At 73.2% G+C, this 55,985-nt stretch carries 50 protein-coding genes and 2 riboswitches (1 of these 52 running past the window's edge); of the genes, 17 read left to right on the top strand and 33 right to left on the bottom strand.

Going from position 1 to position 55,985, the window contains the following annotated elements; translation table 11 throughout:
* The 3 genes in view from menD to IEZ06_RS16720 are tightly spaced (each overlapping or abutting the next) and all read right to left on the bottom strand, a layout consistent with a single transcriptional unit that may run on beyond the window.
* A protein-coding gene (menD, locus tag IEZ06_RS16730) for a 2-succinyl-5-enolpyruvyl-6-hydroxy-3-cyclohexene-1-carboxylic-acid synthase (protein ID WP_189237628.1) crosses the window boundary here: on the bottom strand, positions 1–1,398 show its 5' portion. The gene continues 264 nt to the left of window position 1, outside the view; 1,398 of the gene's 1,662 nt are visible here — the first part of the coding sequence; the start codon lies at positions 1,396–1,398; its stop codon lies beyond the left edge, outside the window.
* Positions 1,395–2,348 carry an o-succinylbenzoate synthase gene (locus IEZ06_RS16725; RefSeq protein WP_189237627.1) on the bottom strand — a complete coding sequence of 318 codons (954 nt, stop codon included), beginning with the start codon at positions 2,346–2,348 and terminating at the stop codon, positions 1,395–1,397. Before IEZ06_RS16725 ends, menD begins: the two co-directional genes overlap by 4 nt.
* Positions 2,348–2,581 carry a hypothetical protein gene (locus IEZ06_RS16720; RefSeq protein ID WP_189237626.1) on the bottom strand — a complete coding sequence of 78 codons (234 nt, stop codon included), beginning with the start codon at positions 2,579–2,581 and terminating at the stop codon, positions 2,348–2,350. The genes IEZ06_RS16725 and IEZ06_RS16720 overlap by 1 nt, the downstream gene beginning before the upstream one ends.
* A 215-nt stretch (positions 2,582–2,796) precedes the next feature.
* Between IEZ06_RS16720 and IEZ06_RS16715 the strand changes: the two genes are divergently transcribed.
* From IEZ06_RS16715 to IEZ06_RS36350, 3 genes are all read left to right on the top strand, one after another.
* Positions 2,797–3,987, top strand: a complete 1,191-nt coding sequence (locus IEZ06_RS16715) for an AMP-binding protein (protein WP_189237625.1) — start codon at positions 2,797–2,799, stop codon at positions 3,985–3,987.
* Between the two features lie 49 nt (positions 3,988–4,036).
* Positions 4,037–4,384: a hypothetical protein gene (locus tag IEZ06_RS16710; RefSeq protein WP_189237624.1), complete on the top strand. Its 348-nt coding sequence runs from the start codon at positions 4,037–4,039 to the stop codon at positions 4,382–4,384.
* 213 nt (positions 4,385–4,597) lie between these two features.
* Positions 4,598–5,998, top strand: coding sequence for an RNA polymerase sigma factor (locus IEZ06_RS36350; protein WP_229798262.1), 1,401 nt, complete (start codon positions 4,598–4,600; stop codon positions 5,996–5,998).
* A gap of 70 nt (positions 5,999–6,068) precedes the next feature.
* Here the strand turns inward: IEZ06_RS36350 and IEZ06_RS16700 are convergent, their stop codons facing one another.
* Positions 6,069–6,485, bottom strand: a complete 417-nt coding sequence (locus tag IEZ06_RS16700; RefSeq protein WP_189237623.1) for a hypothetical protein — start codon at positions 6,483–6,485, stop codon at positions 6,069–6,071.
* 183 nt (positions 6,486–6,668) lie between these two features.
* Between IEZ06_RS16700 and IEZ06_RS16695 the strand changes: the two genes are divergently transcribed.
* Both IEZ06_RS16695 and IEZ06_RS16690 read left to right on the top strand, forming a co-directional pair.
* Entirely contained in the window at positions 6,669–7,262 is a 594-nt protein-coding gene (locus tag IEZ06_RS16695) for a TetR/AcrR family transcriptional regulator C-terminal domain-containing protein (protein ID WP_189237622.1), read from the top strand.
* A gap of 423 nt (positions 7,263–7,685) precedes the next feature.
* Complete coding sequence (locus IEZ06_RS16690) at positions 7,686–7,877, top strand: DUF5999 family protein (RefSeq protein WP_068900681.1); 192 nt, start codon at positions 7,686–7,688, stop codon at positions 7,875–7,877.
* Between the two features lie 65 nt (positions 7,878–7,942).
* Here IEZ06_RS16690 and IEZ06_RS16685 read toward each other — a convergent pair whose 3' ends face one another.
* Positions 7,943–8,545 carry an alpha/beta hydrolase family protein gene (locus IEZ06_RS16685; RefSeq protein ID WP_189237621.1) on the bottom strand — a complete coding sequence of 201 codons (603 nt, stop codon included), beginning with the start codon at positions 8,543–8,545 and terminating at the stop codon, positions 7,943–7,945.
* 81 nt (positions 8,546–8,626) lie between these two features.
* Here IEZ06_RS16685 and IEZ06_RS16680 point away from each other — a divergent pair, with 81 nt between their 5' ends.
* Positions 8,627–9,004: a hypothetical protein gene (locus IEZ06_RS16680; protein WP_203872083.1), complete on the top strand. Its 378-nt coding sequence runs from the start codon at positions 8,627–8,629 to the stop codon at positions 9,002–9,004.
* A 107-nt stretch (positions 9,005–9,111) separates the two neighbouring features.
* Here the strand turns inward: IEZ06_RS16680 and IEZ06_RS16675 are convergent, their stop codons facing one another.
* From IEZ06_RS16675 to clsA, 8 genes are all read right to left on the bottom strand, one after another.
* Positions 9,112–9,894 carry a hypothetical protein gene (locus IEZ06_RS16675; RefSeq protein WP_189237620.1) on the bottom strand — a complete coding sequence of 261 codons (783 nt, stop codon included), beginning with the start codon at positions 9,892–9,894 and terminating at the stop codon, positions 9,112–9,114.
* Between the two features lie 115 nt (positions 9,895–10,009).
* On the bottom strand, positions 10,010–12,865 hold the full coding sequence (gene gcvP / locus IEZ06_RS16670; protein ID WP_189237619.1) for an aminomethyl-transferring glycine dehydrogenase: 2,856 nt from the start codon (positions 12,863–12,865) through the stop codon (positions 10,010–10,012).
* Between the two features lie 161 nt (positions 12,866–13,026).
* A riboswitch (glycine riboswitch) is annotated at positions 13,027–13,119 on the bottom strand.
* A gap of 15 nt (positions 13,120–13,134) precedes the next feature.
* Positions 13,135–13,755 (bottom strand): MerR family transcriptional regulator, encoded by a 621-nt coding sequence (locus IEZ06_RS16665; RefSeq protein WP_068900674.1) that lies wholly within the window; start codon positions 13,753–13,755, stop codon positions 13,135–13,137.
* A 144-nt stretch (positions 13,756–13,899) separates the two neighbouring features.
* Entirely contained in the window at positions 13,900–14,379 is a 480-nt protein-coding gene (locus tag IEZ06_RS16660; protein ID WP_153054485.1) for a bifunctional nuclease family protein, read from the bottom strand.
* Between the two features lie 78 nt (positions 14,380–14,457).
* Complete coding sequence (gene ftsR / locus IEZ06_RS16655; protein ID WP_229798260.1) at positions 14,458–15,108, bottom strand: transcriptional regulator FtsR; 651 nt, start codon at positions 15,106–15,108, stop codon at positions 14,458–14,460.
* 26 nt (positions 15,109–15,134) lie between these two features.
* A complete protein-coding gene (locus tag IEZ06_RS16650) occupies positions 15,135–15,647 on the bottom strand; it encodes a double zinc ribbon and FHA domain-containing protein (RefSeq protein ID WP_068900670.1) in 513 nt (170 codons plus the stop codon).
* A 413-nt stretch (positions 15,648–16,060) separates the two neighbouring features.
* Complete coding sequence (locus IEZ06_RS16645) at positions 16,061–18,562, bottom strand: mannose-1-phosphate guanyltransferase (protein ID WP_189237618.1); 2,502 nt, start codon at positions 18,560–18,562, stop codon at positions 16,061–16,063.
* A gap of 11 nt (positions 18,563–18,573) precedes the next feature.
* Positions 18,574–19,164, bottom strand: coding sequence for a cardiolipin synthase ClsA (gene clsA / locus IEZ06_RS16640; protein ID WP_189237617.1), 591 nt, complete (start codon positions 19,162–19,164; stop codon positions 18,574–18,576).
* Between the two features lie 344 nt (positions 19,165–19,508).
* Positions 19,509–19,621: riboswitch (TPP riboswitch) on the top strand.
* On the opposite strand from clsA, the gene thiC reads away from it, so the two are divergent.
* Positions 19,614–21,344, top strand: a complete 1,731-nt coding sequence (thiC, locus tag IEZ06_RS16635; RefSeq protein WP_229798258.1) for a phosphomethylpyrimidine synthase ThiC — start codon at positions 19,614–19,616, stop codon at positions 21,342–21,344. Its footprint overlaps the riboswitch before it by 8 nt.
* A gap of 208 nt (positions 21,345–21,552) precedes the next feature.
* On the top strand, positions 21,553–23,202 hold the full coding sequence (locus IEZ06_RS16630; protein WP_229798256.1) for a methyl-accepting chemotaxis protein: 1,650 nt from the start codon (positions 21,553–21,555) through the stop codon (positions 23,200–23,202).
* A gap of 78 nt (positions 23,203–23,280) precedes the next feature.
* On the opposite strand, the gene IEZ06_RS16625 is transcribed toward IEZ06_RS16630, so the two are convergent.
* The 3 genes from IEZ06_RS16625 to IEZ06_RS16615 form a co-directional block, all read right to left on the bottom strand.
* Positions 23,281–23,700 carry a hypothetical protein gene (locus tag IEZ06_RS16625; RefSeq protein ID WP_189237615.1) on the bottom strand — a complete coding sequence of 140 codons (420 nt, stop codon included), beginning with the start codon at positions 23,698–23,700 and terminating at the stop codon, positions 23,281–23,283.
* 67 nt (positions 23,701–23,767) lie between these two features.
* Positions 23,768–24,469 carry a response regulator gene (locus IEZ06_RS16620; RefSeq protein WP_189237614.1) on the bottom strand — a complete coding sequence of 234 codons (702 nt, stop codon included), beginning with the start codon at positions 24,467–24,469 and terminating at the stop codon, positions 23,768–23,770.
* A gap of 46 nt (positions 24,470–24,515) precedes the next feature.
* A complete protein-coding gene (locus tag IEZ06_RS16615; RefSeq protein WP_189237613.1) occupies positions 24,516–26,186 on the bottom strand; it encodes a sensor histidine kinase in 1,671 nt (556 codons plus the stop codon).
* A gap of 128 nt (positions 26,187–26,314) precedes the next feature.
* On the opposite strand from IEZ06_RS16615, the gene IEZ06_RS16610 reads away from it, so the two are divergent.
* Together IEZ06_RS16610 and IEZ06_RS16605 are read left to right on the top strand one after the other, a co-directional pair.
* Positions 26,315–26,905, top strand: a complete 591-nt coding sequence (locus IEZ06_RS16610) for a class I SAM-dependent methyltransferase (protein ID WP_189237612.1) — start codon at positions 26,315–26,317, stop codon at positions 26,903–26,905.
* A gap of 84 nt (positions 26,906–26,989) precedes the next feature.
* Entirely contained in the window at positions 26,990–28,171 is a 1,182-nt protein-coding gene (locus IEZ06_RS16605) for an acyl-CoA dehydrogenase family protein (protein WP_189237611.1), read from the top strand.
* Here the strand turns inward: IEZ06_RS16605 and IEZ06_RS37190 are convergent.
* Entirely contained in the window at positions 28,125–29,606 is a 1,482-nt protein-coding gene (locus IEZ06_RS37190; RefSeq protein ID WP_268245606.1) for an APC family permease, read from the bottom strand. The two genes, IEZ06_RS16605 and IEZ06_RS37190, sit on opposite strands and share 47 nt — an antisense overlap.
* A gap of 167 nt (positions 29,607–29,773) precedes the next feature.
* On the opposite strand from IEZ06_RS37190, the gene IEZ06_RS16595 reads away from it, so the two are divergent.
* Positions 29,774–30,238 (top strand): Lrp/AsnC family transcriptional regulator, encoded by a 465-nt coding sequence (locus IEZ06_RS16595; protein WP_189237610.1) that lies wholly within the window; start codon positions 29,774–29,776, stop codon positions 30,236–30,238.
* 188 nt (positions 30,239–30,426) lie between these two features.
* On the opposite strand, the gene IEZ06_RS16590 is transcribed toward IEZ06_RS16595, so the two are convergent.
* Both IEZ06_RS16590 and IEZ06_RS16585 read right to left on the bottom strand, forming a co-directional pair.
* Entirely contained in the window at positions 30,427–31,341 is a 915-nt protein-coding gene (locus IEZ06_RS16590; RefSeq protein WP_189237609.1) for an alpha/beta hydrolase, read from the bottom strand.
* Positions 31,342–31,455: 114 nt separating this feature from the next.
* Entirely contained in the window at positions 31,456–32,145 is a 690-nt protein-coding gene (locus tag IEZ06_RS16585; RefSeq protein WP_189237608.1) for a gamma-glutamyl-gamma-aminobutyrate hydrolase family protein, read from the bottom strand.
* 490 nt (positions 32,146–32,635) lie between these two features.
* Between IEZ06_RS16585 and IEZ06_RS16580 the strand changes: the two genes are divergently transcribed.
* From IEZ06_RS16580 to IEZ06_RS16570, 3 genes are all read left to right on the top strand, one after another.
* A complete protein-coding gene (locus IEZ06_RS16580) occupies positions 32,636–33,751 on the top strand; it encodes a globin domain-containing protein (protein ID WP_189237607.1) in 1,116 nt (371 codons plus the stop codon).
* Between the two features lie 127 nt (positions 33,752–33,878).
* On the top strand, positions 33,879–34,958 hold the full coding sequence (locus IEZ06_RS16575) for a WD40/YVTN/BNR-like repeat-containing protein (protein WP_189237606.1): 1,080 nt from the start codon (positions 33,879–33,881) through the stop codon (positions 34,956–34,958).
* A 250-nt stretch (positions 34,959–35,208) separates the two neighbouring features.
* Complete coding sequence (locus IEZ06_RS16570) at positions 35,209–36,384, top strand: protein kinase family protein (protein ID WP_203872312.1); 1,176 nt, start codon at positions 35,209–35,211, stop codon at positions 36,382–36,384.
* On the opposite strand, the gene thyX is transcribed toward IEZ06_RS16570, so the two are convergent.
* From thyX to IEZ06_RS16545, 5 genes are all read right to left on the bottom strand, one after another.
* Positions 36,381–37,106: an FAD-dependent thymidylate synthase gene (gene thyX / locus IEZ06_RS16565; protein ID WP_189237605.1), complete on the bottom strand. Its 726-nt coding sequence runs from the start codon at positions 37,104–37,106 to the stop codon at positions 36,381–36,383. The two genes, IEZ06_RS16570 and thyX, sit on opposite strands and share 4 nt — an antisense overlap.
* A 110-nt stretch (positions 37,107–37,216) precedes the next feature.
* Positions 37,217–38,383, bottom strand: coding sequence for an amidohydrolase family protein (locus tag IEZ06_RS16560; protein ID WP_189237604.1), 1,167 nt, complete (start codon positions 38,381–38,383; stop codon positions 37,217–37,219).
* Positions 38,384–38,489: 106 nt separating this feature from the next.
* On the bottom strand, positions 38,490–40,649 hold the full coding sequence (locus IEZ06_RS16555; RefSeq protein ID WP_189237603.1) for an anthranilate synthase component I: 2,160 nt from the start codon (positions 40,647–40,649) through the stop codon (positions 38,490–38,492).
* Positions 40,650–40,820: 171 nt separating this feature from the next.
* Entirely contained in the window at positions 40,821–41,603 is a 783-nt protein-coding gene (locus tag IEZ06_RS16550) for an SGNH/GDSL hydrolase family protein (RefSeq protein ID WP_189237602.1), read from the bottom strand.
* Between the two features lie 147 nt (positions 41,604–41,750).
* Positions 41,751–43,358 carry an FAD-dependent monooxygenase gene (locus IEZ06_RS16545; protein ID WP_189237601.1) on the bottom strand — a complete coding sequence of 536 codons (1,608 nt, stop codon included), beginning with the start codon at positions 43,356–43,358 and terminating at the stop codon, positions 41,751–41,753.
* 181 nt (positions 43,359–43,539) lie between these two features.
* On the opposite strand from IEZ06_RS16545, the gene IEZ06_RS16540 reads away from it, so the two are divergent.
* Together IEZ06_RS16540 and IEZ06_RS16535 are read left to right on the top strand one after the other, a co-directional pair.
* Entirely contained in the window at positions 43,540–45,102 is a 1,563-nt protein-coding gene (locus tag IEZ06_RS16540) for a CocE/NonD family hydrolase (RefSeq protein WP_229798254.1), read from the top strand.
* A gap of 107 nt (positions 45,103–45,209) precedes the next feature.
* Positions 45,210–46,205: a helix-turn-helix transcriptional regulator gene (locus IEZ06_RS16535; protein ID WP_189237599.1), complete on the top strand. Its 996-nt coding sequence runs from the start codon at positions 45,210–45,212 to the stop codon at positions 46,203–46,205.
* Positions 46,206–46,305: 100 nt separating this feature from the next.
* On the opposite strand, the gene IEZ06_RS16530 is transcribed toward IEZ06_RS16535, so the two are convergent.
* From IEZ06_RS16530 to IEZ06_RS16490, 9 genes are all read right to left on the bottom strand, one after another.
* Entirely contained in the window at positions 46,306–47,220 is a 915-nt protein-coding gene (locus IEZ06_RS16530) for an SDR family oxidoreductase (protein WP_189237598.1), read from the bottom strand.
* Between the two features lie 119 nt (positions 47,221–47,339).
* Positions 47,340–48,488: a tetratricopeptide repeat protein gene (locus IEZ06_RS16525; protein ID WP_189237597.1), complete on the bottom strand. Its 1,149-nt coding sequence runs from the start codon at positions 48,486–48,488 to the stop codon at positions 47,340–47,342.
* Positions 48,489–48,539: 51 nt separating this feature from the next.
* The gene (locus IEZ06_RS16520; RefSeq protein ID WP_229798276.1) at positions 48,540–49,862 is read right to left on the bottom strand and encodes an MFS transporter; all 1,323 of its coding nucleotides are present in this window, start codon (positions 49,860–49,862) and stop codon (positions 48,540–48,542) included.
* Between the two features lie 115 nt (positions 49,863–49,977).
* Positions 49,978–50,151 (bottom strand): hypothetical protein, encoded by a 174-nt coding sequence (locus IEZ06_RS16515; protein WP_189237595.1) that lies wholly within the window; start codon positions 50,149–50,151, stop codon positions 49,978–49,980.
* A gap of 115 nt (positions 50,152–50,266) precedes the next feature.
* A complete protein-coding gene (locus IEZ06_RS16510) occupies positions 50,267–51,421 on the bottom strand; it encodes a TIGR04500 family putative peptide maturation system protein (RefSeq protein WP_189237594.1) in 1,155 nt (384 codons plus the stop codon).
* A gap of 2 nt (positions 51,422–51,423) precedes the next feature.
* Positions 51,424–52,410 (bottom strand): MvdC/MvdD family ATP grasp protein, encoded by a 987-nt coding sequence (locus IEZ06_RS16505; RefSeq protein ID WP_189237593.1) that lies wholly within the window; start codon positions 52,408–52,410, stop codon positions 51,424–51,426.
* A 63-nt stretch (positions 52,411–52,473) separates the two neighbouring features.
* Entirely contained in the window at positions 52,474–52,632 is a 159-nt protein-coding gene (locus IEZ06_RS16500) for a hypothetical protein (protein ID WP_189237592.1), read from the bottom strand.
* A 39-nt stretch (positions 52,633–52,671) separates the two neighbouring features.
* Positions 52,672–52,827: a hypothetical protein gene (locus IEZ06_RS16495; protein ID WP_189237591.1), complete on the bottom strand. Its 156-nt coding sequence runs from the start codon at positions 52,825–52,827 to the stop codon at positions 52,672–52,674.
* 144 nt (positions 52,828–52,971) lie between these two features.
* The gene (locus tag IEZ06_RS16490; RefSeq protein WP_229798252.1) at positions 52,972–55,173 is read right to left on the bottom strand and encodes a peptidase domain-containing ABC transporter; all 2,202 of its coding nucleotides are present in this window, start codon (positions 55,171–55,173) and stop codon (positions 52,972–52,974) included.
* Positions 55,174–55,521: 348 nt separating this feature from the next.
* Between IEZ06_RS16490 and IEZ06_RS16485 the strand changes: the two genes are divergently transcribed.
* Positions 55,522–55,985, top strand: a 464-nt coding sequence (locus IEZ06_RS16485) for a beta-ketoacyl synthase N-terminal-like domain-containing protein (protein WP_229798250.1), incomplete at its 3' end; no start/stop codon positions are given.

Below are 55,985 nucleotides of genomic sequence, written 5' to 3'. Positions count from 1 at the left end.
GATCCCGCCCCCGTCGTTGTTCACCACGACCAGGCACAGGTCCGGACGGGGCTCCAGCGGGCCGAGGATCAGCCCGTTCTGGTCGTGCAGGAACGTCAGGTCGCCCATCAGCGCGAACGCCGGGCCGTTGTGGGCCAGTGCCGCGCCCATCGCGGTCGACACCACCCCGTCGATCCCGGCGACGCCCCGGTTGGCCAGGATCCGCAGCCCCCGCCTGGGCCGCATCGCCTGGTCCAGATCGCGGATCGGCATGGAGGAGCCGACCGTCAGCAGCGACCCGTTGGGCAGCAGGTCCGCCAGGTCCCGCGCCAGGCGCGGCTCGCTGAGGCCCGAGTCGTCCAGCACCTCGTCGATCGCCGCCCGGGCCGCCGCGTCGGCGCGGCGCCAGGAGTGCAGCCAGGCGTCGTCACCGGCCGCGATCGGGATCTCCACGGCCTGCGCCACCTGGGTGGCCGAGCGGGTCGGGTCGGGCCAGCGGGTCAGGTCGGGGGCGACCACGACGTGTTCGTCGGCCTGTCCCAACCACCTGAGCAGCGACTTCGACAGACTGGGGCGGCCGAGGGTGACCACCACCTCAGGGCGGTGCGCCTCGGCGAACTCCGGGGTGCTCAGCAGGTGGTGGTAGGCCGACATCGTGTGGTCGCCGTAGCGGGCGCCGCCGTTGGGCTCCGACAGCACCGGCCAGCCCGCCATGCCGGCCGCCGCGACGTACCGGCGCGTGCCGACGGCGCCGTCGCCGACCACCAGCACGCCCCTGCGGGTCTGCGGCAGGTGCAGCGCGACGCCCGGGGGCGCCACCCGCGCGCGGACCCAGGGCCCGTCCGCGCCGCCGTCCAGGGGCTCGCACCAGGAGGCGTCGCCATCGGGGACCAGAGGCTCCCGGAAGGCCAGGTTGAGGTGGACCGGGCCGGGATCGGCGGGACCGAGCGAACGCTGGTAGGCGCGGCACACCAGGGAACGCCAGTAGGCGACCTGGCCGGGCCGCTCCTCGGGGACGCCGACCTCGGCGAACCAGCGGACCGCCGTGCCGTACAGCTTGAGCTGGTCCGCCGTCTGGCTGGCGCCCGTGTCGCGCAGTTCGGGCGGGCGGTCGGCGGTGAGCACCAGCAGCGGCACCCCCGACTCGTGCGCCTCCATGACCGCCGGGTGGAAGTTGGCCGCCGCCGTGCCCGAGGTGCAGACCAGGGCCACCGGGCGCTCGCCGCGCCGGGCCAGGCCCAGGGCCAGGAAGGAGGCCGACCGCTCGTCGATGCGCACGTGCAGCCGGACCCGGCTGTCGGCGTGCACGGCCAGGGCGAGCGGGGCGGAGCGCGAACCGGGCGCGATCACCACGTCCGTGAGGCCGCAGCGCACCAGCTCGTCGACCAGGACGGTCGCGAGCGCGGTCGCGGGGTTCACCGTGCCTCCTTCAGGCGTCGCACCCAGGCGGGTGACTCGATCTCGTAGCGGGACAGGGCCCCCGGGTCCGCCTCGGGGCGCCGCACCGGGAGCGTCCCGTCGACCGGGACGAGCGGCTCGGCCACCACGTCCCCCTCCAGCAGGGACAGCGTGCCCAGACCGCAGGCGTAGGGCAGGTCGGGCAGGGCCGCGGCGAGCGCCACCCCGGCGGCCAGGCCGACGGAGGTCTCCACCGCGCTGGAGACCACGGCGGGCAGCCCGCACGCCTCCACCACCCGCAGCGCGGCCGCCACACCGCCGAGCGGCTGCACCTTCACCACCGCGATGTCGGCCGCCTCCGCCGCCCGCACCTTCAGCGGGTCCTCCGCGCGCCGGATCGACTCGTCGGCCGCGACCGGCACCTCGACCCGTCTGCGGACCCGGGCCAGTTCGTCCAGGGTCGCGCAGGGCTGCTCGGCGTACTCCAGGCCGAAGCGGCGGTCGAGCTCGGTGATCCGGGCCACCGCCTCATCGACGTCCCAGGCTCCGTTGGCGTCCACCCGGATCCGGCCCGCCGCGCCGAGCGCGTCGCGTACGGCCTCGACCCTGGCCAGGTCGTCGGCGAAGGCCTGGCCCCGCTCGGCGACCTTCACCTTGACCGTGCCGCAGCGGGCCCGCCGTACCATCGCGCGGGCCTGCTCTGGGCCGACGGCGGGCACGATGGCGTTGACCGGGATCCGGTCGCGCAGCGGCGCGGGCCAGCCGGTGAAGGCCGCCTCCTCGGCGCAGGCGCGCCAGCGGGCGCACTCGGCCGGGCCGTACTCGGGGAAGGGCGAGAACTCACCCCACCCGGCGGGGCCCCTCAGCAGCACCCCCTCGCGAGCGGTCTGCCCGCGGAAGCGGGTCCGCATCGGGATCCGGAACACCCGGAGCTCCGCCGTCTCCGGTGCCCCGGATCCTCTGGCGCCCATTACGGCCGACGCGGAGACGCGCCGAAGCCGGGCGCCCGCTCCTCCTCGGACACGTCGCGACCCCGGCGGACCCGCCCGCCCGTGCCGGCCGGGCCCCGCCGCAGGGCGGTCCGCGCACCGCACCGGGAGACGCCACGGCGTTCCGGCCGGTCGACCGCGATCTTCGCGGTCTCCTCAGCGGCCTCGCGGACGACGTCCTCGTAGTCATCCGACCGCTTCCAGCCGACCGTCACGATCGTCTCGCCCCTTCCCCCGCGCCGACCCCTCGGTCGTCGTCCGGCTCATCGGCACTAACCTTACCGAAGGTCCGCACAGGGCCTCTGCCTGCGGGTCGAGGATGAATGCGGGCCCGTCAGGGGATGACCCGCCGCCAGGCGGAACATCCCGAGCATGGTGACGGTCGATGGAATTCCGCCGTTCACCCTTCTGGATCATGGATCTCCAGCCAATGCGTTCGATTCCGAAGCGGGCAGGCGGCCGGGAGCTGCACGCCGTGACCCTGCCGCCGGGGCCCGCGCTGTTCCACGCGGTCGCCGCGGCGCTCGACGACAGCGGTCCCGCGGGCCCCGCGATCCTGCCCCTGCCTCCGAACCTGCCCGGCCCCGCGCTGCGGGCGACGCTGGAGGCCCTGCGCCCGGCCCTGCTGGACGGCGTACGGCAGGCCGGGGGCGAGCCCGTCCCCCCGGAGGTGGCCGTGGTGATCGCCACCAGCGGCACCACCGGCGTCCCCAAGGGCGTGCAGCTGTCCGCCGCCGCGCTGCGCGCCTCAGCCTCGGCCTCCCTGGAGCGGCTGGGCGCCCGGCCCGGTGAGCGGTGGCTCTGCTGCCTGCCGCCCTCGCACGTCTCCGGCCTGCAGGTGCTGGTCAGGTCCCTGCTGGGGGGGACCGAGCCGGTCGTCCACGACGGCTTCTCCGCCGAGGCCGTGCTCGCCTCGGGGGCCGCCCACGTCTCGCTGGTCCCGACCCAGTTGCGCCGCCTCCTCACCGTCTCGGCGGACCTGTCGGCGTTCCGGACGATCCTGCTCGGCGGGGCGGCCGCTCCCCCGGGACTGCTGGACGAGGCCCGGGCGGCCGGCGCCCGGATCGTCACCACCTACGGCATGAGCGAGACCTGCGGCGGCTGCGTCTACGACGGCCGCCCCCTCGGCGGTGTGGACCTGCGGATCGGCGGCGGCTCCCAGGACGGCCGGATCCGCATCGCCGGGCCCGTCCTCTTCTCCGGCTACCGGCTCCGGCCCGACCTGACCGCTGCGGCCCGCGACGGCGACTGGTTCGTCACCTCCGACCTCGGCACGCTGGAGGACGGCCGGCTGCGGGTGCTGGGCCGGGCCGACGACGTGATCAACACCGGCGGGGAGAAGGTCGTCGCGGCGGCCGTGGCGGCCGTCGTGGCCGAGCACCCGGCGGTCGCCGACGCCGCGGTGGTCGGCCGCCCGGACCCCGAGTGGGGCGAACGGGTGGTCGCCGTCGTGGTCTCCTCCGCTCCCCCGTCGCTGGCCGGGCTGCGCGCCTTCGTCAAGGAGCGGCTGCCCGCCCACGCGGCCCCGGCCGAGCTGGTCGTCATGCCCGAGATACCGCTTCTGCCCAACGGCAAGCCGGACCTGGCCGCGCTCCGTCGTGCTCTGCGGGGGGAACCGTGAGGGGCTCCCGGACGTCGAAGAGATGACGCGAGCAGGAAGGACGAGCCCGATGAAGCCAACCCGCAAGACGTGGGTCTCCGCCGGAGTCGTCGCCGTGGTCCTCACCGGCGGCGTGTCCGTCGCGGCGGCCGCCTCCGCGGGCGGGGCCGGACGGGCGGGTGGACCCGTGCCCGCGATCGAGCCGAACGAGCCGGTCCCCGCAGGATCGGCTCCGCCGTCCGCCCCGGTCCCGCCCGCCTCGCCGGAGCGGACCGCCCCCGCGGAGGACTTCGTGGTCTCCAAGGAGGTCAATCCCGAACCCGAGAAGGTCGCGCGCTACTGGACCGAGCACCGGATGGAGGAGGCCCGGCCGATGCCGATGCCGGTGGTCGAGGGCCCGGCCGGCCCGACCGGGTAGGCGGCTGGGGGCGGCCGTGACGGGACTTCGATGGGATGGGCCGGTTGAAACCGGCCCATCCCATCATATTTTCCCCGTCAAGTCGGGAACAGAAAGGTCGTCGGCGGGGTTATTGGTACTGGTGCGCTGAGCGGTCCCCCGGCCGCCCCACCCGCAACGTGTCAACGCCCACAACCTGCAAACAGACGACTCCGTAACGGAGGAGGTGTCCTCATGCCCCAAACCGCCGCCGCGACCTCGACCGAGGCCCCGACGACCCTCGAGCAGCTCCTTGACCGAGGGCGAGTTCAGGGTCACCTTTCTCTCGCGGAGCTGCGTCACGCCTTCGCCGACGCGGGCATCAGCCCGGCCGAGGGCCGCACGATCCTGCGCGAGCTCACCGAGGCGGGCGTGAGCCTGGCCGCCGAGGACGAGCCCACGCTCGCCGCGGCCACCAAGAAGGCCGCGGCCAAGACCGCCGCCCGCAAGACGGCGGCCCGCAAGGTCTCTCCGCGCACGGCCAGGGCCGCCGGCGGGAGGACCGCCGAGAAGAAGACCGCGGCCGCCCCGCAGGACGCCCCTTCGGACAAGGCCGCGCCGGGACCGGACGACGAGCCGGAGAACCTCGAGGCGAAGCTGGCGGAGGAGGGCTGGACCGCCCCCGACGAGGCGGAGCTCGAGGCCGAGGTGGAGCAGGCGGCGGCGGACCTGGACGACCAGTCGTCGGTCATGGGCGACTCGGTGCACACCTACCTCAAGTCGATCGGCCGCCGCACGCTGCTCACCGCCGCCCAGGAGGTCGAGCTCGCCAAGCGGATCGAGGCCGGCCTGTACGCCGAGGCCAAGCTGGAGTCCGAGCCCGGCCTGCCCGCCGACGTCCGCGACGACCTGGAGTGGGTCGCCGAGGACGGCCGCCGTGCCAAGGACCACATGCTGGAGGCCAACCTCCGGCTCGTCGTCTCCGTCGCCAAGAAGTACACCGACCGCGGCATGGCCCTGCTCGACGTGGTCCAGGAGGGCAATCTCGGCCTGATCCGCGCGGTGGAGAAGTTCGACTACACCAAGGGCTACAAGTTCTCCACCTACGCCATGTGGTGGATCAGGCAGGCCATCCAGCGCGGTTTCGCCGACTCGGCCCGCACCATCCGCCTGCCCGTGCACGTGCTGGAGATGCTGTCCAAGCTCTCCCGCGTCGAGCGCGACATGCACCAGCGGCTGGGCCGCGAGCCCACGCCCGAGGAGCTGGCGGTCGAGCTGGACAGGACCCCCGACCAGATCGAGGAGCTGCTGCGCACCAGCCGCCAGCCGCTCAGCCTCAACGCCACCATCGGCGAGGACGGCGAGACCACCATCGGCGACCTCATCGAGGACGTCGACTCCCCGGAGGCCTCCGAGGTGGTGGACCGCCAGCTGCTGGGCGAGCAGCTGCGCGGCGTGCTCGGCAACCTCTCTCCCCGGGAGGCCCGCATCATGGCCCTGCGCTTCGGCCTCGTCGACGGCAAGCCCCACACCCTCGACGAGATCGGCAAGCACCTCGGCCTGACCCGGGAGCGCATCCGCCAGCTGGAGAAGGAGTCCCTGTCCAAGCTGCGCCACCCGAGCAACACCCGGCCGCTGCTCGACTGGGCCAGCTGAGCCCCTCGAGACGCGCGAGCCCCGGTACGGTCCGGCCGTACCGGGGCTCGGCGCGTCCGGCGCCCGGACCTCAGGGCGTGGTGCCCGCGCGGTTGGCGGTGCCGACGGGGAGCACGTCACGCGGCATGTCGACGAGGCGGTTGCGCTCACGCAGCGTGCGCAGGCGCTCGACCTCGGTGGTCCACTCGGCTCCCCTGGGGGTCGCCCTGCCCTTGCGGCGGCGGAGCCGGTCGTCGTAGGACCTGACGCCGAAGGCCACCCGCTGGTTGGCCTCGGCGGCGCGCAGCGCCTCGGTCAGGGCCTTGTCCAGGACCAGGGCGGCGGCCCGCCGCTCGGTGGAGGAGGTCGTGGCGGCCTGCACCTCGCGCAGCGCGGCCTCGGCCAGGCGGGCCTTCCGCAGAAGCTCGGGGAAGCTCTTCCCGACCTCCTGGTCAGCGTGGTAGCGAACCTCCGCCTCCCGGCTCACTCGCGGTCGGAAAAACGCCATCTTCTACCCTCTCTCGCCTGACTGCCCGGCTGGTGACAGCGGTTAGCCTACGCCGTCCGGCGCGGGCCCTCGTACTCAGGGGAGGGCGGCGCACCGCGCGGGCGGCACCGGCGCGGCGGACGCGCCACGCCGGAACCGGCGACTTCCTTTACACAGTAAGGCAGCTGGTGGCAGGATGGCTCCATGCCAGCCAAGCGACCACCGATCCCCCTGTCCAGGGAGCGCATCATCGAGGCGGCCCTGCACATCGCCGACAGCCAGGGGCTGCGGCGGCTGACCATGCGGCGTCTGGGCGACGCGCTCCAGGTGGAGGCGATGGCCATCTACCACCACCTGCCCCGCGGCAAGGACGCGCTGATGGACGCCCTGGCCGAGCACGTCACCACCGTCCACGTGGAGCCGGGCGGCGACTGGCGGGAGACCGCGCGCGAATGGTGCCGGGCGAGCCGTGCCGCGCTGCGGGAGCACCCCGGGGTGCTCGCCCTCGCGCTGACCAAGCCGCCCAAGGGGCAGGCCGCGATGGCCGTGCGGGAGCAGATCGAGCAGCTGGCCGAGGCGGGGCTGCCGGACGCGTCCCAGGCCGTGCGGGCGCTGCGCGCCTACGTCTTCGGCGCGGTGGCGGTGGAGGTCCAGCAGTCGAGCTGGGCCGAGCCCGCCGGCCCGGACGACGACGCCGAGCCGTGGCTGCCGCCCTCCAGGGGCGGCGGCAGCGCGGCGGCCGACGCGGATTTCGAGCGGGGACTCGACGCCCTGCTGGCCGGCCTGACCCGCGGCTGACCGTCCCGGGCCGGCGCGGAAGGCCCGGGACGCGGAAGGCGGCTCCGGCCGGGTCTCCGGTTCGCAACCGATCGTTTACACAATCTCCGGCGTGTCGCACTTGGCCGGTTATCGGGTGATGCGGCACGCTGTGTCATAGGTCACACAGCGGTGTCATAGGTCACGTCCCCGGCTGGGACCGAAGGGCCACTTCCAATGGCCCTCAAACGGTCCTAACTGACTATGTCGCACGGGTGTGACCCGTCGCACACTTGAGTTGTCCAGTGTGCGCGCCTCACCCCGTTCGAGGCGCGCACCGTCATATGCCAACCGCAAACGCTCGTCCCCCGTCATACGTGGGAACGGGGTCCCGTCGGTGACGGTGTCCGCCGATCGCCGACGTCGACCCCGGCGAGCCGACACGAGAGATCTGGAGGCACGCCGATGTGCCCGCACGAGCCGTCCTGCCCTTCCGCCGATGGGCCGGGCCGCGAGGCCGCCCGCACCGTGGTCGCCCACCCCGAGCAGGGGTGGAGCCTTCTCTGCAACGGCGTGGTGCTGTTCGAGGACACCGGTGAGCTGCTGCCCGACGGTGCCGTCATCGAGCCGCACCGCCCCTTGGCCGGCGTCTCCTGAGCATCCGCGTCGCCCGGGGCGGGCCGCGCTCCACCTGATCGGCGCCGGGTCCGCGCTCTGCCCGATCAGCGCCGGGTCCGCGCTCCGGCGTCGAGCCACCCGGCCACGGCCTCGCCCACCCGGGCGGGGTCCTTCTTCAGGTCGTGTCCCTCCCCCGGCAGCACGACCAGGCGTGCGACGTCCTCCGCCTCCGGCATGCCGAAGGGGTCCCGGTCCCCGCTGACCGCCAGCACGTCCACGCCCGCAGCGCGCAGTTCCTGCGCGCGGGAGCGCTCCGGCCTGCCCGGAGGGTGCAGCGGGAAGGCCAGTGCGACGACCGCCTCGGCCCCCACCGCGCCCGCCGTACGGCAGGCCACCCTGGCCCCGTTGCTCCGCCCGCCCTGCACCATCGGCAGGCCGGGGTGACTCCGGCGGAGCTCCGCCACCGCGGCCGCCCACGCCTCGTCCTGCTTGACCGCCGAGCCCGGCGCCCGCGCACCGCGCAACCGGAACGGCTGCGTCACCCTGGCGACCAGGCCGCCGATCCCCAGCACGGCGTCCCGTACGGCCAGCAGGTCCGGCGCGTCCACTCCCCCGGCCGAGCCGTGCGTGAGGACCAGTAGGAACCGGGGGTCCGGAACCGGGTCGATCTCGGCCCGCGCAGGGCCGTGCGGCGTCACGATCTCCATGGGGGAACGCTACCGGTGCCGTCCGCGGATCTCGTCCTCATGACCGATGCCATGCCCCCGCGCAGGGTGCAGACTGGGAACGTGCAGGAAAACCACGACATCCGCCAGGACATGCGCGCCACCCTCGACGCCCGGCGCGAACTGGGCCCCGAGTACGAAACGGCGCTCGTCGAGTCGTTCGTCGAGCGGCTCGACGCGACCATCGCCGCCCGCGTGCGGGCCGAGGTCCATGCCACCGGCTCCTCGCCGTACGGACCGCCCCCCAAGAAGCAGCGCAGGAGCGGTGATTCGTCGGCCACGATCGCGCTGGGCTCGCTGGGCATCGGCATCCCGCTGACCGGCATCGCCGCGGGCGAGGCCGGGGTCGCCGGACTGCTGCTCGCCTGGGGCGGCATCATCGCGGTCAACCTCGCCCACGCGCTGGGCAACTGGCGCCGCCGCGACTACCGCGACTACTGATCCGGTCGCCCCCTCCGGGGCCGTGCCGTCCGCGGAGGGGTGGTCCCGCGGGAGGATCGGCCACCGGGCCGGCGGCCCGGCCCCGAGCGGTCACGGTCCGCCCGCGCTCACAGGTCGCGGTCGCGGCGCAGCCGGACCTGGGCGGCCAGCCGCTCGTCGGCGTGGCCGAGGCCGTAGCCCCACACCCGCTCGGCGTCCTCGTCGCGCCCGCGCAGCGGGAGGGTCCGGGCCAGGAGCTCGATGGCCAGCGCGCTCGTCTCGACGTCGCCGCCCTCCTCCACCGCCCCCTCGAACTCCGCGCACGCCAGTTCCAGGTGCGCCACACCGAGCAGCACCCGCAGCCGCGGCGGATCGGCCACGTCCGGCACCGCCAGCGCCTCCAGGAGCACGTCGGCCGCCTCGCCGGGCTCCCCCTCCTCCAGGAGGAACTCCGCCAGCCGCTGGGCCGCCCGGGAGGCGATCTCGGGGTCCCCGGTGGCCAGGGCGGCCCGCAGCGCCTCCTCCGCCTCCCTCTCGTCCGCGGCCAGCCGGGCCAGGGCCATGTGCGCCAGCGGCGCGTAGCCGGGGTTCCCGAGCCCCAGGGCGGCCTGCCAGGCCGCCCTGGCCTGATCGGTCAGGTCCTCGCTCTCGAAGCTCTCGGCGAGCAGGCAGGCCGCCTGTGCGGCGAACTCCGGATGACCGGTCGCCAGCGCGGTGCGCGCGGCGGCGCGGGCCCCCGGCACGTCCCCCCGCTCCTGGAGCACCACGGCCAGCCCCACCGCCGCCTGGGCCCGGTCGGGCCCGTCGGCTTCGGCCGCCAGCTCGGCGAGGATCGCGGCGGCGCCGTCCAGGTCGCCGTCCTCGGCCAGCCTGCGCGCGACCTCCAGGGGGTGTGTGTCGACGTCCGGCATTCAAGATCCTCCCCGGGTAAGGAACGGCCCCGAGCCTAACGACTCGGGGCCGTCCGCGTCTTCGCATACGCGGTGATCCGTGCGGCTTGCGCGGGCGGGCCGTACGGCGGGCGGGTCAGTCCTCGTACGCCTCCAGCGGCGGGCAGGAGCAGACGAGGTTGCGGTCGCCGTAGGCCTGGTCGATGCGGCGCACCGGCGACCAGTACTTGCCCTCGCGCAGCGACGGCACCGGGTAGGCGGCCTCGGTGCGGGTGTAGGCGTGGGGCCACTCGTCGGCGGCGACGCAGTCGGCGGTGTGCGGCGCGTTGCGCAGCGGGTTGTCGGTCCGGTCGTAGGCCCCCGAGGCGACCTTCCCGATCTCCTCCCGGATCGCGATCATCGCGTCGCAGAACCGGTCGAGCTCGGCCAGGTCCTCGCTCTCGGTCGGCTCGATCATCAGCGTCCCGGCCACCGGGAAGGACATGGTCGGCGCGTGGAAGCCGTAGTCGACCAGGCGCTTGGCCACGTCGTCGACGGTGACGCCGGTCTCCTTGGTGATCTGGCGCAGGTCGACGATGCACTCGTGGGCGACCAGCCCGCCCCGGCCGGTGTACAGGACCGGGTAGTGCGGGGCCAGCCGGCGGGCCAGGTAGTTGGCCGACAGGATGGCCTGCTCGGTCGCGGCCTTGAGGCCCTCGCCGCCCATCATCCGGATGTAGGCCCAGGAGATCGGCAGGATGCCGGCCGAGCCGTACGGCGCGGCGGAGACCGGGCCGACCGCCGAACCCTCGCGCAGCGGGTGGCCGGGCAGGTAGTCGGCGAGGTGGGCGCGGACCGCGACCGGGCCGACGCCGGGACCGCCGCCGCCGTGCGGGATGCAGAAGGTCTTGTGCAGGTTCAGGTGGGAGACGTCGGCCCCGAACTCGCCGGGCTTGGCCAGGCCGACCAGGGCGTTGAGGTTGGCGCCGTCGACGTAGACCTGGCCGCCGGCCTCGTGGACCAGCTCGCAGACCCGGGTGATGCCCTCCTCGTACACGCCGTGCGTGGACGGGTAGGTGACCATGATCGCGGCGAGCCGATCGCGGTGCGCCTCGATCTTGGCGGTCAGGTCGTCGAGGTCGACGTTGCCGTCGTCGTCGCAGGCGACCACGACCACCTTCATGCCCGCCATGACGGCGCTGGCGGCGTTGGTGCCGTGCGCCGAGGACGGGATGAGGCAGACCTCGCGCCCGGCCTCGCCCCGGGCCCGGTGGTAGGCGCGGATGGCCAGCAGGCCGGCGAACTCGCCCTGGGAGCCGGCGTTGGGCTGGATCGACACGGCGTCGTAGCCGGTGACCTCGGCCAGCCAGCGCTCCAGCTCCCTGATCAGCTCCAGGTAGCCCTCGGCCTGGTCTGAGGGGGCGTACGGGTGCAGGCCGGCGAACTCCGGCCAGGTGATCGGCTCCATCTCGGTGGTCGCGTTGAGCTTCATGGTGCAGGAGCCCAGCGGGATCATCGACCGGTCGAGCGCGACGTCCTTGTCCTGGAGCCGGCGCAGGTAGCGCAGGAGCGCGGTCTCGGAGCGGTGGGCGTGGAAGACCGGGTGGGTGAGGTAGTCGCTCGTGCGGAGCAGCTCGGCGGGGAGCGCGTCGTGCGCGGCGGCGTCCAGGTCGGCCAGGACCGCGCCGCTGACCTCGAAGGCGGCCAGGACCTGCTCCAGGTGGAGCAGCTCGGTCCTCTCGTCGCAGCTGACGCCCACGTGGTCGGCGTCGACCAGGCGGAGGTTGACCCCGTTGTCGCGGGCGGTCGCGACGATCCGCTCCGCGCGGCCGGGCACCCGGGCGAGCACGGTGTCGAAGAAGACGTCGTGCACGACCTCCACGCCGCCCTGGCGCAGGCCCTCGGCGAGCACCACGGCGAGCCGGTGCACGCGCCGGGCGATCCGGCGCAGGCCGTCGGGACCGTGGTGGACGGCGTACATGCCGGCGATCACGGCGAGCAGCACCTGCGCGGTGCAGATGTTGCTGGTGGCCTTCTCCCGGCGGATGTGCTGCTCGCGGGTCTGCAGCGCGAGCCGGTAGGCGGGGCGCCCGTCGGCGTCCTGGGAGACGCCGACCAGCCGGCCGGGCATCTGCCGCTGGAGGCCCTCGCGGACCGCCATGTAGGCCGCGTGCGGGCCGCCGAAGCCGAGCGGGACGCCGAACCGCTGGGAGGAGCCGATCGCGATGTCCGCACCGAGCTCGCCGGGCGGGGTGAGCACCGTCAGGGCCAGCAGGTCGGCGGCGGCCACGACCTGGGCGCCGCGGGCGCGGGCGGCCTCGGCGACCGCGCGGAAGTCGCGGACCCGGCCGCTCGCGCCGGGGTACTGCACCAGGACGCCGAAGCACTCGGGGAGCTGTCCGGACAGGTCGCTCTCGACCAGCTCGATGCCGAGCGGCTCGGCGCGGGTGCGCAGCACGGCCTTGGTCTGCGGCAGCGCGTCGGCGTCGACCACGAACACGTCCGACTTCGCCCGGCCGGCGCGGCGGGCCAGGGTCATCGCCTCGGCCGCGGCGGTGGCCTCGTCCAGCAGGGAGGCGCCGGCGATGTCGAGCCCGGTGAGGTCGGAGACGACGGTCTGGAAGTTGAGCAGGGCCTCCAGCCGGCCCTGGGAGATCTCCGGCTGGTAGGGCGTGTACGCGGTGTACCAGCCGGGGTTCTCCAGCAGGTTTCGGCGGATGACCGCGGGGGTGACCGTGTCGTGGTAGCCGAGGCCGATCATCGAGGTGAGCACGGTGTTGCGGGCGGCCAGCGCGCGCAGCTCCCCGATCGCCTCGGTCTCGCTCGCCGCCGAGGGCAGCTCCAGCCGGTCCGCGGAGCGGATCACTTCGGGCACGGCCACCGCGGTCAGGTCGGCGACGGAGGCGAATCCGACCGCCTCCAGCATGCGGGTCTGGTCGGCGTCGTCGGGCCCGATGTGGCGGGTGGCGAACGGCGGGGGAGCGAGCTCGCTGAGGGGTGACAGGTCGGTCATGGGAAGCCTCCCGAGGCGGTGGAGACCGGCGCTGGGCGCGGGCGTACGGGCCGGATCTCCCCCTCTGTCATCTCGACCTGAGAGCTTCACCTGCCCCTGGCGGGGAGGCTTTCACCGTCGGTGAGACGCGCCTGGCGGACGCACCTGCTTTCCAGAGTTGCCTCGTCCGTGCGGTACAGGGTGCCTGAGAGATTCCGGGGAGGTTGCTCCTTCGGCGCCCCGATCATGGTCGGGGTCTCTCCCGCACAGGGTCGTCAGCGAGACCAACTTTACCCCGTGCGCCGAGCCTGCCGACGGCGGGCCAGCTCATCGCCGGGGTGATCGCCTAAAGGGCCTTCGTCGCTCTCCGCACGCTCGCCGGGGAGCTCCGCCAGGGAGCCCTCCACCTCCTGCCAGACCCGGCCCAGGGCGATGCCGAACACGCCCTGGCCGCCCTGGAGCAGGTCGATGACCTCGTCGGGCGAGGTGCACTCGTAGACGCTGGCCCCGTCGCTCATCAGGGTGATCTGGGCCAGGTCGCCGGCCCCGCGGGAGCGCAGGTGGTGCACGGCGATCCGGATCTGCTGCAGGGAGACGCCCGTGTCGAGCAGGCGTTTGACGACCTTGAGCACCAGGATGTCGCGGAAGCCGTACAGCCGCTGGGTGCCGGAGCCGTGCGCGGCCCTGACCGTGGGCTCGACCAGCCCGGTACGCGCCCAGTAGTCCAGCTGCCGGTAGGTGATCCCGGCAGCGGTGCAGGCCGTGGGGCCTCGATAGCCGACGTCGGCGGGCGGGCTCACCGGTCGCCCGTCGAACAGCAGGCCTTCTTCTCCGGCGCGCTGGCGCGCCGACCGGCGCCGCCCCGGATCATCCTGGCCGGCCGCCTTTCCTTCGCCGCTGCTGACCGCCACTGCGGACCTCCGGCTTTCTCTCATCCCATGGCCTGATCTGGGGGTTTGTACACGGCCACAGGTTCACTCGCACCGTAAGACTGGGATCTGCCTCAGTCAACGACCCCACTCGGCGCGTCGTGAAGCGTAAATGCACCGAAATTCCTACCCCGCACGGCCGAAGTCCTCCGGCGAGATCTGGTCAAGGAACTCCCTGAACTTCTCCACCTCGTCCTCCTGCCCCTCCTGGTCCTCGGGGATGATCACTCCGGCCTCCCTGACCACGTCCTCGCTGGCGAAGATGCGGGCGCCGGTGCGCAGGGCCAGGGCGATGGAGTCCGACGGCCGGGCGCTCACCTCGGCGCCGTTGGAGAACACCAGGTCCGCGAAGAAGATCCCCTCCCGGAGCGCGACGATGTTCACCGTGGTCAGCCGGACACCGAGCGCGTCGATGACGTCACGGAACAGGTCGTGCGTGAGCGGCCGGGGCGGCGGCTCCTCGGCCTGCGCCATGGCGATCGCGGTCGCCTCGGTCATCCCGATCCAGATCGGCAGGTAGCGCTCCCCGTGTGCCTCCTTCAGCAGGACGATCGGCTGGTTGGAGGGCATCTCGACCCGGACGCCCACGACCTCCATCTGCAACACGGGCTGCTCCGTTTTCGCTGGGTTCAACCGTTTCATTCAACGTAACACCCGCGGGGGCGCGGGCGCCCGGTCAGGCCCTCACCGGCCCAGGACCCCACGAACACCGGAACGCAGCAGGGAGGCGTGCAATTCCAGCAGCAGGCCGGAGATCTCCCTGGCGGTCTCGTCCGCCCGGTCGATCGCACCGGGCGCGCGACGGCGCAGCAGCGGCGCGACGGCCTGCTCCACGAGCCCGGCCTCCCGCTCGGCGGCGGCCCTGACCGCCCTCAGGTGGCGGGCCCGGAGGCCGAAGGCGGACAGCGCGCCGACGCTGCGGGCCACGGCCAGCGCCTCGGCGTCGTAGTGCCGGGCCACGGCCGCCAGCAGTCCGTAGTCCTCGAGCTCGGCCAGGGTCTCCTCGTCGATCTCGGCGGCGGCCAGGAGCTCCTCGCGGCTGAGCCGGACCTCCGGCTGCGCCTCCGAGGGCACGGCGCGCGGCCGGGCGACGGGCCGCTCCTCGCGGTCGGCCTCCTCCAGCCGATCCTTGATCACCCGCAGCGGCAGGTAGCGGTCGCGCTGCTCGCTGAGGATGTAGCGGAGCCGCTCGACGTCGGCGTAGGTGAACTTGCGGTAGCCGGAGGGACTGCGCTCCGGCTCGATCAACCCCTCGCCCTCCAAGAAACGGATCTTGGAGATGCTGACGTCGGGGAACTCGCCCTGCAGCAGGGCGAGCACCTCCCCGATGCTCATGTGCGCACGAGCGGCCTGCGGGCTCATCATCCTCCAGCGGCGCCGCGGGTGAGGAACACCAGGCGGAACTTGCCGATCTGCACCTCGTCACCGCCGTAGAGCGGGACCTCCTCGATCCGCTCGCGGTTGACGTAGGTGCCGTTGAGGCTGCCCACGTCACGGACGGTGAACACGCCTCCGCCGCGCCGGTAGAACTCCACGTGGCGCCGCGAGACGGTGATGTCGTCCAGGAAGATGTCGCTCTCCGGGTGGCGGCCCACGGTGGTGAGGTCACTGTCCAGCAGGAAGCGACTGCCGGCGTTGGGTCCGCGCTGGACGACGAGCAGGGCCGTGCCCGGGGGCAGCTGCTCGACGGCCTGCCGCTCGGCGAGGAGCGCCTCCCCTGTCTCCGCCTCGTAGGCCTCGATCCCGGAGAGGGAGATCGTCGACGTGCTGTCTCCGGGTGTCTCGGCTCTGGTCAGCGGCGACCCGCAGCGAGAACAGAAACGCGCGTCCTCGGGGTTGGCATGACCGCACTGCGTGCAGTAGACGCTCGGCATCGATCGGCTCGGCCTCCTACCGCGAAGGCGCGGCAACGGTGCTCGGGGATGCGCGCCTCGCTTCTTCGCTTCTCAAGTGTTTGCTCAAACTGCGAATGCCGCAACTTACGCCGCTGAGGCGCAAAGGTCAAGGCGAGCACTGGACCGGGGGTTCGGTCGGGGACAAAGTTACAGGCGGGGAAGGCCCAAGGTCCATATCTTCGCCAAGTCGGGCGCGTCGTGCCGCCTGCCGGGTCCTCCCAGGTCCCTCAGGCCTCTCCCGGCCCGGGGCCCCGCCCCGCAGGCCTCTCCCGTACCCGGTTCTCCCTCGTCCCGCGGAGCCTCTCCCGTACCTGGTTCTCCTGCGTCCCGCGGAGCCTCTCCCGCCTCGGATCCCCTGCGCCCCGCAGGCCCTCGATCCCCGCCCGTCCGGCTCACGGGCCGGCCGCCCGTTCCACGATCCGGGCCCAGTGCTCCAGCAGGACCTGCGCCGAGTCGGCGTCGGAGCCTTCGGCCCACAGGTGGGTGACCGCCTCGGAGGGGTCGGGCAGGATGAGCGTCCAGCTCCCGTCCTCGCCGACGACCCGCACGCCGTCGGTGGTGTCGATGCGCTGGCGCTCGGCCGCCTCGATGACCGAGCGCATCACCGCCCCCTTGGCCGCCCAGGGGGTCGGCACCGTACGGCGCAGCAGCCTGGCGACGGGGATCCTGGCGTCGATCTGGCTGAGCGAGAGCCGGGTTCTGGCGACCAGGCCGAGCAGGCGCAGGAAGACCGCCAGCCCGTCCACCGCCGGGCCGAACTCCGGCACGATGAACCCGCCGCGCCCGTCCCCGGCGAACACCATGTCCGGCGCGCGGGAGGCCGCGGTGAGCGCGTCGAGCGCGGTGGAGGTCCACTCGACCTGCACGCCGTGGAAGCGGCAGACCTGCTCGGCCACCCGCGTGGTGGTCACCGGCAGCGCCACCCTGCCGCCGCGCCGCTCGGCCGCGACCAGGTCCAGCACGACCAGCAGGGCGCGCTCCTCGCTGATCAGCTGGCCCGTCTCGTTGACCAGCGAGACCCGCTCGCCCACCGGATCGAACCGCACCCCGAACGCCGCCCGGGAGGAGCCGACCAGCTCCGCCAGGCGCTGCAGGTCGCGGCGGCGCTCGGCGAAGGTCTCGGTGGGCGAGGCCTCGTCCAGCCGGTTGTTGACGGTCAGCACGTCGACCCCGACCCGGCCCAGCAGGCTCGGCAGCACCAGGGAGGAGGTGCCCCCGGCGCAGTCGACCACGACCTTCATGTCGGCGTCGCGCACCCCGGTCATGTCCACCCGGCGCAGCAGTTCGTGGGTGTAGTCCTCGACCACCCGCGGGGGGAAGCCGAGCTCGGCGATCTCGCCGGGGAAGGCCCGGCGGAACTCCTGGCGGGAGAAGACCCGTTCCAGCTTCCGCTGCGCGGACCGGGACAGGTCGGCGCCGCTGTCGTCCATGAAGACGATGTCCACGCTCTGCGGGTCGCCCGCGGTGGTGCGCAGCGCGATCCCGCCGACGGCGTTCTCCTTGGCCGTGTGGAAGCGGGAGACGGGCAGCGGGGTGGCCTCCAGGTCCAGCACGTTGATGGCACTGGCGTTCAGGGCGCTGATCACCGCCCGCTTCAGGGCCCGCGCCGCGCGCGAGGAGTCGCGGGAGGTGACGACCGAGGCGCCCTTGCGCAGCGTCGTGGCGTAGGCGCTGGCCAGCCGTACGCACAGCTCGGGGGTGATCTCGACGTTGACCAGCCCGGAGACCCCGCGGGGACCGAACAGGCTGCGCTGGCCGCGGGACTCCCAGATCACGCTGGTGTTGACCACCGCCCCGGCCTCGACGGTCTTGAACGGGTAGACCTTGACGCCGGAGGAGACGTAGGCCTCGGCCTCGATGACGCACTCGTCCCCGATGACGGCGCCCTCCTCGATCCGGGCCCCCGTCATCAGGTCGCTGTTCTTGCCGATGACGCAGCCGCGCAGGTGGACCCCCGGGCCGACGTAGACGTTGTCGTGGACCACGGCCCGGTGCAGGAAGGCGCCCTCGCGGACCACCGCGTTGCTCCCCAGCACGGTGTACTCGCGCAGCTCGGCGCCGGCCTCGACCTTGGCGTAGTCGCCGATGTACAGCGGGCCCTTGAGCACGGCGTCCGGGTCCACCACGGCGCCCTCGGCCACCCAGACGCCGGGCGAGAGCTCGAAGGCGTCGAGGTCCACCGCCACCCGGCCGGAGAGCACGTCGGCCTGGACCGCCAGGTAGCTCTGGTGGGTGCCGACGTCCTCCCAGTAGCCGCCCGCCACGTAGCCGAAGAGCGGGGCCCCGCGCGCCAGCAGGCGGGGGAAGACGTCCGCCGACCAGTCGACCGGCTCCCCCGCCGCGACCTCGTCGAGGACCTCGGGCTCCATCACGTAGATGCCGGTGTTGACCGTGTCGGAGAAGACCTGGCCCCAAGTGGGCTTCTCCAGGAAGCGCTCGACCCGGCCCCGCTCGTCGGCGATGACGATGCCGAACTCCAGCGGATTGGGCACGCGCTTGAGCCCGATGGTGACCAGCGCGCCCTGCTCCCGGTGGAACCGGACCATGTCGGTCAGGTCGATGTCGGTGAGCGCGTCACCGGAGATGACCAGGAACCGGTCGTCACGGAGCTTGTCCGCGGCGTTCTTGACGCTGCCGGCCGTGCCGAGCGGCGTCTCCTCCGTGGCGTAGTACAGGTCCATGCCGAGCTCGTCGCCGTCGCCGAAGTAGGTGCGGACGAGGGCGGCCAGGAACTGCACGGTCACCACGGTCTCGGTGAACCCGTGCCTCTTCAGCAGCCGCAGCACGTGTTCCATGATCGGCCGGTTGACCACGGGCAGCAGCGGTTTGGGCTGGTTGGCGGTCATCGGCCGGAGCCGTGTCCCCTCCCCGCCCGCCATCACGACGGCCTTCACGAATCACCTCATTAAGGCGTTCCAGCTCCTTTGAGAAGTTGCCGCACCTGTACCCAATACAGCACCCCGGACCACCAGTACAGCCCCACGCCCCAGATGGCCAGCGCCCAGCCGACGATCCGGGCGGGGTCGGCGTACCACGCGTCGTGGTGGGCGAGGAAGAGCAGGGGGAAGGAGTAGAGCAGGTTGGCGGTGGCGGCCTTGCCCAGGAAGTGCACGGGGAGCGCCGGGCCGTACCCCAGGCGGCGCAGGATCGGCGGGATGCCCAGCAGCATGACGTCCCGCAGCGGGATGACGAGCGCCAGCCACCACGGGATGATGCCGCGCAGCGCCAGGCCGAGCAGGGTCGCCAGGATGTAGAGCCGGTCGGCCAGCGGGTCCAGCAGCCTGCCGAGCCTGCTGGTCTGGTTCCACGCTCGGGCGATCTTGCCGTCGAGCCAGTCGGAGAACCCCGCGAGCATCAGCAGCGCGACGGCCCAGCCGTCGGCCTCGGGACCGAGCACGAGCCAGAGGAAGACGGGCACGCCCAGCAGCCTGGCCAGGCTCAGCGCGTTGGGGACCGTCCAGATCCGGTCCTCGGCCCCCGAAACTTCCGCATTCACCCGTTCGTCCCCCTCCCCGTACCTGAGGGTGACACTACTGTGCCCATGGCGGCGCTGCGCGCCGCGGCTCGGGGGCCGGTAACCGACGTCTTCCCTCGTCGCTCATCCGCTGCGCTCCTTCGCTCCTCAGTCCAGACGCCGGAGCCCCCTCGCGGGCTCCTTCGCTCCTCGGTCCAGACGCCGGAGCCCCCTCGCGGGCTCCTTCGCTCCTCGGTCCAGACGCCGGAGCCCCCTCGCGGGCCGATTCCCGGGAAGAGCAGGGCCGGTCCCCTCCGGCGGAGGAGTGACATATCCCTCACCGCTGTGCGGGCTGGCGGTCGGCGTGAAGATCGCGTTATGGTTTCGCCGACCAACGCGGGAGCCCGGAGAACCGGGCTGAGAGGACGGCTGGAACGGCCGCCGACCGCCAGAACCTGCTCCGGGTAATGCCGGCGAAGGGAGTTTGCGCGATGTCCGACGCGCGCCCGACCAGTTCCAAGATCTACCGCGGTGACCTCCGCGTCCCCATGCGCGAGGTCCGGCTGACCAACGGCGAGTCCGTCACGCTGTACGACACCTCGGGCCCCTACACCGACCCCGCGGTGACCGTCGACATCACCCGCGGCCTGCCCCGCCTGCGCGAGGAGTGGATCGTCGGCCGGGGCGACGTGGTCCGGTACGGCGGCCGCCCGGTCGAGCCGGGCGACGACGGCTACCGGGACTCCGAGTCCCGCTCGCGCGACCTGCGCTCGCTGGACGCCGTCTTCACCGGCGGCGACCACCGGCCGCTGCGGGCGGCCGGCGCCCCGGTGACCCAGCTCGCCTACGCCCGGCGCGGCGTGATCACCGAGGAGATGCGGTTCGTCGCCGTCCGCGAGGGGGTGAGCCCGGAGTTCGTCCGCGACGAGGTGGCCGCCGGGCGGGCGATCATCCCGGCCAACGTCAACCACCCGGAGAGCGAGCCGATGATCATCGGCCGCAACTTCCTCGTGAAGATCAACGCCAACATCGGCAACTCGGCCGTGGCCTCCACCATCGCCGAGGAGGTCGACAAGATGACCTGGGCGACCCGGTGGGGCGCCGACACCGTGATGGACCTGTCCACCGGCCGCAACATCCACACCACCCGCGAGTGGATCATCCGCAACTCCCCGGTGCCGATCGGGACCGTCCCCCTCTACCAGGCGCTGGAGAAGGTCGGCGGCCGCCCCGAGGAACTGTCCTGGGAGGTCTACCGCGACACCCTGGTCGAGCAGTGCGAGCAGGGTGTGGACTACTTCACCGTACACGCCGGGGTGCGGCTGGCCCACGTCCCGCTGACCGTGGGCCGCAGGACCGGCATCGTCTCCCGGGGCGGCTCGATCATGGCGGCCTGGTGCCTGGCCCACCACCGCGAGAGCTTCCTGTACGAGCACTTCGCCGACATCTGCGAGATCCTGGCCGCCTACGACGTGGCGTTCTCGCTCGGCGACGGCCTGCGCCCGGGGTCGATCGCCGACGCCAACGACGAGGCCCAGTTCGCCGAGCTGCGCACGCTCGGCGAGCTCACGAAGATCGCCCACGCGCACGACGTCCAGGTGATGGTCGAAGGCCCCGGCCACGTTCCCATGCACAAGATCAAGGAGAACGTCGACCTGCAGCGCGAGCTCTGCGACGACGCGCCCTTCTACACCCTCGGCCCGCTGACCACGGACATCGCCCCCGGCTACGACCACATCACCTCGGCCATCGGCGCGGCGATGATCGGCTGGTACGGCACCGCCATGCTCTGCTACGTCACGCCCAAGGAGCACCTGGGCCTGCCGGACAGGGACGACGTGAAGACCGGGGTGATCACCTACAAGATCGCAGCGCACGCGGCCGACCTCGCCAAGGGCCACCCGGGGGCCCAGGCCTGGGACGACGCCCTGTCCGACGCGCGGTTCGAGTTCCGCTGGGAGGACCAGTTCGACCTCTCCCTGGACCCCGACACCGCCCGGTCCTTCCACGACGAGACCCTGCCCGCCGCCCCGGCCAAGACCGCTCATTTCTGCAGCATGTGCGGCCCGAAGTTCTGCTCGATGCGGATCAGCCACGACATCGCGGCCGCGTACGGCGACGGCGCGGGCGTGTCCGGCGACGACGTCGAGGCCGGCCTGCGGGCCAAGGCCGAGGAGTTCGCGGCGCACGGCCACCGCGTCTACCTGCCCCTGGCCGACTGACCGGCGGGCCCCGCGGCCCCGCCGTCCGGAACCCGCCGGACCGCGGGGCCGCGTGCGCCGGGCACCGCGGCGGACGGCGGTGCGGGTGACCTCCATCGCATCCGGCGGCTCTCCTCAGTTCCCTTCCCCCCGCGCCGATGGAACGGCGACATCCCCGCCCGGGATCGTCGTAAGCCCTCCCCCGGTTCAGCGCTGGAAAGGACCTGCCGTGAACCCCCCTCTTGACCGAATCGGACCCCCCGCGGTGACCGTACGCCGCAACGCGCTGCGCGGTCGCTTCGCCGACCTGCGCATCAGCACCAAGATGCTCGTCGCCGTGGCGCTGGTGGCCGCCATGGCAGGCGTGATCGGCATGACGGCGCTGAGCCGCATGTCGACGATGAACGACGACCTGCGGTCGATGGGGAGGGCCAACACCAACCAGGCCGCCCTCGGCGAGGTCCGCGCCCGGATGGCCGACATGTACAACACCTCCGTGGGCGCCGTCCTCGAGCGGACCCCCGAGAAGCGGGCCGAGCGCACCCGGCAGGTGCACGACTACACCGATCAGGTGACCGCCGCGTTCGAGGCGTACAAGGCGGACGTCGCGGAGCACCAGCCCCTGCAGCAGGACCTGGCCGCCTTCGAGGAGGTGTGGCAGGAGTTCGAGGTCCTGCGTGACGCCGTGATGTTCGGCGCGCCCCTGCCCGCAGGGTCGAACATGGACCTCGCCCAGGCCGCCACCCGGCTCGGCGAGACCTCCATCGAGCTCAACGTCCTGATGGACAAGCTGGTGGACAACGAACGGAACTGGAGCGAGGCGATGGTCGCCGCCGGCAACGCCGGCTACGACGACGCCCGCGTCTCGATCATCGTGCTGCTCACGGTCGGCCTGGCGCTCTCCGTGGTCGTGGCCCTGCTGATCGCCCGCACGATGGTCGGCACGCTGCGGAAGCTGTCGCAGGCCCTCTCCGCGATGGCCCGGGGAGACCTGACCCGGACCGTCGAGGTGACCTCCCGCGACGAGGTCGGCGAGATGGCGGTGGCGGTCAACCAGGCCAACACGGCCATCCGCGAAGCCATCGAGGCGCTGGCCACCAGCGCCGACACGCTGGCCGCCAGCTCCACCGAGCTGTCGGGCGTCAGCGACCGCATCGCCGCCAGCGCGGACGAGGCCTCCACCCAGGCCGACAACGTCGCCGCCGCGGCCGGCCAGGTCTCGCAGAACGTGCAGACCGTCTCGGCCGGCAGCGAGGAGATGGGCGCCTCCATCCGGGAGATCGCGCACAACGCCGGCGAGGGCGCCAAGGTCGCCTCGCAGGCGGTGGAGGTCGCCGCCTCCACCAACGAGACCGTCGCCAAGCTCGGCGCCTCGTCGGCGGAGATCGGCTCCGTGATCAAGACCATCACGTCCATCGCCGAGCAGACCAACCTGCTCGCGCTCAACGCCACCATCGAGGCGGCACGGGCCGGCGACGCGGGCAAGGGCTTCGCGGTCGTGGCCGGCGAGGTCAAGGACCTGGCGCAGGAGACGGCCAAGGCGACCGAGGACATCTCCAAGCGGGTCGAGGCGATCCAGGCCGACACCGAGAGCGCGGTCGCGGCCATCGCGGAGATCTCGGCGATCATCGGCAAGATCAACGACTACCAGCTCACCATCGCCGGTGCGGTGGAGGAGCAGACCGCCACCACCGGGGAGATGAACCGCAGCGTGACCGAGGCCGCGCAGGGCAGCGCGGACATCGCGGCCAACATCTCGGTGCTGGCCGGTGCGGCGCGCGTGACGGCCGAGGGCGTGAGCGAGAGCCAGCGGGCCGCGGCCGAGCTGGCCGGGCTGTCGGCCCGGCTGCACACCCTGGTCTCCGGTTTCCGCTACTGAGACCCGGCCCCGGCTCCCGGCCGTCCTCGGATGGACGGCCGGGGGGCGGCCGGGGCCTGCCGCAGCCCGGTCGCAGGGTCAGGAGCGGCGCACGGCGGCGCGGGGCGACCAGACCCAGACGAGCACGGCCACGGTCAGCCCGAACAGCGCGAGCCCGCTGGGCACGTGGGTGCCGAGCGCCTCCCAGCTGAAGTGCTGGCCCATACCGACCAGGAACAGGCCGAGGCTGGCCAGTGCGGGCCAGCCCGCGCCGCGGCCCGGCCGCCAGACCAGCACGGCCGCCACGGTCTGCAGCAGGGCGATGAGGTGCACCACCATGCCCACCATCACGTGGGTCTCGGCCAGGTCCGCCCCGCCGTTCACGGCCTGGCCGGCGAACGAGGCCGCGACGATCAGTCCGGCCGCCTGCGCGGTGACCAGGACGCGCAGGCCGTAGAGCAGCCCGGCGGAGACCGGGCGGGTCCGGGCGGCGGATCCCTGGGTGATGACCTCCTGCATGAGAGGTGTCCTTCCTCGCGGTGGTTGCCTTGCAGCACATCGTGGCCGCGAGGGGACGCTCCCGTCGTCAGCCCGGGGGCGGACCCGCCGATCCGCCGCGGGGAGGATTCCGTACCGGGCGGAAGTCCGCACCGACCAGGCCGATCCGGTGGGCGACCACCGCCGCCTGGATGCGGTTGCGCAGGCCCAGCTTGTCCATCGCGGTGGAGACGTGGGTCTTGACGGTGGTCACGCCCACGTGGAGGGCGTCGGCGATCTCCCCGTTGGACAGCCCCGCCCCGACCAGGGAGAGCACCTCCAGCTCCCGGTCGGTGAGCCCGGCCGGGACGCGCGGGCCGGCCTGCTCCTCGGCCGCCAGGGCTCGCTCCACCACGCGGCGCAGCACGGAGGGGGCCAGCAGCGGCTCCCCCGCCGCGGCCCGGCGCACGGCGTCGACCATCCGCTCCGGCTCGTCGTCCTTGACCAGGAAGCCGATCGCCCCGGCCCGCAGCGCGGCGTAGACGTTCTCGTCCTCGGCGAAGGTGGTCAGGATGACGATCCGCGCGGCGGGCCAGGCCGCCAGGATCCGCCGGGTGGCCTCCAGCCCGTCCACCCGGGGCATGCGCAGGTCCATCAGCAGCACGTCGGGGCGGAGCCGTTCGGCGTGCTGGACGGCCTGCGCGCCGTCCACGGCCTCGCCGCAGACCTCCATCTCCCCCGCCGCCTCCAGGAGCATCCGCACGCCCGCGCGCACCAGCGCCTGGTCGTCGGCGACGACGACCCGGATCACGGGGCCTCCTCCCCCTGCCGCCGCAACTGGGCAGCACCGCGCCCGCTCACACCTTCTCCTCCTCCTCACGACGCCACGGCAGCAGCCTGTACTGCGGCGTCATCCCGCACGAATGACCGGCCGGGTGGTCGGGGCGCTCCACCGGGAGCGTCGCCGCCAGCCGCCAGCCGCCGTCCGGGCGGGGACCGGCGGACAGGTCCCCACCCAGGGCGCGGGCCCGCTCCCGCATGCCCGCGATGCCCTGTCCCGAGGAGGGCAGCGCGTCGCGGGGACCGGGCGGCGGGCCGCTGAGCACGTTCACCTCCAGCGCGCCGCCGGCGTCCCGCAGCTCGACGGTCGCGCGGGTGCCGGGCCCGGCGTGCTTGAGGACGTTGGTCAGGCCCTCCTGGACGATCCTGGCGGCCGAGGCGCGCGTCACCAGGGGGACGGACTCGGCCCCGGGGTCGAGGCGGAGCTCGACCTCCAGCCCGGCGGCGTTCATCCGCTCCACCGCGTCGCGGACCACCTCCTCGGGGTCGGCGACGGGCAGGTGGGCGAGTTCGGGGTCGCGCAGCACGTTGAGCAGGCCCCGCAGATCCTCCAGCACCTGGTGGCCGGTGGCGCGGATGTCGGCCAGCGCCTCGGCCACCGGCCCCGACGGCGCGGCGTACTGTGCGGCGCCGGCCCGCAGCACCATGGCGCCGACGTGGTGGGCGACGATGTCGTGGACGTCGCGGGCGATGCGTTCGCGCTCGGCCAGCAGGTCGGCCCGGGCGCGCTCGGCGGCCAGTTGCCTGGCCTCCTCGGCCATGGCCAGCTGCAGGCCCGCGGCGGCCCGCCGGACGCCGAGGTAGCGGCCGATGATGACCGGCGCGGCCACCATGGCCATCAGGGCGGCGATGCGCAGCGGGGTAACCTCGGCCAGCTCGTCGTCGACGACGTTCAGCGCGGTCACCCCGGCGGCGAGCAGGTAGGCGACGGCGGTCCAGGACCACGAGGCGTACATCGCGAAGGCGCCCAGCGTCACCAGGAACAGGCCCTGCAGCGAGTTCGCGGCGAACTGCGCGTTCTGGTCGGCCAGCAGCACCAGTACGGCCTGCAGCGCGAAGGCCGTACCCGGGAGCAGGCGGACCAGCCCGGCGGTGAGCCCGCAGCCGATCACGAACCAGCCCACCCCCCAGACGGGCCACGGCCCGGCGTCCCAGCCGGTCCAGGTGTCCAGGACCATGAAGGCCACCCCGCCGCCGGCCAGCAGCAGGTCGAGGCCGGGCCGGCGCTCCACCTCGGCCACGGCCTCGATGGGGCTGCGCAGGTAGCGGCCGACCACGACCGGGACCGCGCTCATCCCGAGCGGGAAGTACCAGGCGGCGGCGGTCAGGGCGGTCCCCGGGTCGGTGAGGTTGACCGCGGTGGCGGTGCCGGCCAGGACCGCGCCGGGCACGATCCGGCGCCAGGCGTCGCGGTGGGCGAGGATCCCCACGGCCACCGGGAGCAGGATCTGCGCGGTGTCGGTGGTGAACGCGGGGAACCGGTCGCCGACGATCAGGAAGGCCGCGTAGTAGGCGCAGACCACCAGGGGGCCGTGCCGGACGAACCCCATCGGGGCCCCGGCCAGCAGGGCGAGCGCCACCGCGGCCGGCCACGGCGCGGGCTCGCCGGTCTTGCCGGAGACGACGAGGCCGAGGGCGATCCCGGCGAGCGCCAGGAGGACGTCCGGCACCGGACCGCGGGATCTCATAGCGAAAAGGTATCCGCCCGCGCAGGCGTTCCGCTCATCCTCCGGAAGGGCGGCGCCTCCTCCTACTGGCCGGAAGATCGGCCGAATGACCGGTAATGGACGGCCAAAGAACCCTTAACCTTCACATCATGACCAATGACACCGCGGTCTTCCTGGGGCAGTGGATGCGGGCCCCGGGGACCACCGGAGCCGTGGCACCGAGTTCCCGCCGGCTCGCCGAGGCCGTGACCGCACCGATCCCCCACCGGGGCGATCCGGTGATCGTCGAGCTCGGCCCCGGCACGGGCGCGTTCACTGCGGAGATCCAGCGGCGGCTGGGCGGCCGGGGGCACCACCTGGCGGTCGAGATCAACCCGAAGCTGGCGGAGTTCCTCGCGGCCCGCCACCCCAAGGTCGACGTCGTGGTCGCGGACGCGGCGGAACTGCCGGCCCTGCTCGAGCGGCGGGGCTTCCTCCAGGCCGACGCGGTCGTGAGCGGGCTGCCCTGGGCCGCGTTCTCCGAGGGGACGCAGGCGAGCCTGCTGGACGCCGTCGCCGCCGTCATGGGGTCGAACGCGGCCTTCACCACCTTCGCCTACAGCTTCGCCAAGCACCTGCCGCCCGCGCGGCGCTTCCGGCGGCGCCTGCACGGCACCTTCGAGGAGGTCGTCACGGGCCGGACGGTGTGGGGGAACGTCCCGCCGGCCTTCGTGTACCACGCGCGGCGCCCGCGCGGGTAGCCCTCGCCTTCTGACCGAACTTCGTTCTAGCATTGCGGGCGCAACCGGTTCTCTGCGCACGCGACCAGGACGGAGCCGAACAGGGTGGACTTCACTCTTCCGGAGAGCGCGCTGGCCGTACAGCGCGGCGTCGCCGACATCTGCTCACGCTACGACCTCGGCTACTGGCAGCGCTGCGAGTCCGACAAACGCTGGCCGGAGGAGGTCTGGGCGGAGCTGGCCAAGGGCGGCTGGCTAGGGCTGGCCGTCCCCGAGGAGTACGGCGGAGGCGGCCAGGGCCTGCTGGAGCTGGCCGTGGCCACCGAGACCCTCTCCGCCTCCGGCGCGGCCGGAGGCTCGGCGTTCACCTACGTCCTGACCCCCGGCTTCGGCGCGATGACCCTGGCCCGGCACGGCAGCGCGCGCCAGCGCGAGGAGCTGCTGCCCCGGCTGGCCACCGGTGAGATCGAGACCTGCTTCGCCCTCACCGAGCCCGACGCCGGCTCCAACGCGCTCGGCATCTCGACCTCCGCCCGCCGCGACGGAGACGAGTTCGTGGTCAACGGCCAGAAGATCTGGATCACCGGTGTGCAGCGCGCCACCTGGATGCTCCTGGTCACCCGGACCGTGCCCGCCGCCGAGGCCCGCCCCCGCACCCACGGCCTGACCGTCCTGCTGGTGAACGTGCCCGAGGCCGTCGCCGCGGGCCGGCTCTCCTACCGGCCGATCCCCAAGATGGGCGCCAACACCACGCCGTCCAACATGGTCTTCATCGACGACCTGCGCGTGCCGGCGGCGAACGTCGTCGGCGAGGTGGACCGGGGCGCGCAGGTGCTGTGGGACATCCTCAACCCCGAGCGCGTCCTGCTGGCCGCCTCCGCGCTCGGCGGTGCCGAGGTGGCGCTGCGGGCGGCGGTGCAGTACGCCAAGGAGCGCGAGGTCTTCGGCCGGCCGATCGGCGCCAACCAGGCCGTGGCCTTCCCCCTTGCCCAGGTCAAGGCCAAGATCGAGCTCGCCAGGCTGATGCTGTACAAGGCCGCCTGGCTCTTCGACGGGCGGCGGCCGTGCGGCACCGAGGCCAACATCGCCAAGCTGGCCGCCTCCCAGGCGGCCTGGGAGGCGGCCGACCACGCCTTCCAGACCCACGGGGGCATGGCCTACTCGCTGGAGTACCCCGTCGCCCGGCTGCTGGCCGACGCCCGCATCGGCAGGGTCGCCCCGGTCACCGAGGAACTGCTGCTCAACCACCTGGCCACCCAGGTCCTCGGCCTGCCGCGGAGCTTCTGACCCGCCTCCGCCCGGCGACCAGTGCACCCGCCGCCAGCACCAGCGGCACCAGCAGGTACGGCCCGCAGGCGGCCAGCAGCGCCAGGGTGAGCACCATGGCCACCGCCGCGGTCCGCCGCCAGGCCCCGGACAGCAGGCGGGTCGCGGCGGCGACGCCGACCGCGGTGACCGCGGCCAGGCAGGCCGAGGTCGCCCGCATCAGCGGGTCGAGTCCGAGCCCGGAGCCCGCCACCGCCGCGGTCACCGCGCCCGAGAGCACGGCCAGCAGGAGCAGGCTGCGGTGCGGCACCCGGCCCGGGGCCGCGTCGCGCCCCACCCGCGCCGAGTCCGCGCCCTGCCCCACCCGCGCCGAGTCCGCGCCCTGCCCCACCCGCGCCGAGTCCGCGCCCTGCCCCACCCGCGCCGAGTCCGCGCCCTGCCCCACCCGCGCCGAGTCCGCGCCCTGCCCCGCCCGCCCCGGGTCCGCGCCGCCGGCCAGCCAGGCGGGCAGTGCACCGTCGCGGGCCAGCGCGGCGCCGAGCCGGGCGCCCCCGGCCACGTAGGTGTTGATCGCGCCGAAGCTCAGCAGCAGGGCCGCTCCGGCCGTGACCGGCCCGGCCAGGCTCCCGGCGCCGTGCTCCAGCAGCAGGGCGAGCGGGACCGGCGAGACGGCCGCCCGCCCGCCGAGCACGCCGATCACGGTCACCGCCAGCCCGGTGTAGAGCACGCCCACGACCGCCAGGGTGAGCGCCGTGGCCCGCGGCAGGTGGCGGCGGGGATCGGCGAACTCGGCCGACAGGTGGCTGGCCGCCTCCCAGCCGACGAAGGCGAAGAACAGCACCCCGGCGGCCCGGGCGACCCCCTCCGGTCCGTGCGGGGCGAACGGCGTGAAGTTGCCGGGCCGTACGGCGGGCAGGGCCATCGCCACCGCCGCGACCAGGAGCGCGACGAGCAGGACCGCCAGCAGGAGTTGCAGCCCGCCGGAGAACCGCAGGCCCGCGTGGTTGGCGGCGAACGCCGCCGCCAGCAGCCCGCAGGTCACCGCCAGGGTCCCGCCGCCGCCCAGACCCAGGGCCGAGGAGACGTACTCGGCTCCGATCAGGGCTCCGGCCGGCACCCCGACCGGCACCGCGAAGTAGAACCACCAGCCGGTCACCGCCGCGGTCCGCGCGCCGAACGCCCGCGCGGCGAACGCCGCCACCCCGCCGCCGTCGGGGAACCGGCCGCCCAGCGCGGCGAAGGTCAGCGCCACCGGCACGCTGAGCGCCAGCAGCGCGGCCCAGGCCACGATCGAGGCCGGTCCGGCGGCGGCCGCGGCCAGGTGCGGCAGGGCGAGCACGCCGGGCCCGAGCACCGCCCCGAGGAGCAGCGCCGTGCCCTGCCCCGGCCCCAGCCGGCCGCCCGGCCCCCCGCCACCGGCCCCCGCCCGATCCGTCCCGGCCACTCGATCCGTCACAACCGCCGGATCCGTCCTCACCGTCTGCTCCGTCCCGGTCCCCATCGCCTTCGGCATGGTCCACCGCCTTCCCGTCGATCGGCCGTACGCCGAAGAAGATAGACAGATGAACGGGAAAAATCGGCCCCTGTCGAACGTTCAGCCGGAATCACGGCAGAATCACCGTCATGGACGAACTTGATGCGGAAATCATCCGCCTTCTCCAGACGGATGCGCGGCGGTCCAACCGGGAACTCGCCCGGCTGCTCGGCATCGCCCCCTCGACCTGCCTGGAGCGCGTGCGTGCGCTCACCCGGCGGGGGGTGATCCGCGGCTACCACGCCGACATCGACCACGCGGCCCTCAACAGAGGCGTCCAGGCCATGGTCTCGGTGCAGGTCCGCCCGCTCAGCCGGACCGTCATCGACAGCTTCAAGGACTCCGTCAGCGCCCTGCCCCAGGTGCTGAGCGTCTTCGTGCTGGCGGGCGGTGACGACTTCCTGCTCCACGTCGCCGTGCAGGACCTGGACCACCTGCACGGCTTCCTGCTCGACCGGCTCAGCCAGCGCCGCGAGATCGCCGGTTTCCGCACCTCGGTGATCTTCCAGCAGGTGCGGAACCCGGTGCTGAGCCGCCTGCCCGACCCGGCGTGACCCGGAGCCGGAGGCCGGGCCGCGGACGGGCGCCGGGGCGGCGTCCGGGGCGGCGTCCAGGGCTACGGGTGTCCAGCGGTCAGCGGTCAGCGGGCGCGGCACGGGCGTCCGGCGGTCAGCGGGCGCGGCACGGGCGTCCGGCGGTCAGCGGGCGCGGCACGGGCGTCCGCCGCCCGGAGCCGGGTCCGTCAGGCGAAGGCCTCCTTCAGCCGCGCGGTCGCGTACTCGCGCGCCTCGGCCGCCTGGTCGAAGAAGCCGGGCAGGCCGAAGAAGCCGTGGATCGCCCCGGCGTAGCACCGGTACTCGACGGGGACCCCCGCCGCCGCGAGCCCGGCGGCGTACGCCTCGCCCTCGTCGCAGAGCGGGTCGCACTCGGCGGTGAGCACCGTCGCGGGGGCCAGGCCCGCCTTGTCGGCCAGGCGGAGCGGGGCCAGCCGCGGGTCGGCCGGGTCACCGCCGTACTGCGCGGCGAACCAGGCCATCTCGTCGGCGCCGAGCCCGTAGCCGGCGGCGTAGGTCCGGTAGCTGGGCGTGTCCATGGCGACGTCGGCGACCGGGTAGACCAGCACCTGGTGGGCCAGGCGCAGCCCGGCGTCCCTGGCCTGCCAGGCGGCCACGGCGGCGAGGTTGCCGCCCGCGCTGTCGCCCAGCACCGCGATCCGCCCCGGGTCGGCGCCGTAGGCGGCCGGGCGGGCGAAGACGTCCCGGACCGCGGCCAGCGCGTCGTCGGCCGCGGCGGGGAAGGGGTGCTCGGGGGCGAGCCGGTAGTCCACCGAGACCACCACAGCGCCGGTGCGCACGGCCAGGTCCCGGGCGAGCGCGTCGTTGCGGGCCACGCTGCCGAACACCCAGCCGCCGCCGTGGAAGTAGACGATCACCGGGAGCGGGTGGTCGCCGTCGTCGGCCCGGTAGACGCGCACGGGCACGCCGCCCGCGCTCCCGTCGCGCACGACCGGGAGCGGGACGACCGGTCCCCGCTGCTCGGCGAACCCGTCCAGGGCCCGCATCTCGGCGATCATCTCGGGGGTGAGCTCGGCGAGGGGTGTGCCGAGATCGGTGGGGAAGAGCTTCAGGTAGGCCTCGGCCTGGGGGTGCAACGCCATGGCCGCACCCTACTCGCCGGGATCCGGCGGCCGGTGGCCGGTGGGCGGTGGCGCGTGGAGCCTCCGGCGGACGGTCCCGGCGGGGCGTGCCCAGTGGCGCGACCGGTGGCGCGCTCAGTGGGCGGCGGCCTCGACCAGGGCCTCGATCAGGCGGTTGTCGTCGCCCCGCTCCGGATGCCACTGCACGCCGACCGCGAAGCGGTGCCCCTGCAGTTCGACCCCCTCCACGATCTGGTCGTCGGCCCAGGCCACCGCGAGCAGACCCGTCCCGAGCCGCTTGACGGCCTGCCGGTGCGGCGCGGTCACCTCCGCCCGGTCGCCGAGCGCCTTGCCCAGCGCGCTGGACACGCTGATCTGGACGGTGTGCGGGCGGCCCGGCTCACCGTGCCGGTCGTGCCCGACCACCTCGGGGAGCCAGGGGATCAGGGTGCCGCCCTGGGCGACGTTCAGCACGTGCATGCCCCTCGCGACGGCGAGCAGCGGCAGCCCGGCCTGCACCGCCGAGCGGGCCATGGCCAGTTCGAAGCGGTCGCGGTGCGGCTGGGGACCGTCCAGCCGCCCGTCGGCGGCCGCGCCGTACAGACCGGGGTCGAGCTCGGTGCCGCCGGCCAGGATCAGCCCGGACAGGCCCGCCGCGTAGCCGTCGATCCCGCCCAGGCCCAGGGGCGGGAGCAGCACCGGGGCGCCGCCGGCCTTCTCCACCGCCCGCACGTAGGACGCGGGTGACAGGACGGCCTCGCGGACCCAGGTGCCCCAGCGGGCGGCCTCGAGGTAGGCGGTGATACCGATCAGGGGTCGGGACATGCGTCCTCCAGGGCCATGCGCGGGGTCACGCCGCCCGGCGCGGGCGGCGCCCATCCCATCTCCAGCAGCACCCCATCATGGCGCACAGTATTTGCCCTATGTCACACATCCCGGGTATCGGTGTCGTCTCGCCGGGAAGCCGCCTCCGTCGCCGACGGCGGGGGGTTGCGGGCGCGGAGGGCGTTTCGGCGGACCCGACAATGGCTTTCACCCGGGTTGAATCAGCCCTCTTCAGGCGAATGTGATTCTTATTCGCTTATTCCATGGAAAGCAGACAGCCCCATCACCGACAATGACTGTTCAGCTACTGCAAGTTAGTTTCCGCATCATATTGGCGGGAAACGGTTGTGACGCGCAGAGGGTGATGGAAGACTTAAATTCGAGCGACCAGGGGCGCCGGGGCCGCGGGCCGCTCGTCACCCGGAACCGCCAGGGAGGTGGATCTGCACGACCGGACACCGGTCCGGTCAATGAGGTTGGGTTCCGTCATATGTCATTGAATCCGCGTCTCGTCAAGGAAAGCTTCTCCGTCGTCGAGCCCGTCGCGGACAAGGCCGCGGCATACTTCTACGGCCGCCTGTTCGCCGAGAACCCGCATCTGCGGGGCATGTTCCCGCCGGCCATGGACGTCCAGCGCGACCGGCTGTTCGGCGCGCTGACCAGGATCGTCTGGAGCATCGACAGCCCGGACGGCCTGGCCTCGTTCCTCGGCCAGCTCGGCCGCGACCACCGCAAGTACGGCGTGCTCGCCGAGCACTACACCGCGATCGGCAACGCCCTGCTGGCCACGGTCAGGCGCTTCGCCGCCGAGATCTGGAACACCGAGATCGAGGCGGCCTGGGTCGCCGCCTACACCGCCGCCGCCAACACGATGATCGAGGCCGCCGAGGCCGACGCCGGGGTCTCCCCCGCCTGGTGGCTGGCCGAGGTGATCGACCACGAGCGCCGCACGCCGGACATCGCGGTGATCACCCTCCAGCCCGGCCGGCGCATGCCGTACCTGCCGGGGCAGTACGTCAACGTGCAGACCGCGCGCTGGCCCCGGGTGTGGCGCACGTACTCCATCGCGAACGCCCCGCGCGAGGACAACACCCTCCGGCTGCACGTCCGGGCGGTCTCCGGCGGCTGGGTGTCCACCGCGCTGGTCGAGCACACCCGGATCGGCGACACCCTGATGCTCGGCCCGCCGGTCGGCATGATGACGCCCGTCGACTCCGGCCGCGACCTGCTGTGCGTGGCGGGCGGCACCGGCCTGGCGCCGATCAAGGCCATCGTCGAGCACGTGATCGCCTCGGGCCGGCGGCCCAACATCCACCTGCTGTACGGCGTGCGCCACTCGCGCGAGCTCTACGACCTGCCGGACCTGATCCGGATGGAGTCGGGTTTCCCCTGGCTGCGCGTGCTCCCCGTGGTCTCCGACGAGCCCGGCTACGACGGGATGCGCGGCCGGGTGCCCGACGTGGTGGAGCGGTTCCACTCGTGGGCCGAGCACGAGATCTACGTCTGCGGGCCCTCCGCCATGGTCGACGAGACGGTCCGGCGGCTGCAGTACGGCGGGGTGCCCCTGGCGCACATCCACAGGGACATCACCCTGGGCGAGCTCTGAGCGCGTCCCGCGCCTTCGGATCCCCCTCCAAAACGACTTTCCGTTCGAATACGGAACGTTGATCCGATAAAGCGTGCGATAGGGCTCGCACCGTGAAAGCATGGGACCGAAGAGACGAGGAGACGACATGCACGACGCACTCCTGGCCATCGGCACCCGCAAGGGGCTGTTCCTGGCCCGCTCCACCGGCGGCGGCCCGTTCGAGGTCGAGCCGGTCCGCTTCTCCACCATCGGGGTCTCCGCGGTCGCGATCGACACCCGGGGTCCGGCGCCCCGGCTCCTCGCCGGCATCGAATACGGCCACTTCGGCCCGTCCGTGATGTGGTCGGACGACCTCGGCGGCACCTGGCAGGAGGCCGAGCAGGCCCCGATCGCCTTCCCCGAGGAGACCGGCGCTGCACTGGAGCGCGTCTGGCAGCTCCAGCCCTCCCCCAGCGAGCCCGACGTCGTCTGGGCCGGGGTCGAGCCGGGGGCATTGTTCCGCTCCGAGGACGGCGGGATCACGTTCTCCCTGGTGGAGGGTCTGTGGAACCACCCGCACCGGGCCCAGTGGCATCCCGGCGGCGGCGGGCTCTGCATGCACACCGTGCTGCCCCACCCCAGCGACCCGAAGACCATCGCGATCGCCGTCTCGACCGGCGGCTTCTACCGCAGCACCGACGGCGGCACCTCCTGGGAGGCGGCCAACCGGGGGATCCGCGCGCCGTTCCTCCCCGAGGGGTCGCAGTACCCCGAGTTCGGCCAGTGCGTGCACAAGGTCACCGGCCACCCGGCCCGGCCCGAGCGGCTCTTCCTCCAGCACCACTTCGGCGTCTACCGCAGCGACGACTTCGGCGACTCCTGGACCTCGATCGGCGACTCACTCCCGTCCGACTTCGGCTTCCCGATCGTCGTGCACCCCGAGCGGCCCGACACGGTCTACGTCTTCCCGCTCAAGGCCGACATGGACCGCACCCCCGTCGACCACCGCTGCCGGGTCTTCCGCAGCGACGACGCGGGCGGGTCCTGGCAGGCCCTGAGCACCGGCCTGCCCGAGGACCCGGTCCACTCGACCGTGCTGCGCGACGCGATGTGCGCCTCGCCCGCGGGCGTCTTCTTCGGCACCCGCGACGGCGAGGTGTACGGCTCCCGCGACGACGGTGAGAGCTGGTTCACCGTCGCCCGGCACCTGCCGGACGTGCTGACCGTGCGCGCCGCGGCGCTCTGATACTTCCCGCTTCGGGATCACTGCCGGAATCCGCGCTGCTCGCGGCATCGGCGGGCGCTGGCCTGCCGATGCCGCGACGTCGCCGTGAGCAGCGCGGCACCTCCTCGGATCCGTCGCCCGTGCCAGCGTCAACGAGGTCATCTCCGCGGAATGCATCCTGGAAAGGCCCGCCCCCAACGGGTGTAGCGTCTGACGCTCGGAGTCGATCAGAGGGGCCTGTCATTGGAACTGCGAGACATACCGGTCGGACATGTCCCATAGCGAGCGGGTCAGCAGATACAGCGACGTGGCGAGCGCGCTGGCGTTGCGCAGCGACCGGCGACTCGCCGAGTCGCTGGAGCGGGCGCAGGTCCTGGGCTCGGGGGTCGGCGGCACCTCGGTGCTGCTGGACGTCGCCGACGTGCCGGTCTTCGCCAAGCGGGTCCCGCTGACCGACCTGGAGCGCCGCGCGGGCAACGTGATGTCCACCGCGAACCTGTTCGGGGTGCCCGCGTTCTGCCAGTACGGACTCGTCGAGTTCGCCGGGCCGGGCTTCGGCGCGTGGCGGGAACTCGCGGCCGGCGTCATGACGACCGGCTGGGTCCTGGCCGGGCGCAGTGCGGCCTTTCCGCTGCTGTACCACTGGCGGGTGCTGCCGGGAGCGCCGCCGCCCACCGGTGAGCACGCCGACGTCGAGGCGGTCGTGCGGTACTGGGACGGATCACCGGCGGTACGGGACCGTCTCCACGCCCTGGCCCGCGCCTCGGCGAGCATCGTGCTGTTCCAGGAGTTCATCCCCCACACCCTCGACGACTGGCTCGCCGCCAGGCTCGCCGCCGGTCAGGACGCCGCGCTGGCGGCGATCGCCATGGTCGAGTCGTGCCTGCTCACCGATGTGGCCTTCATGAACGATCAGGGGCTGATGCACTTCGACGGCCACTTCGGCAACATCCTCACCGACGGCGAACGCCTGTACATCGCCGACCTCGGACTGGCGGTCTCCCCCCGGTTCGACCTGTCCGAGCAGGAGATCGGGTTCCTGGAGCGCAACCGGACCCACGACATCGGGTACGCGCTGATGCGGCTGGTCAACTGGCTCGTCACCCATGTCTGCGGGGTGCAGACGCCACGAGGCGGCGTACCGGTACGGCGCAACGCCTACATCCGCGCGTGCGCGGACGGCGCGGATCCCGCCGGTGCTCCGCCGGCCGCGGCCGCGGTGATCCGCCGGTACGCACCCGTGGCGGCGGCGATGAACGACTTCTACTGGGACCTGTACGGCACCGGCAGGACGACGCCGTATCCGAACGAGAAGATCGAACGCGCCCTGAGCGCGATGCATCGATCACCGAAGAACACGACAGCACGGACACCGAGCCGCCATGATGCACGGCAGGACCCCGGCAACGTCACGTCACCGGGGTCCTTTCAGGGCTCACCCGTCTAGGGAGCCACGCGGCCGTTCGCGGCGAAGGCCGCGTGGGTGAGCGGCATCAGCTCCGCCCAGGCGGCCTCCATCTTCTCGGCCACCATCTCGATCTCGCGCTGCGGGAAGGACGGCACCCTGGCCTGCTCGCTCTTGGTCCGCAGCGACAGAAAGTGCATCAGCGACCGGGCGTTGCACGTGGCGTACATCGAGGAGAACAGCCCGACCGGCAGGACGGCCCTGGCCACCTCGCGGGCGACCCCGGCCTCCAGCATCTCCTGGTAGGCCGCGTACGACTGCCGGTAGGCCGACTCCATCGCCTCGGAGACGACCTTGTGCTGCTTCTCCGTCCCCTCCACGAAGACGTACTTACCCGGCCGCCCTTCCTGCACCAGCTTGCGCTCCCTGCCCGGAATATAGAAATTGGGCTGAAGCTCGCGGTATCTCCCACTTTCTTCGTTGTACGACCATCCCACCCTGTGGCGGTGAAATTCGCGGAAGACGAAGATCGGTGCGCTGACGAGGAAGGTCATCGAGTTGTGCTCGAACGGGCTGCCGTGCCGGTCCCGCATCAGGTAGTTGATCAGCCCCTTGGACCGCTCCGGGTCCTTGCCGATCTCGTCCAGGGACTGCTCCCCCGCGGTGGACACCCGGGCCGCCCAGAGCACGTCGGTGTCCGAAGCACTGTGCTTGACCAGCTCCACGGTCACGTCGTCGAGGAAACGCGGCTGACTGTCGTCCACGCGAGAGAACCTTCCAGGCTACGGGATCAAATCCTGACAACCTTAGCGTTCCGGCGGCGGGGCACCGCGTTCGCCCCGAGGAGCACACCCGTCGAAGGGGCCCGGGCGACCTACAGCCGGTAGACCCGGCGGGCGTTGCCCGAGCCGATCATGTAGGCCACCCGGGCCGCGTCGGAGGCGCTCCACTCGTCGGCCGCCAGCCGGAGCGCCAGGGCTCTGGCCAGAGCCCTGCGGTGCTGCAGCGCCCCGAGGTAGCAGGTCTCGGCCACGCCGTGGGCATGGGAACCGAACAACTGCTTGTGGAAGGGCGCCAGCTCCAGCAGCTCCCCGATGGCGGCGTCCGCCCCGGCGCGGGCCGGAGCGCCTCCGACGTCCACGTAGACGTGCGGGAAGGCGGCCGCCAGGTGGGCGGCCTGGCGGTGGAAGGGACGGCAGCCGAGCAGGATGACGGGCACGCCCATGGGCTGGAGCGCCCGGACGAAACCTGCCATCAGCGCCGGGTCGGCCCGGTGCGGGGCCGCCTCCGGCCCGCCGTGCCCGGTGTGGAACTGCAGCGGCAGGCCGCCCGCCCGGGCCACCTCCACCGCGGTCCAGAGCAGATGGCGCAGGAGCACCGGGTCGGCCAGCGGCTCCTTGGGGTCGGACAGCCTCCGGTTGGCCGCCGCGATGACGGCGCCCCGGCTCGGTCTGGCCGGATCGAAGTCGAGGCCGTACCGGTGGGCGATGGCCGAGGCGAGCCCGGCGGCCCGCGCGGCCCGGTCCGCGAGCTCGCTCTCCAGGGCCGAGATGTAGGAGACGCCGGCGCCCGAGGTCTCGGCCACCTCGTGCTCGATCTGCTCGATCCGGACGATCTCGTCGGCCGCGGCCTCGCCGTGCCTGCCCGTCTCGGTCACCGACAGCAGCTCCGGCGACTCCGGGGAGGTCTCGACCAGGAAGGCGGCGACCCCCGCGCCGCGCAGCATCCGCCGGTTCACCTCCTCCGCGCCGAGTTCGGCGCGGCGGGCCAGGTAGACGGCGGGCGGGGTGTGCGGGTCCAGGTCCAGCAGCGGGGCGCACCAGCGCCGGATGGCGGCGCCGGCGGGCGTGTCGAAGTGGGTCGTGCCGGGCGGAGCGGGGGCGTCCGCCTCGGTGATCAGCAGCTCGAACCGGGCCCGCACCAGGTCGTCGCGGCGCACGCCGCGGCAGTGGTGGTCGACGAGCGGCGCCAGCAGTGCCTCCCGGACGGCGTCGGGCAGTGCGACGGGCAACCCGTCGGGCAGCGCGTCCTGCGGTCGCATCGTCGGCTCCTCTCACATGCCCGCGGGCGGACCGGTCCGACCGGTCCGCCCGCAGTCCTATGCCAGGAGCAACTGTACGGCCACCCAGCGTGTCCGCGCCGCCGTTTCAGGCCACCGGCCGGGAGAGCTTCAGGACGTTGGCGATGATGCGCGCGCCCGCGCCGCCCTCGGCCGTGAGGATCGACTCGGGGTGGAACTGCACCGCGAAACGGCGCCGCGCCGCGTCCTCGATCGCCATGACCGCGCCGTCGGGGGTGAGGGCGGTGACGGTGAAGCCGTCGACCCCCGGCTGCTTGGCGTGCAGCGAGTGGTAGCGGGCGGCGACGAACTCCTCGGGGAGGCCGTCCAGCAGGGCGCTCTCGCCCATCCGCTTGACCTGCCCGCGCTTGCCGTGCTCGGGGTAGGACAGCAGCTCCAGCGTGCCGCCGGCCTGCTCGACCATGCCCTGCAGGCCGAGGCAGACGCCGAAGACCGGCAGGTCGCGGGCGTAGAGCGCGTCGACCAGGGCCGGCAGGCCGAAGTCCGACGGCCAGCCGGGGCCGGGCGAGAGCACCACGAGCGAGGGGGCGATCTCGTCGATCATCTCGGCCGGGAAGCCGTGCCGCAGGGTGACGACCTCGGCGCCCTGCTGCCGGAAGTAGTCGGCCAGGGTGTTGACGAAGGAGTCCTCGTGGTCGACCAGGAGCACCTTCATGCCCTCGCCGGGCCGCTCCGAGGCCTGCGCCGCAGCCGGTGCCGGAGCCGCCTCCCCGGCCTCGGCGGCCCCGGCCCCGACCGCGGCCAGCGCGCCGAGCAGGGCGCTGGCCTTGAGCTCGGTCTCCCGCTCCTCGGCGTCGGGGTCGGAGTCGAACAGCAGCGTGGCCCCGGCCCGCACGGTGGCGACCCCCTCCCTGATCTGCGCGGTGCGCAGCGTCAGGCCGGTGTTCATGGAGCCGTCGAAGCCGATGTAGCCGACCGCTCCGCCGTACCAGCGGCGGGTGGTGGCCTCGTGGTCCTCGATGAACTGCATCGCCCAGGTCTTGGGGGCGCCGGTGACGGTGACGGCCCACATGTGGGTGAGGAAGGCGTCGAGGGCGTCGAACCCGGGGCGCAGGCGGCCCTCGATGTGGTCCACGGTGTGGATCAGGCGGGAGTACATCTCGATCTGCCGTCGGCCGATGACCTGGACGCTGCCGGGCACGCAGATGCGGGACTTGTCGTTGCGGTCCACGTCGGTGCACATGGTCAGCTCCGACTCCTCCTTGACGCTCGACAGGAGGGTGCGGATCGCCTCGGCGTCCTCGACCGGGTTGCCGCCGCGGGCGATGGTGCCGGAGATCGGGCAGGTCTCCACCCGGTCGCCGCTGACCCGGACGTACATCTCCGGGGAGGCGCCGACCAGGTGCTCGCCCTCGCCGAGGTTGAACAGGAACTCGTAGGGCGCGGGGTTGGCCTTGCGCAGCCCCCGGTAGAAGGCGGCCGGGTCGGTGCAGGGGGCGTGGAAGACCTGCCCGGGGACGACCTCGAACAGGTCGCCGCGGACGAACTTCTCCTTGGCCGCGGCGACGACCTCGGCGTAGGCGCCCCTGACCGGGTTCGGCGGGAGCTCGGCGGGGGCGGGCGGCAGCGGGACGCTCTCGCCGTCGCGGGGCAGGCCGTGCGTGGAGACGCCGCCCACGGTGAACTCGTAGCGGTATTCCTTGCTGGTCTCCCGCTTGCGGTCGATCACCATGATCCGGTCGGGCAGGTGCAGCACCAGGTCGCGCTGGTCGGCGGCGCGGGTGAGCACCTGCCGGATCGGCTCGAACTGGAAGGCCAGGTCGTAGCCGAAGGCGCCGTACAGGCCCAGGTGCTCGTTCTCGCCCCTGAACGCGGCGATGACCTCGCGGATCGCGGTGAAGACCGTGGGACGGCGGCTGCGCATCTCCTCGGGCAGGATCTCCGCCGACTCCGGGATGCGCACCTCGACCCGGTCGGCGGTCGGCTCGGAGACGGCCTCGCCCGCGGCCAGCAGGCAGGAGGCGACCGCGGGCAGCACGACGCGGCCCCGGGCGTTCAGCGCCCGGGCGGTGACGGTGCGGCCCCTGGCCACGATCTCCAGGCAGGGATCGACGTAGGCCAGGTGCCACCGGCTGTAGCGGCCGGGGTACTCCATCCCGGAGGACAGGACGCCCCCGCGCCGCTCGCCCAGCGTGCTGACGACGTCGTCGAGCACGGTCTCCGGGACGTCGGCCGTCGCGACCTCGACCCTGATGCCCCCGGCGGTGGTATATCCGCTCGTCTCCACTGCAGTCTCGCCCCTCGTTGGTGTCTTCCCGATGCCAGGGGGGCGGACGCAGAAAAGGCCGCCTCCCCGGGCGGCCGTCCCTCTGCTCGCGTGTGCGAAACCTGCGCCGCCTAGAAGCGGCGCCACCACTGAAGGGTTCCGGGGTTTCGCATGACCGCAAGAGTACCGGCGTCAGCCGTGGTCAGGCAACATCATCGGCACGGGAGCGAGCTCGGGTCGCTTGGCGCCCAGCCCGTCGCCGGAGGAGCGGCCCTGCAGGCGGCGGTTGACCCACGGGGCCAGGAACATGCGGGCCCAGCGCAGGTCCTGTTTGCGAGCCTCGGCCCACACCGACGGGCCCAGCGGCGGGTACGGCTCCCGCCAGTCCTCCTCGACGGGCAGGCCGAGGGCCTCGGCGGCGCGCAGCGCGATCCTGCGGTGGCCGTCGGCCGACAGGTGGAGGCGGTCCTCGCTCCAGGCGCGGCGGTCGCGGAGCACGCCCATGGCCCACAGGTCCACGAGGGTGCAGCCGTGTCGGGTGGCGATGTCGTGGATGTGCAGGTTGTAGACGGCGATCTTGTGGTGGACCAGGCGCATCACCGGGACCTGGCGCAGGTCGAAGCCGGTGAAGAGCAGCACCCGGGCCCCGGTGGCGCACAGCCGGCCCACGGCGGCGTCGAGCTGCGCGGCGATCGCGTCGGGGTCGCCGCCGGGACGCAGGATGTCGTTGCCCCCGGCGCAGAGCGAGACCAGGTCCGGCGCCAGGGCCTCGGCCTGGGGCACCTGCTCGTCGGCGATGCGGGCGATCAGCCGGCCCCGGACCGCCAGGTTGGCGTAGCGGAACCCCGGCTCGCGGGCCGCCAGCAACTCGGCCAGCCGGTCGGCCCAGCCCCGGTAGCGGTCGCCGCCGAGGTGGTCGTTCAAGCCCTCGGTGAAGCTGTCCCCAAGAGCGACATACGAGGTTATTGATGACATGTCGCAGTAGTTTGCCGCGCCGCCCGCTCCCTACGCGACCGTAAGCGCCCGGGTCTTCGTCCCCTCCGGCGACCGGCTCCGACGGGCCGCGTCCCCGCGCCGTCCCCGCACCCGCGCGGTGCCGGGCGGACGCATCGGACGGGCGCGTCAGACGGGCGGTCCGCCCAGCCGTACGGCCAGGTCGGCCGCGGCGTCCCGCGGGTCGCGGCCCCGGTAGCCCACGTGGCGGTCGGGCCGGATGACGTAGACCGATCCCGGCTCCGCGGCGTACCGGCGGTGCAGCAGGCCGTCCGGGTCGGACAGGTCGCCCGTGCCGTCCGGGGCGACCACCCGCGCGACCAGGCGCGGGCCGTACCGGCCCTCCAGCTCCCGCGCCGAACGCAGCAGCGGCTCCGCCGGGGAGCCGGCGGTGAAGAGCAGGGCGGTGTGGTGCGTGCCGCGCAGCACCTCGTGGAGCCGGTGCACGCTCTCACCCTGGACCGGGGCGTCCCAGGCCCGGCCGCCCGGGCCCGGCCCTCCGTGCCACCGGCCGTCCTGGCCGGAGATCGGGCTGCCCGGGTAGCCGACCCTCAGCTGGGAGACGGCGCCCACGACCTCGCGCCGGGCGAACGGCCGGTCCAGCAGCGCGGGGGCCAGGCGCGGGATCAGGTGCCGGCGCACGAACCGGGCGGCCGCGGAGGCGGCTACGGCGACGCCGAACGCCCGGTCGGTGGTGCGCAGCAGCGCGGCCCCCACCGGGTGGCGCTCGGCGTGGTAGGTGTCGAGCAGGCCGTCCGGAGCCCCTGCGGCGGTCAGGGCCAGCTTCCAGGCGAGGTTGTAGGCGTCCTGGATCCCGGTGTTCATGCCCTGGCCCCCCGCCGGGCTGTGGACGTGGGCCGCGTCCCCGGCCAGGAACGCCTGTCCGGTCCGGTAGCGGCGCACCCCGCGGCGGTGCAGGCGGTAGCGCGAGACCCAGGCCGCCTCGACGATCCTGGCGGGGACCGGGAGCCGCTCGTCCAGGAGCCGCTGGAAGTCCGCCAGGGTCGGGTCCCCCTCTCCCGGCGGGACGTCGCCGAAGACGCGGAAGCGGTGCTCGCCCGGCATGGACCAGGCGGCGAGGACGCCGCTGTCCGCGAAGGGCAGGCCGCCGCCGGGGAAGAGGTAGAGCTCGCCGTCCGGGAGCTCCCAGTCCAGCCGGGCGTCGGCCATGATGAACTCCCGGCCGTAGGTCGTGCCCTCGAACGGGATGCCCGCCTGCTCCCGGACCGTGCTGTGCGCGCCGTCGCAGCCGGCGATCCAGCGGGCGGCGGCCCTCTCCACCCGCCGGTCCGGGTGGCGCAGCAGGGCGACCACCCCGTCGCCGTCCTGCCGGTAGGACTCCAGGGTGACGCCGCGCTCGACCTGCACCCCCAGGCCGGCCAGGTGCCGGGTGAGCAGCGCCTCGGTCCGGTCCTGGGGCAGCATCAGCGGCCGCGGGTAGGCGGTGTCCAGCTCGGGTGAGCCCGACAGGTCCGCGTCGAAGCGGAGCCGCACCGGCCGCCGGCCGGGGAACACCGCGGTGAAGGCGTCGACCTCCCGGCCCCCGGCCAGCGCCTCCGCCGCGATCCCCATGTCGTCGAAGACCTCCAGCGTGCGCGGCTGGACGACGAGGGCTCGTGAGCTCGCCGGCGGCTCGGGGGCGCGTTCGACCACGCGCGGCGCCAGGCCGTGGCGCGTCAGCTCGGCCGCCAGGGTGAGGCCGGTGGGGCCTGCACCGATCACCAGGACGTCGGTCATGGAACCAGCATGATTCATCGAACGATGAAATAAAAGCACCCGGCATGTCTTGCCGGTTCACATGCCCAGGCGCGAGCTTTGTTCTATTACCAGCGGGTAAGAAAACGGACGAGGAGGACATATGGTTACGACATGGCCGAGTTGGCCGGGCCGGTCCGCCAGGCCTCAGACCGCGCATCGGGTGACGGTCCAGCGCGACCTCCCGGTCCCGATGCCGGACGGGGTGGTCCTGCTCGCCGACCGCTACGTCCCCCGGGGAGCCGTCCGGCCGCCCACCGTCCTGATCCGCTCGCCGTACGGCAGGCGCGGGATGTTCGGGCTCATGTACGGCCGCGCCTTCGCCCGGCGAGGCTTCCAGGTGGTCATGCAGAGCTGCCGGGGGAGCTTCGGCTCCGGCGGCCTGCCCAGCCCGCTCGACGAGCACGACGACGGACTGGCCACCCTCGCCTGGCTGCGCGGGCAGCCCTGGTACGGCGGGAGTCTGGCGATGCACGGCCCCTCCTACCTCGGCTACGCCCAGTGGACGATCGCCGCGGAGGCCGGGCCCGACCTGAAGGCCATGGCCACCTCGGTGACCGCCTCGCAGTTCCGGGACGCCGCCTACGTGGGCGGGGCGTTCGCGCTGGAGTCGTCGCTGATCTGGACCACGCTGACCGCCTCGATCGACAGCCCCTTCGGCGCGCTGACGGCCCCGCGCCGGACCCGGCGGGCCGCGCTGTCGGGGCGCCCGCTGGCGGAGCTGGACGTGCTGTCGGCGGGCCGGGCCGTGCCCTTCTTCCAGGATCTGCTGACCCACCACGCCGACCCGGCCGCCTACTGGGGCAGGCGCGACTTCTCCGCCTCGGTGGGCGAGGTGGAGGCCGCCGTCACCATGGTCGGCGGCTGGTACGACGTCTTCCTGCCCTGGCAGGTGAAGGACTACCTGGCGATGCGGGCCGCCGGGCGGCGGCCCCAGCTGACCATCGGCCCGTGGTACCACGCGGACGTGCGGCAGACCCGGGCGGCCAACGCCGACGCGCTGTCCTGGTTCCGGGCCCACCTCATGGGAGACCTGTCGGGCCTGCGGGAGCAGCCGGTCCGGCTCTTCGTCACCGGCGCGGACGAGTGGCGCGACCACCCCGACTGGCCGGTGCCGGGCATGCGCCCGCAGCGCTGGCACCTGCGGCCCGGCGGCGGGCTGGACCCGGGCGGCCCGGAGGACTCCGAGCCGGACCGCTACCGCTACGACCCGGCACACCCCACCCCGGCGCTGGGCGGCCCGGTGCTGCTGGGCAACTCCGAACCGCGCGACAACCGGCGCCTGGAGGCCCGGCGCGACGTGCTCGTCTACACCGGCCCCGAGCTGCGTGAGGACACCGAGATGATCGGCCCCGTCTCCGCCGAGCTGTACCTGCGCTCCAGCACCGGGCACACCGACGCCGTGGTCCGGGTCTGCGACGTGCACCCCGGCGGCGCGTCCTACAACGTGTGCGAGGGCGTGCGGCGGCTCACCCCCGGCGACCCGGCGCCCGACGCCGACGGCGTCCGCCGGGTCGAGGTGGACCTGTGGCCGATCGGCCACCGCTTCCGCCGCGGCCACCGCATCCGGGTGCACGTGGCGAGCGGCGCCTACCCCCGCGTCGCCCGCAACCTCGGCACCGGCGACCCCCTGGGCACCGGCAGCGCCATGGTGATCGCCGAGCAGGAGGTCTTCCACGACCCGTCCCGCCCCTCGGCGGTCGTCCTGCCCCTGGTCCCCCGCTGAACCGCCTCCCTCCCGCCGCCCGGGGCCGTCCCGTCGCGCCCGGGTCGCGGCCTGCGCGGTGGCGCGGTCCCGGCGCGCGGCGCGGCGCCGGGCGTTAGGGTCGGCGGGTGCGTGCGGCCAGGCTGATGTCGTTGGTGCTGCTCCTCCAGTCGCGCGGCGGGATGACCGCGGCCGAGCTGGCCCGGGAGCTGGAGGTGTCCGAGCGGACCGTGCACCGGGACGTGCTCGCGCTGTCCGAGGCGGGCATCCCGGTCTACGCCGACCGGGGGCGCGGCGGAGGCTACCGGCTGCTGGACGGCTACCGGACCCGCCTCACCGGCCTGGACCGGGCCGAGGCGGAGGCCCTGTTCCTGTCCGGCGTCCCGGAGGCGCTGCGGGAGATGGGGCTGGGCGAGGTCGCGGCCACCGCCAGGCTCAAGGCGTCCGCGGCGCTCTCCCCCGGCCTGCGCGACGCCCCTGCGACGGCCGCGCAGCGCTTCCACCTCGACGCCCCCGGCTGGTTCGCCAGCGAGCGCCCGCCCCCGGAACCCCTGGCCCCGCTGGCCAGGGCGGTCTGGGGCGACCACCCGGTCACCGCGCTCTACCGGGGCGCCGAGCGGACGCTGGAGCCGTACGGCCTCGTGCTCAAGGCCGGCGTCTGGTATCTGGCGACCCGTTCGGCGATCTACCGGGTGGACCGCTTCTCCACCGTGGCCGTCCACGCCGACCGGCGCTTCGACCGGGACCGCGACTTCGACCTGGCCGCCTTCTGGGCCGGGCGGGCCGCGGAGTTCACCCGCTCCCTGCTCACCACCCGCGTCACGGTACGGCTCAGCCCCGACGGCATGCGCCTGCTCCGGCACGTCGCCGACCCGGCGGCCCTCGGCGAGGCGCTGGCGTCGGCCGGGGAGCCCGACGAGCAGGGCTGGACCACGCTCGTCCTGCCCGTCGAGTCCCCGGAGGTCGCCTACGGCCAGTGCCTCCGCTTCGGCCCGGAGGCCGAGGTCGTCGACCCGCCTGAGCTGCGGTCCCGCCTCGCCGAGGCCGCCGCCCGCATGTCCCGCCTGTACGGCCCGCCCCCGGCGGAGCCCGGACGGGGCCGGCCCTCCCGAGGGCACCCGTAGCCCCCGGCTCCCCTCGGCCCCGACAAGGCCCTGGGAGGCCCGACGGGGCCCGAGGAGGCCCGGGGGCGCGGCCTCCCGGTTCCCCCGGTCCCCAGGCCGGTCAGCGGTAGCCGGTGGCGTCGGCGGGCCGGCCCGCCTCCTGGACCTCGACCAGGTAGCGCCAGGCGTCCGGCCGGGTGCCGTCGAGGTCGGTGAAGCCGTACACCTGGGCGAGTCCCCCGCTGGAGAGCGACTGCCCGGACCAGCGCTCACGCTCCGGGTCGGCGGCCAGCGCGACGACCGCGCGGCCGGTGAAGGCCGGCGATTCCGAGATCACGAAGTGCGGCTCCTTCTCGAGCGCGTCACGCCAGCTCTCCTCCTTTACACCGTAGATTTCTAGCATCGCCTCCGAGCGGAGCCACCCTGGGGTCAGCGAGACCGCGGTGCAGCCGTACGGGCGCAGCTCGTGGGCCTGGGAGAACCCCAGCCGGTTCACCGCGATCTTGGCCAGGTCATAGAAGCAGGAGAGCCGGTAGCGGCCGGCGTTGTACTCCCAGGTGCCGTCGGTCACCTCCACGACCAGGCCGCCCCGGTTCCTGGTCAGCAGCGGCAGCGCGAAGTGGCTGGTGATCAGGTGGGTGTCGACCGCCAGCCGGAGCAGGCGCAGGCCGTCGTCCAGGGAGTGCTCCCACAGCGGCGTGTCCCAGGCGGCGAACCGGTCACCGCCCCAGACGTCGTTGACCAGCACGTCGAGCCGGCCGTGCTCGCGGTCGATCCTCTCCACCAGCGCCTCGACCTGCTCCGGCACCAGGTGGTCGACCTGGACGGCGATCCCCTCCCCGCCCGCCCGGGTCACCCGCTCGGCCGTCTCCTCAATGGTCTCCGGCCGGTCCATCTCCGAGCGCCGCTCCCGCGTCGTGCGCCCGGTGCAGTAGACGGTCGCCCCCGCGGCGCCCAGCTCCGCGGCTATCGCCCGGCCCGTTCCCCGCGTCGCCCCGGCGACCAGGGCGACCTTCCCCTTCAGTGTCGTCTCCATGAGACCGAGGGTGGCCGAGAAAGAGGACATCTCATGTCATGTTCTCCGGATCGCCGGTCACGGGTCTCCGGGCGGCCCGCCGACCGGATTCCGAGGCGGCGCCGCACGGCGCCGGGGCCTCAGGGCGTCTCACCGGTGGTCGTGCGGCGGGATGCCCGGTCGCCTTCCCCGCCGCCAGCCGTCCCGACCGCCCCGGCCGCCCGCAGGCAGGATCCGAGATTGCGGACGCACGCCAGCCGGACGGGCTGCTCCCGTTCCACCTCGTCGCCGAGCAGGTCCACCGCCCGCCGCAGGAGCAGCGCGGCCTCCTGCGGCCTGCCGCGCTTCCACACGGTCATCGCGAGGTTGTTCAGGGCGACCGCCAATTCGGGGTGGGCCCGTCCCAGCAGCCGCTCCTTGATCGCGAGGACCTTGAGATACGCCGACTCAGCCGCTTCCAGCTCTCCCTTCGCGTACCTGATGGCGGCGAGGTTGTTCAGCGCCGACGCGACCTCGTAGTGCTCCGGCCCGAATTCCCTTTCGAAGACGGCAAGGGCGTCGCGCAACAGGCCCTCGGCCTCCCCCATCCGGCCGAGCGCGTGCAGGAGCGCGGCCAGTGCGGCCTTGTCGGCGGCGACGTCCGGGTGGTCGGGGCGGCACGTCCGCTGCCGCAACTCCAGCCCGTGGCGCGCCAGGGGCTCGCCCTGCGCGTGGGTCCCGCGCGCGTGGTTCAGCCCGCCGAGATTGTGGTGGATGTCGGCGAGGAGGGGATGGGCGGCGCCGGCGTTCGCCTCGACAATCTCCAGCGCGCGCCGGTACGCCCGCTCGGACTCGTCGAACCGCCCGGTGTACTTGCGGAGCACGCCCAGGCTGTTGCAGACGCGCCCGACGGCCAGGGAGCCCGGGCCGAAGACCTCTTCGGCGAGGGCCAGCGCGTTCCGGAGCATCGTCTCGGAGTCGCGGTAGCGGCCCAGGAGACGGAGCGACTCGCCCAGCCTGCTCAGCAGGAGCAGGTGGACGTCCCGGTCGGCCGGCTCGGCCGCGCCGGTCCCGGCGCGGCCCGGCTCCGGACGGGCCGCGCCGTACCGCCCGGACCGCCGATGCCTGCGGCTCGCCTCGACCAGGGCGTCGGCGAGCGCCTCGCAGGAGGTCTCCGTGGAACCGGTCGACTCGCGAGCTGCGGACAGCAGGGTGTCGTACGCCTCGGCGGGGCGCCCCGCCAGCTCCTGCTCCCGGGCGAGGTCGAGAAGCCTCGTTCCCGCCGTCCCGGGCGGGGGGCCGTCGTTCATGAGGAGTCCTCCTCGGCGGGTGGTCGGCGGTGAAGCGGGACCCTCCTCCCCTCAGGGAGGGGAGCAGTCGGCCTCCGTCCTTCCCCGGTGGGCGGACGAGCCCGGCGGGGCCGCCGAGACGAGGTTCGCCGAGGCGGGGAGGAGGCGTTCGAGCCGGAGCGCCTGCAGGGCGACGAGCCCGAGCGCCAGAGCCATGCAGCCGAAGAGGGCCGGTCCGTGGCCGGCGCCGAGCGCCACCCCCGCCAGCGCCGGTCCGATGACGACCCCGGCGGTTCCCGCGAGGCTGTAGACCCCGTTGTACCGGCCGCGCGCCGAGTCGGACGCCAGATCGTTGACGATCGCCGGAACGGTCGGGGACAGCAGCGTCTCGCCGACGGCGAACAGCGCCATCGCAACGGCGAACCCGGCCGGCGCCACCGATCCGGCCTCCCCTGTCGCAGCCCACAGCACGATCAGCCACGCGGCGGCCATCAGCGCGGCGGAGAGCGCGAACCCCCGGGTGCGGCGCCTGCCCTCCATGAACCGGAGCACGAGGAGCTGGCCGAGGACGACCGTGACCGTGTTCACCGCGAAGGTGAGTTGCAGACCTGCGGCGGAGAGCCTGCCGACCCCGGTGGCGAAGACCGGATACGCGCTGTAGAGCTGTGCGTACCCGAAGGCGAACACCCCCACCACCGACAGCCAGATCGGCAGGAGGAGCCGGTCGGTGAGTATCTCCCGGTATCCGCCGGCCGCCCCGGGTTCCGGCGGCCCGGTTCCCCGGTCGCTCCCGGTGGCCGGGAGCGGCGGCGCCTTCCCCTGGCCGCGCGCCGCCAAGAAGATCACAGCGGCGACGACGAGGAACGTGACCGCGTCCAGAAGGTAGATGGCGACGAAGCTCTGAACCGACGAGAGGCCGACCGTGAAGGCGGCCAGCAGTCCCCCGGCGCTGAGCCCGACGTTGATGGCGGCGTGCCGGATCGAGAACACCTGCGAGCGCCGATCAGCGGGAACCGATGTGCCGAGAAGCGTCTGGAACGCCGGTTCGGCGATCGCGGTACCGAGCCCGTACAGCCCGGCCGCGAGAAATCCCTGCCAGGCCGACCGGACGGCGATCATCGCCGCCGTACCGGCCGCGGCGAGGAGGAGACCCGCCACAGCGGGCCACCGGGCGCCGAAGCGATCCGCCAGCAGGCCGCCGGCGGGATTCCCGACGAGTCCTGCGACCGCGACCGTCGAGAGGATCGGCCCCGCCGTGGCGAGCTCGATCCCCCGCAGGTCATGCAGGTAGATGAGGAAGAAGGGGAGGGTCAGGCCGGTGCCGAGCGCGGAGACGGCGTCACCGCCGAGGATGAGCCACGCCTGTCGGGGAAGCTGCGGTACCAGGCGGCGCATCGGCACCGGTCTCACCTGCTCTCTCGCCGGAGACGGACGGCGTGCGCGTCAGGACCGCTCAATGCGGCCCGCGGCGCTTCCGCGCCCGCTCGCCTCCGGACTGGTTCGGGTGGGTTCAGCCGAGGACGGTCTCGCTGTGGTTGAGGCTCAGACCGGGGATCCCGTGGTCGTCACCGAGGACGGTCTCGCTGTGGTTGAGGCTCAGACCGGGGATCCCGTGGTCGTCACCGAGGACGGTCTCGCTGTGGTTGAGGCTCAGACCGGGGATCCCGTGGTCGTCGAAGGACATCGGCGCTCTCCTTGTGGAGTGGCTCGCCCCGGAGGGCGGAGCCGATCGGTTCAGACCCCTTGAGACTGGGCCGCCGCGCCCGTGATCCGCTTGTCGTCCTTGGGGATTCCGGGATTCACTTGTCTGCCGCAGGTGAGGGGTCCATGCCTCCTGCGTCTCCGCGCGGCCGGTCCGCGTCCGCGTCGACCGTCGCGGCGGCGACCTCGAATGCGGCGGACACCGGTCGCCGCAGGGCCTCGGTGAGTGCGCGGGTCCGCGGCGCAGTGCCCCAGAACCATTCCAACTCGGCCTCCCTGCGCCGGTCCGCCAGCCACAGTCCGAAGAGCATCTCCTCGATCTCCCTGCGCGTGGGGCCGTCGAGAACGGCCGGCCGCACCTCCAGGACCCGGTGGACGGCGGTATCGTGCTCCCCCGGACCGAGCAGGTCTCCCGCGCGGGCGGACACGGCGGCGGGACCGAGCTCCCGCCGGCGCACCTGCCGCACCTGGCCGTGCGCGCCGTGGTCGAGCGTCTCCCGGGCCGCCAGGGCGAGCGGATCCGTTCCACCGCCGGGCCGGTCCGGGGCGCCCAGCCGTACGGCCGCCGCCCGGGCGGCTCCGGGATCGCTGTAGCGCAGTTCCAGTACGCTCAGCCGATCGTAGCCGCCGGGACGGGACGCGAACGCCTCCTCCACGTCGTCGCCGACGACACGCCGGCGCAGACCGGCGACGGCGGCCTCGGAGGCGGCGATCTCCTCCAGGCGCGCGTGGCTGAGCCCGCGCTCCGCCATCCACTCCCGGGTGTCTTGGACGGTGAGCAGTCCCCGGGCCCTGCGGAAGGCGTCGAGGACCTCCTGCAGTTCGGCCGCGGTCGGTTCGATCGGGAAGCGGGCCAGCTCCTGCTCCACCAGACTGGCGTTGACCAGCCGCGTCGCCAGGGCGGTGTCGCTCCACAGGACATCGAGCATGCTCACGGCCTGCTCCATCGTAACCTCCGTGCCGTTGACACGGAGCAGGACCTGCTCGCCGGTGTGGCGGCTGCCGCGCAGAGGCCAGGGAAGAGCGCGGTCGGGGGCGAACGCGAGGGAGACCGTCCCGCCCTCGACCGTGATCAGCATGTCGTAGTGGAAGGTCCCGCCGAACGGGTCCTGCTCCCACACCAGGCGCATCGGCACGTCGGGCTGCTTTGCGCGGAGCGCGTTCAACGACTCCTTGGCCTGGCCGGAGTCCATGTCGGCGATCTGGCGGAGACAGGCCAGAACGTCGGACAGCAGCTGGTCGGGCAGTGACACGGTCAAGCTCCTTCGAGCAGGTGGTCGCAGATGGCCTCGCTGATCCGCAGGCCGGTGAGGCTCTCGACCCACAACCACTGGGCGTTGGGGTTGATCTCCAGGAAGACGTGGCGGCCGTCGGGCGTCAGGATCAGGTCGATCGCCCCGTACGCCAGGTCGAGGCGGTCCATCAGGGCCAGGCACCGCGCGGCCGTCTCATCCGACAGGTGGTGTGCGCGGTAGGGGGTGACCTGGGTGTCGTACCGCCGCCAGTCGAGGCTGGAACGGTTGGCGACCTGGGAGTGGATCTCGGCTGCGAAGATCCGGCGCCCGACCACGGTGACGCGCAGCTCGACGTGTTTGGGGACCCGTTCCTGCACGATGACCGGGCAGAACCGCAGCCCCTCGGCGTAGGCCACATCCCGGGTGGAGACCTGCTCACACAGCCGGGTCAGCGTGAGATCGCCCTCCACGCCCGTGACCCAGGGAATATTCAGCGGCTTGGTGATGACCCGGCCGTCGTGCCGCTCGTAGAAGTCGAGGAACGTCTCCGCGTCCGTGGTGATCACGGTCTCCGGGATCAGGAAGCCGAGTTCGGCCGCGACGGCGAGCTGCGACGCCTTGTGGCCCGCGCGCCGGAAGACGGACTCGCGCCCCGGCAGCTGGCGGCAGCTCAGGCTCTCCCACAGGCCCGTGACCAGGCTGCGGCACTCCTCGGCGACATACGACGCCACGGCAGGGTCGGTGAGTTCGGGGGACGCCGCCGGACGTCCCGGTCGGCGCCACCACAGCGCAGTGATCGCGTCCAGGTCCACGGTCCCGCCCGGCCCGCTCAGAAGCCTCCGGACGAGGCCGTCCGCCTCGTAGACCAGGCTCATCCGCGCGGATGCCGGAAAGTCCCCGGGGTCGAAGACGGTGACACGGGCACCGCGCTCGGCGAGCAACCCGCCGACCCGGTCGGCGTGGATGTCGTCCTCACCGGTGAGGATGAGGACGTGCGGGCTGGACAATGGGGTTCCTTCGTCGTGGTCCGGGTGCGGGGGCACCGGTCAGCGGTGCCCCCGCAGGCGTGGCTAGAGGGCGATGTCGTCGTAGTCGCAGCTGCTGTCGCTGTAGCAGCCGGTCCGCCAGACCTCCCGGTCCAGCACACCGCCGCTGATGCCGAGGAGGCGCTCCTCGTTCAGTTCGACGCCCACCGCGCTGATGTCGTTGAGTTCCGTGTTCGTGCTCATGATCTGACCTGTCCTTTCAGAGGATGTGGCGGCGGCTTCCTAGCACCACCAGTCGTCGGTGTTCTCCCAGACCCCGCATACAGACGTGGCCTTGGTAGGCAGCGTTCCGCCGCTGATGCCGAGGAGGTGCCCCTCGTTCAGCTCGACGCCCACGGCGGGGATGTCCCTCAGCTCGGTGAGCCTGTTAGTGATCACACCGGTTCTCCTTTCGGGTTTCGGCGGAGTGGATTCGTGAAAGATCTTGCGCGGGCGGACTTGTGGTCGGCTTGTGGAGGTTGGAGCCGCTGGAACGGTCCAGGGACGCTTCCGGGGCCTTTCGGTCCTTGACGTGGCGCCTCGTCACGAGCCGCAGCCGCAACGGTGCGGGCCGTCCACGTCGAGGTCGGTGGAGAGCTGCGTCCGGGCGAGGCGGGCGTAGCGGCCGCCGAGGGCGAGCAGCGTCTCGTGCGTTCCGGTTTCGATGATCCGGCCACCGTCGAGCACCAGGATCAGGTCGGCGTCCCGGACGGTGCTCAACCGGTGGGCGATGACGATCCGTGTCTGGGTGAGCAGGCTCAGGTTCGCTTCGATCTCCGCCTCGGTGTCGGTGTCCAGATGACTGGTCGCCTCGTCCAGCAGCAGGACGTCGGCTCGGATGAGCAGCGCCCGGGCCAGGGCCAGACGCTGGCGCTGGCCTCCGGACAGACCACCGCCCTCGTTCAGGTGGGTGCGGTACCCCATGGGCATGGCGACGATGTCGTCGTGTATGCAGGCCAGCCGGGCGGCTTCCCGTACCTGGTCCAAGGACGCGTCCGGGTCTCCCAAGGTGATGTTCTCCAGGATCGACCCGGTGAACAGGACCGGTTCCTGGGTGACCACCCCGAAGCGGCGCCGCAGGCGGCCCTGGTCCAGGCAGGCCACCGGGACCCCGTCGTGGCGGATCTCACCCTCCGTGGGCGGCAGCAGCCCCAGCAGCAGTCGTGCGAGGGTGCTCTTCCCGGATCCCGACCGCCCGACCAGGGCGATCTTCTGTCCCGAGCGGATCCGCAGGTCGATGTCGCGGACGATCCACGGGCTGGTGGAGGTGTACCGGAAGCCGACTCCTCGCAGCTCGATGGCCTGGTGCGGGGCACGGGCGGCTCCACTGCGGGAACGGGGGACGGGTGCGGAGGCGGGGGCGGGGGACTCCGGACGGGTGCCCCATATGTCGGCCAGCCGCTCGGCGTGCACCCGGGCCATCTGCACGCCGCGCAGGCCGGCGGCCAGCGATGCCAGCGGGGCGAGCGCGGCGGCGGCCAGGGCCTGCAGGCCGAGCATGGTCCCGATACCGAGCCGGTGGGTGGCGACCTGCCAGCCGCCCACCCACAGCATCACCAAAGGGGCGGCGAACCTCAGCGCGGAGAGAGAGGCGTCCTGCAGCCCCTGAGCCGTGCCGTTCCGCCTCGCCTGGCGCATCTGGACGGCGAGCAGGCCTGTCCAGCGGTCGAGGACGCGCGGCTCGACCCCGGACGCCTTGATCGTTTCGATCCCGCGGACGCTTTCGATGAGCTGTCCCTGCGCGGTGCTGCGCGCCTCCATCTCGCGGTGGGCCAGATCGGCGATCCGCCGGTGAGTGAGGGTGAGCAGGAGGAGCTGGGCCGCCGCGGAGGCGAGGAGGACGGCGCCGAGCAGCGGGGACCGCACAGTGACCATCGTGACGTAGCCGAGAGCGAGGGGTCCGTCGATCAGAGCGGTCAGCGCCTGGCTGGTGAGGAGCTCCCTGAGCAGGCCGACCGAGGAGATCCGCGAGACCAGGTCGGCCGAGCCGCGGTGGGAGAAGAACCGGAACGGCAGCGCGAGCAGGCGTCGTGCGAGGTCGTCCAGGAGCATGGTGTCGGCGCGGGTGCGCAGGGCGACCAGTGCCCGGGAGCGCAGCCCTCCCACCGCCAGCTGGGCGACCGTCGTCACGGCCAGGCCCAGGCCGAGCAGGTGCAGCATGTCGGCTTCCCCGCCTGTCAGGACGCCGTCCACGACGAGTTCGGTGGCTGCGGGCAGCACCAGGCCGAATGCCTGCAGCAGCACGCTGAGCAGGGCCAGCAAGGCCAGCAGCCCGCGGTGCCGCACGAGGACGGTCCGCAGGTACCGGGACCACCATCCGCCTCGTTCGCCGATACGGCCCCGCCGGAAGCCCGAACCGGGAGCGAACGTCAGCACCACACCGCTGTAGTCGCGTGCGAACTCCTCCGGGGTGAGGCCGAACCGACCGATCCCGGGGTCGACCACGACGATCCGGCCCCCGGTGATCCGTTCGACCACGACGAAGTGGCTGTGCCGCCAATGGACCACGGCGGGCAACGGGACGTGCGGCATCTGCACGGCGGGCACGGCGAGCGCCCGGGTGGTGAGCCCGTGCCCCCGGGCGGTGCGGACCATCGCCAGCGCGCTGACCCCGTCCCGTCCGGTCCCCATCTCTTCTGCCAACACCAGTACGGGGACATGACGCCCGTAGGCGCCGAGGATCATGGCCATGCAGGCGGCGCCGCATTCGACCATGCTGTGCTGGAGTATCACCGGGACTTTCACGGACGAGAGTCTTCAGCCCCGGCTTGGGATCGGCTTGTGGAGCGTCTGCCCGCGACTGCGCGCCCGCGGCCGGAGCGGGCCAAGGTTCTTTGCTTCCCGACAAGGACTCCAAGCCGTTCGCAGCATCGGCTGGCATCGTGATCCGTGTCCGAAGGACAGATCCAGGAGGACAGGCCTCCGTCGCCGATCCGCCGCGCGGCGGCACGGCAGGCCCGGCTACCACCCCCCGCCCAGCGCACTCCGTCACCGTGCCGTGTTCCGGTACGCGGCCGTGGATTCCTCAGCTCCTCCACGCAGAAAGCAGCAAAGGGACCCTTCAGTATGACTTCGATCGGTGAACCTCAGACCGTGTCCGAACCGATCGCCGTGGTCGGCATGGCCTGCCGGCTGCCCGGCGCCCGCTCACCGCAAGAGCTGTGGGACCTGCTCCGCCGGGGGGAGAACGCGATCTCCGAGATCCCCGCCGACCGGTTCCCGGTCGAGGAGGTCTTCCACCCCGCGCCCGGCACGCCCGGCAAGCTGTCGTCCCGCTACGGCGGGTTCGTGGCGGGCATCGACGAGTTCGACGCGGAGTTCTTCGGCATCTCGCCGCGCGAGGCCGCCGCCATGGACCCGCAGCACCGCCTGGCGATGGAGACGGCCTGGGAGGCGTTCGAGGACGCCGGGCTGACCCTGGAGCAGATGCCGGGCCTGACCGGGTCGGTGTTCATGGGAGTGATCACCAGCGACTACTGGGACCGGCAGTCCGGGGTCGTCGACGAGCTGGACGTGCACACGGTCGCGGGCAGCACCCGCGGCGGCAACGCCGGCCG

The sequence above is a fragment of the Planomonospora antibiotica genome (assembly GCF_014647955.1).
In the GTDB taxonomy this organism is placed as follows: domain Bacteria; phylum Actinomycetota; class Actinomycetes; order Streptosporangiales; family Streptosporangiaceae; genus Planomonospora; species Planomonospora parontospora.
This window is presented reverse-complemented; position numbering and strand designations above follow the sequence as displayed.

Excerpts from the sequence above, each read along its gene's own strand:
- IEZ06_RS16725 (WP_189237627.1), bottom strand. The coding sequence starts at position 2,348 with ATGGGCGCCAGAGGATCCGGGGCACCGGAGACGGCGGAGCTCCGGGTG.
- IEZ06_RS16715 (WP_189237625.1), top strand. The coding sequence starts at position 2,797 with ATGCGTTCGATTCCGAAGCGGGCAGGCGGCCGGGAGCTGCACGCCGTG.
- IEZ06_RS16710 (WP_189237624.1), top strand. The coding sequence starts at position 4,037 with ATGAAGCCAACCCGCAAGACGTGGGTCTCCGCCGGAGTCGTCGCCGTG.
- IEZ06_RS36350 (WP_229798262.1), top strand. The coding sequence starts at position 4,598 with ATGCCCCAAACCGCCGCCGCGACCTCGACCGAGGCCCCGACGACCCTC.
- IEZ06_RS16700 (WP_189237623.1), bottom strand. The coding sequence starts at position 6,485 with ATGGCGTTTTTCCGACCGCGAGTGAGCCGGGAGGCGGAGGTTCGCTAC.
- IEZ06_RS16695 (WP_189237622.1), top strand. The coding sequence starts at position 6,669 with ATGCCAGCCAAGCGACCACCGATCCCCCTGTCCAGGGAGCGCATCATC.
- IEZ06_RS16690 (WP_068900681.1), top strand. The coding sequence starts at position 7,686 with ATGTGCCCGCACGAGCCGTCCTGCCCTTCCGCCGATGGGCCGGGCCGC.
- IEZ06_RS16685 (WP_189237621.1), bottom strand. The coding sequence starts at position 8,545 with ATGGAGATCGTGACGCCGCACGGCCCTGCGCGGGCCGAGATCGACCCG.
- IEZ06_RS16675 (WP_189237620.1), bottom strand. The coding sequence starts at position 9,894 with ATGCCGGACGTCGACACACACCCCCTGGAGGTCGCGCGCAGGCTGGCC.
- gcvP (WP_189237619.1), bottom strand. The coding sequence starts at position 12,865 with ATGACCGACCTGTCACCCCTCAGCGAGCTCGCTCCCCCGCCGTTCGCC.
- ftsR (WP_229798260.1), bottom strand. The coding sequence starts at position 15,108 with ATGAGCATCGGGGAGGTGCTCGCCCTGCTGCAGGGCGAGTTCCCCGAC.
- IEZ06_RS16650 (WP_068900670.1), bottom strand. The coding sequence starts at position 15,647 with ATGCCGAGCGTCTACTGCACGCAGTGCGGTCATGCCAACCCCGAGGAC.
- thiC (WP_229798258.1), top strand. The coding sequence starts at position 19,614 with ATGTCCGACGCGCGCCCGACCAGTTCCAAGATCTACCGCGGTGACCTC.
- IEZ06_RS16625 (WP_189237615.1), bottom strand. The coding sequence starts at position 23,700 with ATGCAGGAGGTCATCACCCAGGGATCCGCCGCCCGGACCCGCCCGGTC.
- IEZ06_RS16615 (WP_189237613.1), bottom strand. The coding sequence starts at position 26,186 with ATGAGATCCCGCGGTCCGGTGCCGGACGTCCTCCTGGCGCTCGCCGGG.
- IEZ06_RS16610 (WP_189237612.1), top strand. The coding sequence starts at position 26,315 with ATGACCAATGACACCGCGGTCTTCCTGGGGCAGTGGATGCGGGCCCCG.
- IEZ06_RS16595 (WP_189237610.1), top strand. The coding sequence starts at position 29,774 with ATGGACGAACTTGATGCGGAAATCATCCGCCTTCTCCAGACGGATGCG.
- IEZ06_RS16590 (WP_189237609.1), bottom strand. The coding sequence starts at position 31,341 with ATGGCGTTGCACCCCCAGGCCGAGGCCTACCTGAAGCTCTTCCCCACC.
- IEZ06_RS16585 (WP_189237608.1), bottom strand. The coding sequence starts at position 32,145 with ATGTCCCGACCCCTGATCGGTATCACCGCCTACCTCGAGGCCGCCCGC.
- IEZ06_RS16580 (WP_189237607.1), top strand. The coding sequence starts at position 32,636 with ATGTCATTGAATCCGCGTCTCGTCAAGGAAAGCTTCTCCGTCGTCGAG.
- IEZ06_RS16575 (WP_189237606.1), top strand. The coding sequence starts at position 33,879 with ATGCACGACGCACTCCTGGCCATCGGCACCCGCAAGGGGCTGTTCCTG.
- IEZ06_RS16570 (WP_203872312.1), top strand. The coding sequence starts at position 35,209 with ATGTCCCATAGCGAGCGGGTCAGCAGATACAGCGACGTGGCGAGCGCG.
- IEZ06_RS16560 (WP_189237604.1), bottom strand. The coding sequence starts at position 38,383 with ATGCGACCGCAGGACGCGCTGCCCGACGGGTTGCCCGTCGCACTGCCC.
- IEZ06_RS16550 (WP_189237602.1), bottom strand. The coding sequence starts at position 41,603 with ATGTCATCAATAACCTCGTATGTCGCTCTTGGGGACAGCTTCACCGAG.
- IEZ06_RS16545 (WP_189237601.1), bottom strand. The coding sequence starts at position 43,358 with ATGACCGACGTCCTGGTGATCGGTGCAGGCCCCACCGGCCTCACCCTG.
- IEZ06_RS16530 (WP_189237598.1), bottom strand. The coding sequence starts at position 47,220 with ATGGAGACGACACTGAAGGGGAAGGTCGCCCTGGTCGCCGGGGCGACG.
- IEZ06_RS16525 (WP_189237597.1), bottom strand. The coding sequence starts at position 48,488 with ATGAACGACGGCCCCCCGCCCGGGACGGCGGGAACGAGGCTTCTCGAC.
- IEZ06_RS16520 (WP_229798276.1), bottom strand. The coding sequence starts at position 49,862 with ATGCGCCGCCTGGTACCGCAGCTTCCCCGACAGGCGTGGCTCATCCTC.
- IEZ06_RS16515 (WP_189237595.1), bottom strand. The coding sequence starts at position 50,151 with ATGTCCTTCGACGACCACGGGATCCCCGGTCTGAGCCTCAACCACAGC.
- IEZ06_RS16500 (WP_189237592.1), bottom strand. The coding sequence starts at position 52,632 with ATGAGCACGAACACGGAACTCAACGACATCAGCGCGGTGGGCGTCGAA.